The organism is Psychrobacter sp. MF31 (genome assembly GCF_012847335.1).
In the GTDB taxonomy this organism is placed as follows: domain Bacteria; phylum Pseudomonadota; class Gammaproteobacteria; order Pseudomonadales; family Moraxellaceae; genus Psychrobacter.
On sequence record NZ_JABBDX010000002.1, the window covers coordinates 230,686 to 288,356 of the forward strand.

The window sequence follows — 57,671 nt, forward strand, 5'->3', positions numbered from 1 at the left end:
GCATTCAGGTGCTTATGTGACTGGCATTGGTATGACCGACATTTTGACTTATCTTTATCAAGATGAAAATGCACTGGTCGCTGCTATGCTTTATCGCAGTGTTCGTAAAGAGCTGATTTTACTTGACGAAGTTAAAAAACAATTTGGCGAGGATGTCAGCACCCTAGTCACTGATACGCTGGCAATGGGAAAGCTTGCGGATATTATTGAGAGCAGCAAGCGCTTAGAAGATCATTTTGTTAACAATCAGCGCGATCAGCTGTCCAACATTTATAGCATGCTCATCTCGGTTACCAACGATGTTCGCGTGGTGCTCATTAAGCTTGCTGAGCGCACCTTTGCGATGCGCGAGTTGTCTTTTTCGACCACTGAGCGTCAGCGCCGCGTTGCCCGTGAAGTGATGACCATTTACGCCCCGCTTGCGCACCGACTTGGCATTGCTCAGCTTAAATGGGAACTTGAAGATTTAGCCTTTCGTTATCTTGCGCCCGACCGCTACAAAGAGATTGCCAAGCTGCTTTCAGAAAAACGTAGCGAGCGTGAAACTTATATTCGCCGCGTTGAGCAGCAGCTTAATGACGCGCTACGTGATGCGGGCATCAAAGGCGAGGTTTCAGGTCGCGTTAAGCATATTTACTCCATTTACCGCAAGATGAAGCTTAAAGGCTTATCTTTTGATCAGCTTTACGACATTCGAGCGCTTCGGGTTTTGGTAGAAGATACTGCCGACTGCTATCATGTGTTGGGATTGGTTCACGGGCTTTGGCGCTATATCCCTGAGCAGTTTGACGATTATATTACCAATCCCAAATCTAATGGTTATCGATCGCTTCATACCGCCGTCATTGCTGAAAATAAATCCCTTGAAGTTCAAATTCGCACGCATAGCATGCACTTTGAGGCAGAGCTTGGCATGTGCGCCCATGTCAATTACAAAGAAGGGCTTAAAAACAAAAAAGACAACTATCTCAATCAGCGCATCAGCTCATTGCGCCAGTTATTACTCATCAATAACGAAACCAAATCGCATGGCAAAACGGTCGTGGTTGAAGGTGAAAATGGCGATTTTGAAATTTTTGAAGATGATGAGCAAACCGTTGATTTTGATGAGCTTGAGCGCATTTATGTGTTCAGCCGTGATGGTGATATTACCGAGCTTCCAAAAGGCGCCACCGTTCTTGATTTTGCTTATTATGTTCATACGCAAGTTGGCAACCGAGCTCAAGCTGCTCGCGTTAACCAGCGCTATGTGCCGCTCACCTATCAGCTTAAAACCGGCGAGCAAGTTGAAATCATTACCAAAGCTGCCCGTGAACCCAACCGCGATTGGCTGGTTGCCTCCCTTGGTTATATCCATACCAACCGCGCCCGCTCCAAGCTTCGGCAATGGTTCAACAAGCAAGACCGCGATAAAAATATCGAAATTGGGCGGCAAATGCTGGCAAAAGAGCTTGAGCGCTTATCGGTTCATCCCAATAGCATTGATTTGAACGACTACTTGCAGTTTTTTAACGCCAATACGGCAGATGATATCGTAGTCGGATTGGTCACAGGCGACATTGGCATTCACCAATTGACCAATCACATCTCCCGACAGCTGCACCTTGAGCCTGAAAAAGAAGAAGAAGAATTTACCCCAAGTATTGATACCAAAATCAGCGACAAGCTTGGCAATTATAAAATCAATATCGACGGTTTAGATAATATTGAAATTAGCCTTGCTGGCTGCTGCCATCCGGTTCATGGCGAGCCGATCGCCGGATTTATTACCCAATCGCGCGGCGTTAGTATCCACAATCGCGGCTGCCCTGAATATGCAAGGATGATTGAGCGTGAACCCGAGCGGCAGATCAATGCCTCTTGGCGCGCTAAATCAGGTCGATTTCAACCCGTAGACATTCATGTTGAAGCTTACGATCGGCGCGGATTGCTTCGGGATTTGACCCAAGTCATTGATAAAGAAAATGTTAATATCCGCAAAATTGACACGCTCAGCACCGATGACAACATCGCGCTTCTTAAATTTCATGTTGAAGTTTCAGGACTTGCGCACTTATCCAAACTGCTTGCCAAGCTTGAGCAGCAGCCGGGGATTTTACACGCTCGCCGAGCCGTTGCTTAGCGTTATCTTGCTTAAACTTAATTTTTGATATTAAATAAAGGTTACCTTTTTATTTTATGCCTGAATTGCCCGAAGTTGAAACCACCAAGACCAGCCTTGAGCCGTTACTTGGTCAAACCCTAACCCGCGTTCAAGTATTTCAGCCCAAATTGCGCTGGGCGATTCCTGATAATTTGGCAAATCTGAACGGCTATCAGCTAAAATCCGTTGATCGGCGCGCCAAATATTTGCTTTTGACCTTTATCAAAAAAGATGCTGAACCATTAAAACTGATTGTCCATCTTGGCATGTCAGGAAGTTTGCAGCAGCTTCCGATGGAAACTGAAAAACGCAAACATGACCACGTTATTCTTACCTTTAGTGACAACCTTGGCAATCAAAACGCCTTACACTATCACGACCCGCGGCGCTTTGGGGCGATGCTTTGGCACCATGAGTATCATAACAAACTGTTAACCCATCTTGGCGTTGAGCCTTTATCAAAGGCGTTTAATGCCGATTATCTTTATCAATTAATTCAAAAAACCTGCCCATCCAATTTAGCCATTAGCAACACTAAAAAACCGCGACCTATGACCAAGCCTATTAAGGCGGTCATCATGGAGCAGCAAGTGGTCGTTGGTGTGGGCAATATTTATGCAACCGAAAGCTTATTTTTAGCCAATATTCATCCCTCAACGCCTGCCAATCAGCTCAGCTTTGATCAAATTGCCACCTTAACGGCTCATATTAAAGCGATTTTATCTCGGGCGATCGATCTTGGCGGCTCAACGCTGCGTGATTTTACCGTAGCAAACGGTCAAACCGGCTATTTTCAGCAAACGCTTAATGTTTATGGCAAACAAGGTCAGCTCTGCCCCAATTGCCAAACGCCTTTAGAAAATGTCAAAATCACAGGTCGAGCAAGTGTTTTTTGTCCTAATTGCCAACCTAGTTCCATTTTGGCAAAAAATTAATCAACATTGCTTTATCTTTTAGGTTGCTTATCAAGTCCCAACTTGCTTTAATAGCTTTATTTGCCAGCCATTTTTTAGCCGTTGCTTGAATTTGGCAACGACGATGACAACTATTTAGGATAAGGCTTGCCTTATTTATTTTACGATTAGGATATGGTTATGACTCAAATCAAGCGTAGCATGAAAACAAAACTCTTGAGCGCCGCAATCAGTATTAGTATCATGACCGTTGTCATGCAGCCTGCAACTGCGGCTATCGAGATTGATGAGTCAGATTTTGGACCTTCTTATGATACGATGATGGTCGATACGGTTGCCGGAAAACCATTACAACTGATTGCCGCGATTGCTGGAACCGCAGCTTACGTAGTAAGTTTGCCGTTTTCGCTCATCGGAGGAAATGCTGATCAAGCTCAGCAAAAACTGGTCGTTGAACCTTGGAATGCAATGGGACGCTGCCTTGGTTGTACCGTTGCTGAAGATAACTATTATAAATCACAAGCAACCAATGACAATACGGTTCGAATTGTGGTCGATCAGCCCTCAGAGATTTTAATTAACACCAATGACTATGTGGTCGTCCGTCCTTAAATTCTCCCTGCTATCTTTGTCATAATAAAAAATTGTAATCAAGCTAAAATAAAAAAGGCTAACCTGGGTTAGCCTTTTTTTATTACACAAAATAGCTCAGCAAATTAAGCTTCTTTTTTGCGGTTATGACGTTTGCGATCGCTTTCAGTTAAATACCGCTTACGCAATCGGATTGATTTTGGCGTCACTTCAACCAATTCATCATCTTGAATAAATTCAAGCGCTTGCTCAAGCGTAAACTTGATCGCAGGCGTCAAGGTTAACGCTTCATCCGTACCGCTCGCGCGAACGTTGGTCAACTGTTTTGCAGTTGTTGGGTTTACGACCATATCGTCATGGCGCGAATTTAGTCCCACGATCATACCTTCATAAACTTCAAGCTGCGGCTCTGCAAAGAGCTTACCGCGTTTTTGCAAGTTAAAGAGTGCAAATCCTAAGCAAGTACCATTTGCCATCGATACCAAAACGCCATTCGGACGACCGCCAACATCACCGATCTTTTGTGGACCATAATGCGAAAAGCTTGAGGTTAAAATACCTGTTCCTGATGTGAGCGTCATAAACTCAGAGCGAAAACCGATCAAGCCGCGAGCAGGCATCACCGCTTCAATACGAATTCGACCTTTGCTGTCAAGCTCCATATTGGTCATCTCGCCTTTGCGTAGACCGATTTGCTCCATGATGCTGCCTTGATGCTCAGATTCGACATCAAAGATCACGTTTTCATACGGTTCTTGTAGTTTGCCATCGACTTCTTTAACGATAACCTCAGGACCTGAAACCCCAAGCTCATAGCCTTCACGGCGCATGTTTTCAATCAAGACTGATAAATGCAGCTCACCGCGACCTGAAACTTTAAACTTATCCGGAGAATCGGTATCTTCAACGCGCAGTGCAACGTTATGAATCAGTTCACGCTCTAAACGCTCACGGATATTTCGTGAGGTCACAAATTTGCCTTCACGACCTGCAAAAGGTGAGTTATTCACCTGAAAGTTCATTGAAACTGTTGGCTCATCAACGGTCAATGGCGGCAAGGCTTCAACGTGGTTAGTATCACAGATGGTATCTGAAATATTAAGCGCATCAATCCCCGTGATACAAATGATATCACCAGCCTGGGCGCTATCCACATCAATACGCTCAAGACCATGATAACCCATGATTTTTAAGATGCGACCGTTGCGCTTATTGCCTTCTTTGTCAATGATCGTGACTGGCGTATTGGTTGAAATGCTGCCACGCTGAATACGACCAACACCAATTACCCCAACAAAGCTGTTGTAATCAAGGCTTGAGATTTGCATTCTAAATGGCGCGTCAACATCCACTTGTGGTGGCTCAACAACATCAACAATCGTCTCAAATAGCGGCGTCATATCGGCTGCCATCTCATCAGGAGCATTCCCAGCAATCCCATTTAGCGCCGAAGCGTAAACAACTGGAAAGTCAAGCTGCTCATCGGTTGCACCAAGATTGTCAAACAAATCAAAAACTTGATCCATAACCCAATCGGTTCGCGCGCCTGGACGATCAACTTTATTAATCACCACAATTGGCTTTAGACCTTGTTCAAACGCTTTTTGAGTTACAAAGCGCGTTTGCGGCATTGGACCATCAACAGCATCAACCACTAAAAGAACGCAGTCAACCATTGACATGACGCGCTCAACTTCACCACCAAAGTCGGCGTGACCTGGGGTATCCACGATATTGATTCGATATTCGATACCTTGCTTTGGATGCTGCCATTTGATAGCGGTATTTTTGGCAAGAATCGTAATACCACGCTCTTGCTCAATCGCTCCTGAATCCATTGCCCGCTCTGCCACGTTTGCACGATCGTCAAAAGTTCCTGATTGGTGCAACAATTTATCTACCAAGGTTGTCTTACCGTGGTCAACGTGGGCAATAATTGCAATATTGCGCAAATGTTTGATATCGTTCGCCATATAAAATGCTCTGTTCGTCTTAAGAAATAAAGTCACTCTCAGCCATGGCTGATAGAAGCTTTAAAAAGGAAAAGTTAAACTAAAAAGACAACCACACAATACGCGTTAATGTCTTTAAGAAATTAAGCTGTGATACGTTTCTATCATTCAAAGCGACTTTAAATCATAAAATCACTTTGAGAATGGATGAAGTGTTAGGGCGGCTAGTATACCACCATTTTTACTCAAAATTATGAATTAACTGAGATAATAGGAAGATTAAATAAAAAAAAGCCACCAAATTGGTAGCTTTTTTTGTAATCTTTATAAGATTAATTGGTCATCAATAATGATTTATTGAACTACCATATCTTTTGTTTGATCAACGGTAGTGGTTTTATCACCAGTGATGATCGCATAAACACGGCGGTTCATTGCTCGACCTTCTTCAGTGTTGTTGTCTGCGATTGGGCGGTCATAACCGTAACCTACGGTTGATAAACGGTTTGGAGCAATACCAAATTCGTTAGTCAACATTGACTTCACAGCAACAGCACGGGCTTCAGACAAGCGTTGGTTATAAGCTGCTGATGGACCAGTTTTTGATGCATGACCTTCAATACGAGCCGCTGAGTTTGGATACTCGCGCATTTTTTCAGCAACTTTTGCAATTTCTGGCTTGTATTGATTTTTGATGGCAGTCTTGTCGTTGTCAAAGAAGACACGAAGTTCCATTTTTAGCTCATCAACAAGATCAACTTGAAGTGGGCAGCCATATTCATCAACTACAACGTTCATTGGAGTGCCTGGGCAACGATCGATGCTGTCTGGAACGCCATCACCATCAGAGTCAACGTCAGTTTCTACTGGAACAACGACAACTGGTGGCGTTTCTACTTCAGGCTCAACGATTGGTGGTACCGCAACGGTAGGCGCTAAATGACCACCAAGAACCACTTCTAAACCAGCAAGAGCAAGACCTTCCCACCAGTTTTGATCAAAGTTGTGAATCGCACGAGCTTCACCACGTAGGCTTAGAGCATCATTGATGCGGTACATCGCACCAAGACCTAAGTTACCAATAGTATCAGTTGATTCTGAAACTTCAGATCCTGCTGGAATCGGCTCGTTTTTACCAAATGCATTAGTATTTGATCTATCACCATTAGCTGCAATAGCTTCTTGGTTTTTAACTTTGATTTTTGACTGACCGGCACCAACCAAGACATATGGTTTAAACGCGCTGTCGGTGTAACCAGTGAATTGCTCAGTTCCGATCAAGAAGTTACCAGTGATCATACGCTGATCAACGTCGAATTTAGAACCGGTGTCATCATTGACGCCATCAGTATTTGAAACGCCATATTCAACTTGGAACTGAGTTGATGGGGTAATTTCAATACCTAGGGCAGCACCAGTATAAAGACCATTTTCTTTATAGACACCATTGTTTTCGCCACTAATATCTTTGCCTTCACCACTCTTGAATAGTTCACGCTGCTCATTATCAGCGCCTTCGCTGTAGTGGTATCCTAACAATAATGGGCTAACAGTAACGCCAGCTTGAGCTGCTAAAGGTGCAGCTGTAGCGGCAACCAAAGCTAAAGCAATTTTATTTAATTTCATGGACTTCCTCCAAAGGATGATTTAAGTTTTGCGTAAAGCAAAACCGTTTCCTAGATGATCTAAAAATCGAGACATCTTTTTAAATTTAAATTGTACAACAAAACCAATTACGGAGTAGCTTAGCGATTCTAAATTCAATTTACAACTTTTTTTGTAAGCCAGCTACACATTATTACACGATAGTGTTGTAACTAAAACACAATAACTAGTTTTGATTACTGAGGATAAACCTAAATTGCAGTTTGCTTCTGTTTAGTAAAACATTAGAAGCATTAGTAAATCAAAAGCTACTTATTGTCTTAAATTAGTTTAATACAACTTGTTTTAATTCTCTAGCAGTAAAACTTTAAGTTCACCAATTTAAACAAATTTTGACAATTTAGTCGTAATTTGTTTAAATTATTAAACCGAACATTATTTTATTTAAATTTAGTCATATTATGTTACATATTATACTGTAGTTTTGATCCATTTTGCTTTTTAAATTGTAATTTAACGTCAATAAAATTGCTTAAAGGTAACTCTCTGTGAAAAACAAATCACTTCATAATTCAAAATTAAAAATAAAGGAAGTTAATTCAATAGGTTATCAACAAAGCATTAAGCATATTAGTGGTTTTGGTCTAGTTGAATTAACGATTACCTTAACAATTTTAGCAGTGGTGATAAGTATTGCTGCGCCATCCATTATTGGTCAGCTTGCCGCAATGGAAGCAAAGCGTTTCCGCTTTGAGGCGACAAACATGCTTAAGTTGGCTAAATCTGAAAGTTTGATTCGACATCAAAATGTCTTTGTTTGTTTGACGAATAATAGCGGCGTTTGTCACAAAGATGGCAGTCAATCGTTATTGCTATTTTTAGATAAGAATAATAACAATCAATATAATGCAGGCGTTGATGTCCTATTAAGTGAAAGTCAACTGGGCTTAAGATACGCGACCGTTCACCTGAGAGCAAGCGATCGCGATTATACAAGATTTTCTGCCGATTCTGGAAAATCACGCGGATTTATGGGTCATATTAAGTATTGTCCCAGTTCAGCTTTTAAAAATAATAGCTATCAAGTGTCCTTTAATATGTCTGGGATTATTAAATTTAAACCAAATAGCTTATATCCAAACGACTGCCCTTCTTAATAGCTGATTACTGTTTTAATAGCTGATGATTGTTTTTAATTTCATTACTTACCACTATGCATCGCTGCTTTCATAAGTACCACAGCTTGCGATAATCCCTCAAAAATAGCGTCGCTAATGAGCGCGTGACCAATGTTTAACTCATAAATACCATCAATAGCCGCAATCGCCCCAACGTTTTTTTGGGTAAGACCGTGACCTGCATTAATCAACAGCTCACTATTTGCTTTTTGCGCATATTGAACGGCATCTTTAATGCGGTTAAGTTCGGTTTGTTCGCCGTCAACATCTTGCGCTAAGCCTTTTTCGGCATAAGCTCCGGTATGCAATTCAATCGCATCGGCGCTGCAAGCAACCGCCGCGTCGATTTGCTCGTGGTCTGGGTCAATAAAAAGTGAGACTTTAATGCCGTGGTCTTGCAGTTTTTTGATGTAATCTTTGAGCATATTAACTTGACCTGCGACATTTAATCCGCCCTCGGTCGTCAGCTCCTCGCGCTTTTCAGGAACTAAGCAAACCCAATATGGCTTCACTTGACAAGCGATGCCAAGCATTTCTTCTGTAGCTGCCATTTCTAAATTCAGGCGCGTGGTAATATGTTTAGCAATCTCGTAAACATCGCTATCTTGAATATGGCGGCGGTCTTCGCGCAAATGAATGGTAATGCCATCAGCGCCCGCTTTTTCGCAAATTTGCATGGCTCGAAGCGGACTTGGATAATCCACGCCGCGAGCTTGACGCAAGGTGGCAACGTGGTCGATATTGACACCAAGTAAAGGTTGTTTGATATCAAAATGGTTTGAAATAGTCATGACTTGTCCTTTTGTCAAATCGCGATTAGCTTTAATTGTTGATTGCGATAGGTTTTCTAATGGGGAGTTGAATTTTTAGGTGGATAAACGCCATTTCTATCATAATAGCTTTTATTATTAAAGCAAATTATTGTTGATAGCGCAGCTGCTGTTGCCAAAGTTTTCGACTTTGAAGTGGCTTATGGTCAAGTAAATGATCGATTAATTGCCGGTACAGCCGAGAAAAAACAGTTAAAGTCACTTCACTAATACCAATATCTGCCATGGCTTGAATTTCAGAGCCTGTAAAAGCATTGGCGATTGCGCTTGCTTGCTCGTTTGGCTGTAGTTTAACGGCTAAAAACCCTGCATCAGGCGCAAAACGATAAATACTATCCGCCATAATGCTATTTCCTAAACTGTCTTGAGTAAAAGCAATCACAAAGCCAAGCTGAATAAATAATTGCTGCTCAAATCGGCGCAAACAAAGTCGCAGTTCGATATCAGTTAGGGGATTTTTAAGTCTGCTAAGGCTATTTTCGTAATATTGCCAAAGATCAGGGGCAGCATCTTCTTGGGGCAAAAGACGCCATAAAATCTCGTTTAAATACAACGCAGCATATTGATTTTGACCGCCAATTTTTTGATAGCGGCTGGTTTGAGTAATTTCTGAATGTAGCTCGGTAGTTGCAATGGTGATTTGGCTAAAGGTTTTCAGCTCACGCTTGCCGGTTGCAAACAGCTGAAGCAGCTCAAATAGCGGCGCACCTTTTTTACCAATGCCGCTAATAATGCCATGCTCTTGGGAAAATAAATAATACAGCGCGCGCTTTTCTTGATAAGGGCGCTGATGCAGTAAATAGCCGGTTAGTGCCTCATTGCGCATGGATTGCCCTTATTTTTAATAAGTAAAACGTCAATATCCTAAACTATTTAACGCGCGCTCATCGTCCGACCAGCCGCGTTTGACTTTAACCCAAAGCGTCAGCATGACTTTTTTGTCAAACAGTTGCTCCATATCACGGCGAGCATCAATACCCACTTGCTTGATTCGTTGACCTTTTTCACCGATGACAATGGCTTTTTGACCGCTGCGCTCCACAAAAATGGTCGCATCAATAAAGGTCATTGCCTTGCGTGGTCGACCAGTTTTTGGGTCAAGGTGCGCAGGCTCATCTTTAAATTCGTCAATTTGAACGGTTAAATCGTAAGGCACTTCATCACCGGCGCTGCGCATGATTTTTTCGCGGATGATTTCGCTTGCCAAAAAACGCTCAGAGCGGTCAGTGATTTGCTCGGTATCAAAAATCGGTTCAGCGACTGGCAGATGCGAGGCAATAACCTCTTCTAAACGGTCAAGGTTTTGATTTTTAAGCGCCGAAACAGGAACGATATCAGCAAAATCAAAGCTGTCGTTAAACGTTTCCATTAAAGGCAAAATCGCGCCTTTGTCTTTAATCGTGTCAGCTTTATTGATGACCAAAACGACGGTTAGATCGGTCTCGCCAAGCTTTTGCAAAGTCAACAAATCATCCTCACGCCATTGGTCAGAGTCCACAACAAAGAGCACCAAATCAACATCAACCAAGGCAGAAAACGCCGCTTTATTCATCCGCTCATTGATGGCGCGAACTTCGTTTTGATGGATTCCGGGGGTGTCCACAAACACTGCCTGCATCTCGTCAGTCGATAAAATTCCGTGGATTCGGTGGCGCGTGGTTTGTGGTTTACGCGACGTGATGGACAGCTTTTGTCCAAGCATGTGGTTCATGAGCGTCGATTTACCAACGTTTGGACGACCCACAATGGCGACAAATCCAGCTTTAAAATCGTTTTTTTGCGAATTACCTTGAGGATTGGCTGAAAAAAATGCCTCAATGGCGTTATCGTTGTCAATGTCAGCTGTGATTTCTAAATCAGTACCGCTGTTTTCTAGCTCAATGCTAGGGGCATCTGTCTTATCTTTATCAAAACTATCAGACGGTTGGCTCATGGAAAATCCTAGTTATTCATCAATTTGGTATTAAAGCAATAAGCCGTAATTAAGAGAGTAAGTTAGTCGCATCAATTAAGCGCACCAGTTAAGAGCGTTTTTTAAGGTTGTTTGGCAATTTATGAAGCTGATTTATCATAAGCTCTGCCGCTTTTTGTTCCGCAATTCGGCGGCTCTCGCCGGATTCAACAATATCAGGGCAGTTGCTAATATTGACTTGGCAGCGAACCACAAAGATTTGGTTGGGCGCGTTGCCTTGCGTCTCCATTAATTCATAATTGGGCAACTCAATCTGTTTGGATTGTAGCCATTCTTGCAATCGGCTTTTGGCATCTTTAAGCACTTTTTGGTCATTGACATTGTCGATTAAATCGCCGTACCACATGAGAACGCAGCGCCTTGTCGTTTCCAAATTTTGAGAATCCAAATAAATCGCGCCGATTAAGGACTCAACCGCATCGGCTAAGATGGAGGCGCGATTACGACCACCGCCTTTGCGCTCGCCAATTCCTAATATTAAATGATTGGACAAATCAAGGTGTTGCGCGATGGTAACGAGGGTTTCTTGACGAACGAGCGTGGCACGCATTCGAGTCAAGCGACCTTCATTTTGTAGCGGGAACCGATGATAAAGCGCTTCGCCAACAATCATCCCAAGCAGCGCATCGCCCAAAAACTCAAGGCGCTCGTAGTTTTTTTTGCTGTCAAAAGAGCGGTGCGTTAAGGCAAGCTTCGGCAATGCAGGATTTGCAAACTCATAACCAAGCCCTCGATTTAGCACGCTAAGCTTTTGTAAAAACTCGGTGCTCACTGACGGCAAGTCCGTTTCATCTTGAGAATCTTTGGAGGATGGCTGAGGTAAAATCGATTTCATGCGTAAGCTTAATTGTCCTTTGGCTAAATTTGGCGTTGGCTTTTAAAACTAATCGGTCGAACCTTTTGGCGTAATGTCACCTTCAAAACGGCTGACGATATCAATATTGCCAAAAAAATTATTGGTTTTACTATACTGCTTTTTAATCGCTAGCTGACCTGGAGTTTTACTGGTAAAAACAAACAACTCTTCAGCTTTAGCGTCATGATTGGCATTAATCGCCAACTGCTTGTCAACGCGCTCGGTAAATTGCTTTGCCGTTTGATTGCTGTTATTGGCTTCTGCTAACTGAGCGCTTAACACTTTATTCAACTGATAATCACCAATTTGCGCCGGAACAATGGCAATAAATAGCTTAATAGCGACTGCAAAGGCAATCACAAAAAACATGATGCCAGTCACGCTGGCACCGCGCTGAGCGCTCAAAGATAGCCGTCTCATGATTCCTCTGTTTAAAGCCTAATTATTTTAAAAGATCAACATTTATTATTAATATCAATGCTAATCAATCTTCCCATTTCGGCTAAAGCTTGGCAAATGTAGCCCTGGTGGCTTATGCATCCAAATATAAACCGCTTTTCCGGCTAAATTGTCATCGGGAACAAAGCCCCAAAATCTGCCATCAGCGCTGCGATCGCGGTTGTCACCCATCACAAAATACTGACCTTCAGGGACTTTAATTTGCCACTGTGTGCCGCCAGACTCAACTACGTTTGGCGACTGCGCTTGTAAAAATGGCGCATATTGCGAGCTGTTCATCCCCGGTAAATAACGCGCTAAATGCTGATGCTTGCCTTGCGTTTCTTGAAAATACTGGGCGTGATCTTCTTCTTCACGACCAAGCATTTGCGCTTGGGTTTCGCTTAGCATTTGCCCCGGCGCAACTTGCCCAACTGGGTACAATTGAGAAGTCAACTCAGCATCGGCATCAAAGTTCACCGGCGTCGTTTTTACCGGAACATTATTAATCGCAAGCTGACCTTGATTGTAGCTGACGGTATCACCTGGTAAGCCAATCACACGCTTAATATAATAAATATTGGGATTTTCAGGATAGCGAAATACCATCACATCGCCATGCTCAGGGCTTCCGGTATCCAGCACTTTATTGTAGCTCAGCGGCAAGCGGACGCCATAAGCAAACTTATTGACCGCAATAAAATCACCGGTATAAAGGGTTGGCACCATGGAGGATGACGGAATATTAAACGGCTCAATCAAAAACGAGCGAACGATCAGCACCACAGCAAGCACAGGAAAAAAGTCATAAGCCCAGCGCACCGGCAAGCTTTCTTTACCACGACCATAAGTGGCGCGCTGTTTTAGGCGAAGTTTATCCAGCAGCCAAATTGCCCCTAAAACAAGCGTTAGCGGCACTAAAATAATATTAAAGTCAAAATCCATAAACAGCGACCTTTAAGGCGTAGGTTATCCATTGTCCACTTGCAGCACCGCTAAGAAGGCCTCTTGTGGAATCTCCACATTACCCACTTGCTTCATGCGCTTTTTGCCCTCTTTTTGCTTGGACAACAGCTTTTTCTTGCGCGACACGTCGCCGCCGTAACATTTTGCCAAAACGTCTTTACGCATGGCTTTGACCGTGCTGCGACCGATGATTTGACTACCAATCGCCGCTTGAATAGCCACATCAAACATCTGCCGCGGGATCAGCTCTTTCATTTTGGTCACCAACTGATTGCCTCGGAATCGCGCTTGATCTTGATGGCAAATCATCGCCAAAGCATCGACTTTATCGCCGTTAATCAATACGTCAACTTTCACCAATTTATCTTGTTGATAACGCTCAAAATTATAATCAAGAGAAGCAAAGCCGCGTGATACCGACTTTAAGCGGTCAAAAAAGTCCATGACCACCTCGCCCATCGGAATATCAAACACCAGCTGAACTTGTTTGCCCATAAAGCGCATGTCCACCTGAACGCCGCGGCGCTCAATACAAAGGGTCATGACGTTACCCAAATAATCTTGCGGAACTAAGATATGACAGCGCGCAATTGGCTCGCGAAATGATTCAATGTTGTTGGGTTCTGGCAGCTTTGAGGGGTTATCCACATAAATCACATCGCCATTTTTTTTCTCGATTTCATAAATGACCGAGGGCGCGGTGGTGATCAAATCCAAATCGTACTCGCGCTCAAGCCGCTCTTGGATGATCTCCATGTGCAGCATTCCTAAAAAGCCGCAGCGAAATCCAAAGCCTAGCGCGTCCGACGTATCCGGCTCAAAAAATAGCGCGGCGTCATTAATTTGCAGTTTTTGCAGCGCTTCACGGAATTTTTCAAAGTCACTTGAATCGACAGGGAAAAGTCCCGCGTAAACCTGCGGCGTGACCTGTTTAAAACCAGGGATGCGCTCAACGTCCGGCGTTTTGGCAAGGGTAATGGTATCACCCACCGGCGCGCCCGCGATGTCTTTAATTCCGGCGATAATAAAACCAACTTCGCCTGCCTCAAGCTTTCCAGTATCTAAAGGCTTTGGTGTAAAGACCCCGATAGAGCTGACCAAATGCGCCTCTTTGGTCGATTTGATATAAATTTTATCGCCAGTTTTGACCGAACCTTCACGAACGCGAACGAGCGACACCACACCCAAGTAGTTATCAAACCACGAGTCGATAATCAGCGCTTGCAAAGGCGCATCACGGTCGCCCGTTGGGGCAGGGATCACCTCAACCAATCGCTCAAGCAATTCTTCAACGCCAAGACCGGACTTTGCGGACACGCGCGGCGCATCAACGGCATCAATACCGATAATATCTTCAATCTCTTGAATGACGCGCTCAGGCTCAACTTGCGGCAAGTCAATTTTGTTTAGAACCGCCATCACCTCAAGACCTTGGTCAACCGCCGTGTAGCAGTTAGCAACCGATTGCGCTTCAACGCCTTGCGCGGCATCAACGACCAAAAGCGCGCCTTCACAAGCGGCGAGCGATCGCGAGACTTCGTAAGAAAAATCCACGTGACCGGGGGTATCAATGAAGTTGAGCTGATAGCGCTCACCATTTGGATGGTCAAAATAAAGCGTGACCGATTGCGCCTTAATGGTGATGCCGCGCTCACGCTCAATGTCCATTGAATCAAGGACTTGCGCCTGCATTTCACGGTCTTGAAGCGCGCCGCACATTTGAATAAAGCGATCGGCAAGGGTCGATTTGCCATGATCAATGTGCGCAATAATAGAAAAATTACGAATATTAGCTAATGCAGTCACAAAGCGCCTACTAAATAAGGAAAATAAAAAGGGTCAAAAAACGAAGCTTTACGCGGTATTCTAGCAGTTTTAGCGGATAAAGTAAGGCGAATTTGACAGCAAGCGTTTGATTTATCATCAAACTCTAACCAAGCTTTTCTTAAAGCTCCAAATCTCACGGGTAAAGTTTTAAAACTGCAATCTTAACTCAACGCTTTTTTTAGACAAAAAAAAACCAACCTATAAAAGATTGGCATTTTTAAATTTGGTGGCGATGGAGAGACTTGAACTCTCGACCTCACGATTATGAGTCGTGCGCTCTAACCAGCTGAGCTACATCGCCTTTTAAGGCTCGGTATTATGCTAAAAAAAGACGCTTTCGTCAACCCCCAATTTAGCAATTTTTTCAATCCGTACTGATTTTTGATAACTTTACTGCAAAAAAGTCTTGGTAAACCGATAAGCCGGGTTCTGTCGAGGACGATCATTCATCTAGGCGCACAATCGCTTGTGCGCTCAAGCAACCTACCCGCATTGGACGCGGGCCGCGCCATCAATGCCTATTTGGTCTTGCTACGCGTGGAGTTTACCCTGCCGTAAGCTATTGCTAGCCACGCGGTGCGCTCTTACCGCACCCTTTCACCCTTACCTTTAAAAAAAGGCGGTCTGCTCTCTGCTGCACTGGTCGTCGGGTTGCCCCGCCCAGCCGTTAGCTGGCACGCTGCCCTTTGTAGCCCGGACTTTCCTCCCCCGATGGTCTGAAAAATCAGTCATCAGCGGCGATCGTCTGGTCTACCAAGCGCGCTAGTATAGCAAATTATACTTAGATTAAAAATAGGCTATGATAGAAAGTTTGCTGGTAAATTAAGCTCGGCTTGATGATCATCAATTTGATTTAAGATTAGCCAATGGCAATCGGGCGCATGATTTTTTAAATAACGTTGCAAAAATTCTTGCGTACTTTGGCTGATATCGGCGTCATCGTCGTGAATGGTGTTATAAATGAGGCTTTGCAGTTTGAATCCGCGAGATTGAACGGCTTCAATGCTCAGCAAAGTATGGTTAATGCTGCCAAGTCGCCCTGAGGTCACTAAAATAACCGGATAGCCTTGCTCGGCGATATAATCAAGGGTTAAGCAATCTTCCGTTATCGGAACGAGCAACCCGCCTGCGCCTTCAAGGAGTACCACGTCAAAATGATTTTGCAAAGTTTTAGTCGCTTGAGTAATATTATCGACATTTAATATGGCATTATCCATCGCAGATGCTAAATGCGGGGACGCGGGTTTGCTAAAGCAATACGGGCAAGTCGTGCCATCAATGTCAAACTCATTGAGCGGGATTTGCATGAGTTCACGGTGAGTTAAAATATCGTCGCTAGTGGCTTTTTGACCGTTTATAGCGGCGACGCCAGTTTGAACCAATTTTTGAGTCATGACGCTGATATTTTGCGCTATTAACGACCGCGCTAGCATTCCGGTTGCAATCGTTTTGCCAATATCGGTATCAATTCCTGAAATAAAAATAACCATCAGTTGCCTTTAGTTATGGCTTAAATTCAAATATTCATCAAGTACGCCAAGCAAGCCTTGGCAAAGCGCTTTAAGTTCGTCATCGGTAATCACATAAGGCGGCATGATATAAACCAGTTTGCCAAACGGTCGCACCCAAATGCCGTGACGAACCAGCAACGATTGAAACCGCGCCATATCAACGCTGTGGTCAAGCTCAATCACGGCAACCGCGCCAAGAACGCGGACGTCAACAACGTGCTGCCAATTTGCGGCGGCCGATAACTGCTCGCGCAGTTGGGATTGCAATCTTGCCACGCGATTTTCAATATCGTAGCTTTGAATTAACTCAAGTGAGGCGATTGCCACCGCGCAAGCCAGCGGATTTCCCATAAAAGTGGGGCCATGCATCAAGGCAGAGTTGGCGCTTTGGTGAATGGTATCGGCGATTTGGCGCGAACAAAGGGTTGCCGCAAAGCTTAAATAACCACCCGTCAGCGCCTTGCCAATGGTCATAATATCCGGCAAAACCTGCGCGTGCTCACAAGCAAACAGCCGACCGCTACGACCAAATCCGGTGGCGATTTCATCTAAAATAAGCAGCACCTTATATTCATCACAAAGCGCCCGCAACTGCTGCAAATACTCAGGGCTATAAAAGCGCATTCCGCCTGCGCCTTGGATAATCGGCTCGATGATAAATCCGGCAAGGTTTTGATGATGGCGCTCAAAAAATGCGCTTAACTCATCACGCTCGCTGTCCGTCATTGAGCGCTCAAATCCTGCCGTGGGCGCGGCAACAAAATGCTGCAACGGTAACTGATTGCCATAAAGGCTGTGCATTCCGCAAACAGGGTCGCAAATACTCATGGCGTGCCAAGTGTCGCCAAAATAGCCGGAGCGGGTCGAGGCAAATTGGTTTCTTTTTGGCTGATCTACCGCGATTTGATATTGTAGCGCCATTTTTAGCGCAACTTCTACCGCAATGCTGCCGCTATCGGCGTAAAAAATCGCCTCAAGATTGCTTGGCACCATGTCAAGCAGCTTTTTGCCTAAATCAATCGCCGGTTGATGGGTCAAGCCGCCAAACATCACATGCGCCATGTTTTCAAGCTGGTCAGTCACCGCTTGGTTTAGCTTGGGATGATTATAACCATGAACTGCCGCCCACCATGACGACATGCCATCAATCAGCCGCTTACCGTTTTGGGTAATTAAATAAACGCCTTCAGCTTTTTCAATAACCACGTTTGGATAGGCAGGCGGAATGCTGGCGTAAGGATGCCAAAGGTGACGCGAGTCAAAATCACTGGTTGGATAGCTTTTTGCGTTGTTTGCAAGTTTGGTAGAAAAAATGGGGATATCCTTATTATTATCTGTTAGCGGCTTTTTGCTGATATGGCGCATCTAAAATGACTACCATTTTTAAAACGCTCAACTGGTATAAATTTTTTTTGCTTGCTGCTCACAAGCTCACAGAGGCGGCAAAAAATTCATCCCAGCATCGATCGCTATGTTACTTTTATAGGAACTATATTGTTGGCTATACTATTGTCCCGTAATGCGTTTATATTTTGCCAATAAATCGCCCTCAGATTCCACGTAGTTGGGGTCTTTTGGGATGCAATCGACCGGACAAATCTCAACGCATTGCGGCTCGTCAAAATGCCCGACGCATTCGGTGCATAAGTCCGGATTGATGACATAAATATCATCGCCCTCCGAAATGGCATCGTTTGGGCACGCCGGCTCGCAAACATCACAGTTGATGCACTCATCGGTAATCAATAGCGCCATAACTGCTCCTTTTAACCTTGATTTTTAGGACTTTTTACGCGTTTTATTTAAAATTTAACCAAGCTTTTTGGTAAAGGCTTCTGCCACGCAAGGCGGCACAAATTTGTTGACATCGCCGCCAAGTTTGGCAATCTCGCGAATCATGGTGGAGGAAATAAACGAATAATTTTGCGCCGGCGTTAAAAATACCGCTTCAAAGTGCTCATCAAGCTCGCGGTTCATGTTAGCAAGCTGGAATTCATATTCAAAATCAGACATCGCTCGCAAGCCCCGAAGTACCGCCGTTGCGCCATTTTCACGCATAAAATCAACGAGCAAACCTTCGAAACCCACCACGGAAACTTGCGGAAATTCAGCAAAAACAGTTTTGACCAACGCCACGCGCTCATCAAAGTCAAACAATGGCTTTTTATGGTGACCGGACGCCACGGCGATAACCACCTCGTCAAACAGCTTAATCGCGCGTTTTACCAAATCCACATGACCATTGGTAATGGGATCAAAGGTTCCAGGGTACAAGATTTTGGTCGGAGCGCGCAGCGGCAGTGATGAGGTCATAAGCATTATCTAACGGTTGATTAGCAAAAAAAAGCGGCGGTTTTGATTGACCGTACCTTTTTTAAGCGCTAAAAATGGCACTTCGAAAACGGCGTCAATCTTAGTGCTTATGCTAGCAAATTTTGCGGCAACTTAACACCAATCTGCTACATTTGTCATTACCGCGGCAATACCCTCGCCGCCTAAGATTTGCTACAATTGAGCCTCGACTTGGGGCAGGTTTTAGCAAATATTTTTCGTTTTGCTTCAAGGATTACGTACGATTATAGTGAAAAAAGATTATGGCAAAAAAAGCAAAAAAACCAGACAATCAAATTTGTGCTAACAAAAAAGCACGGCATGAGTATTATATTGAAGAAACTTTTGAGGCGGGACTTGAGCTGCAAGGCTGGGAAGTTAAAGCCATTCGCGCGGGCAAAATGAGCATCACCGAAGCTTATATTATTTTTCGCAATAACGAAGCCTTTTTATTTGGCTCGCACATTCAGCCGCTGCTCTCTAGCTCAACCCACGTCAATCCTGACAATATTCGCTCACGAAAGCTGCTGATGCACCGCCGCGAAATTGACAAGCTCATGGGCGCGGTTAACCAAAAAGGCTATGCTTGCGTGCCATTGTCTTGCTACTGGAAAAATTCGCGGGTGAAATGCCAAATCGCGCTGACCATCGGTAAAAAACTTCACGACAAACGCAAAACACTAAAAGAGCGCGATTGGGAGCGTGACAAGCAGCGCGGCTTTAAACAGCATTTAAATTAATATTTTTAGATGTAATATTTTTAGATGATTAAAATTGCCGCATAAAAAAACGGATGACGTTTGCCATCCGTTTTTTTATTTTACTAACAATTAGAGATTAAGCCGCTATTTTTTCAATACGATTTGATGGCGCTCGGCGCAATTGCTTTATCCCATGAGCAATCAAAAACATAATCCCGATCCAAATCAAGCCGTAGCTGAGCAGCATTTCCATTTCAAACGGATTTCCTAAAATTGTGACTGCAAGCAAAAATAGCAGCGCCGGCTCAATATAGCTCATCATACCAAACACGTTGACCGGTAAAATTCGGCTGGCTTCCAAATTAGTACTCATGGCAAGAACGCTGAGCATCCCAAGACCAATCAGCATCACGATAAAAAAGCTTGATCCCGCAACCAGTGCCAAATTGCTTGGCGCAACAAACCATAAATATAGCAGCGCAAGCGGCGCAAAAACGGTCAAATCAACCAAAAGTCCGGTGACCGCTTCAATCTTTTGCACGCGGCGCATGATGTAATACATCGGATAGGTGCCGCAAACCCAAAGCGTTGCCCAAGATACGCTTTGCGTCCGAAAAATCTCACTTGCCACCCCAAGCGCAGCAAAGCCAACCGCAAACCATTGCAATCGGCTTAACTTTTCACCAAAAAGCACGCAGCCAAACACCACCATCATCAGTGGAAATAAAAAGTAGCCCATTGCCGTTTGAACGCCTTGACCGTTGACCGGCGCCCACATAAATAGCCAAAGTTGACTCAAAAAAATCGGCGTAGGCAACAGCAAAAGCGCCCATTGTTTGATGCCGCCCAAGTTAGCAAGCTTATTTAAATGGTATTTCAGTTTACCTGTCAGCAGCAAAAACCCAACCAATGCCGCCCACATCATCAGCATCCGCCAAATGAACACTTGCGTTCCAGACAACGGCTTAAGAAAGCTGCTATAGGCATAAAGCGCGCCAAATAAGACGTTAGATAGCACAGCAAGCGCCACGCCGCGAATGAGCGTTTGCTGGGCGCTGTCGCTTTGGTCAAAAGCTGCAAACAAGCGCTTTTTTGGGATCGCATTCATTGGGGTTAAGGTTGACATGTTGACGTCCTAAAAATCGAAAACTTTAAGAATAATGACATTGGTTTTTTGAATAATGGCGTCAGTTTACCGATTTTTTTTGCAATTATTTTTCTAAATTAACGTTAATTTGAATTAATTTATCTTATTTTTTATCAAATATTTATTTTTTTCTCAAAATTTAGAATGATATGATAATAATTATAAAAATAAGCTTAACACCTTACAATTTATAAGGGGAAGCTCAGTTTAAAAAGACAACTTATTTAAGGAAAAATGATGCTTGATGACACTGATAAAGCGATTTTAAATTTGCTTCAAGATGATGCCACCTTGCCGCTAAAAACCATTGCCGAGCGCGTTCATGTGTCGGTTGCCACGGCGCAGCGGCGAATCCAAGCGCTAACCGATAACGGCGTGATAACGCGGCAAGTGGCGATTGTTGACCCTAATAAGGTTGGATTTGGCTTAACGGCAATTGTGATGATTGAAATGGAGCGCTCAAACACACCAATGCAGCACCGCTTCGAGCGCTTAATGAATGCTCAGCCGCGGGTGATGAGCTGCTATGAGGTATCGGGCGATGTGGATTTTATGCTGTTGGTCAGCGCCAAAAACATGAGCGATTATCATGAATTTACCCGTAATATGTTCACTTATGAAAATAACGTTCGCAATTTTAAAAGCCAGTTTGTGATGAACTTTACCAAAAGCGGCACAAAGATTGCGCTTGATTGAGTCAAATTAACGCATTATTTATTTTGCTATCAATCACTTAAGTGACTTTTGCAGTGAATTTTATTATCAACTTGAAAGCGATTCATGATAAGATGAGCGCCTTTTTATCACGCCAATTTGCTCAAAGGTTGCCCCATGTCTGCTGATACCATCGCCCAATCCGCCTTTAAACACGGCACCAAGCCGCTTTATGATTACGACAAGCATTGGGCAAGCTGCTATGAGCCGGCGCCCTATTTGCCAATGAGCCGCGCTGAGATGGACGAGCTTGGCTGGGATGCTTGCGATGTGATTATCATTTCAGGCGATGCTTATGTGGATCATCCAAGCTTTGGTATGGCGATTATCGGCAGGCTTCTTGAGGCACAAGGTTTTCGCGTTGGGATTATTGCTCAGCCGGATTGGAGCAGCAAAGATGCGTTTATGGCGCTTGGCAAACCGGTTTATGCCTTTGGGGTAACGGCAGGAAACATGGACAGCATGATTAACCGCTATACCGCCGATCGCAAAATCCGTAGCGATGATGCGTACTCGCCGGGAAATATTGCAGGATTTCGTCCCGACCGCGCGGCGATTGTCTACAGTCAGCGCTGCCGCGAAGCGTATTCGGACGTTCCGGTGATTTTGGGCGGGATTGAGGGCAGCCTGCGCCGGATTGCTCATTATGACTATTGGTCGGATAAGGTTCGCCGCAGTATTTTGCTGGATTCACGCGCCGATATTTTGCTTTATGGCAATGCTGAGCGCGCGATTGTCGATGTGGTTCACGGCTTGTCCAAAGGCTATAGCTTTGAGCAAATGAGCAAAATCCGTGGAACGGCGTATTTGTCCACGCAAAACCGCCGCCACTGGCAAAATGATATGGTTGAGGTCGCAAGTAACGACGTTGATACTATCGGTCGCGTTGACCCCATCATCAACCCGTACGTGATGACCGAAGACGTTGACAGCTGTCAAATCGAGCAAGATAAAACAAGCTCCATGTCGGGGCAGTATCCGGGCTTTGTTGCCGAAAAAGTGACCAATAAAGTCTTAAATGCCGATGCCGTCAACGACGATATTCAAATCGTTCAGTTTAAAAATAAGCCAAAAACAGCGCTAAAACATACTTTAAAATTGCCAAGCCGTGACAAAACGGTCATCCGCTTGCCGGACTTTGAAGCCGTCAAAGCTGACCCCGTACTTTATGCTCACGCCAACCGCATTTTGCATTTAGAAACTAATCCCGGTAATGCTCGCGCCTTGGTTCAGCGTCACGGTTCAGGGGCAAGCGAAATTGACGTTTGGCTCAATCCACCGCCAATTCCGCTATCGACCGAGGAAATGGATTACGTTTTTGACTTGCCTTATGCGCGCCTGCCGCATCCCGTTTACGGTGACGCTCGAATTCCTGCGTTTGATATGATTAAATTTTCGGTCAATATCATGCGCGGCTGTTTTGGCGGTTGTACGTTTTGCTCCATCACCGAGCACGAAGGTCGAATCATTCAAAACCGCTCACACGACTCCATTTTGCGCGAAGTGGAAGCCATCCGCGATACTGCTCCCAATTTTACCGGAATTATTTCCGACCTTGGGGGACCTACGGCAAATATGTATCGGCTAAACTGTAAAGATGAAACTATTGAAAAAAATTGCCGAAAGCCGTCTTGCGTTTACCCGGGCGTTTGCGACAATTTGCTGACCGACCACAGCTCATTGACTCAGCTTTATCGCCGCGCCCGCGACATTAAAGGCGTGAAAAAAATTCTCATTGCCTCAGGACTGCGCTATGATTTGGCGGTCAAAGATCCTGAATACGTCAAAGAGCTGGTCACCCACCACGTCGGCGGCTACCTAAAAATCGCCCCTGAGCACTCCGAGGACAACGTTTTATCCAAAATGATGAAACCTGGCATGGGAACTTACGACGCCTTTAAAGCCATGTTTGAGCGCTTCAGCCAAGAAGCCGGCAAAGAGCAGTACCTTATCCCCTACTTTATCGCCGCCCACCCCGGAACGACCGACGAGGACATGATGAACTTGGCGATTTGGCTCAAGCGTCACGGCTACCGCGCCGACCAAGTCCAAGCGTTTTACCCAAGTCCCATGGCAACCGCCACCGCCATGTATCACTCGCACAAAGACCCACTGCACAAAGTCAACCGTGACGGCGGCGATGTCACCATCGTCAAATCGGGCAAACAGCGCCGCCTTCATAAAGCTTTTTTGCGCTATCACGATCCTAAAAACTGGGCAATGCTGCGAAAAGCCCTACAAGATATGGGTCGCGGCGACTTGATTGGCAAGCATCGCAGCTGCTTAATCCCGCCATTTAACCCGCAGCTTGAAGGTCGCGATGGTGAAGCTGCAAGCTACCAATCGGCGCGCAAAAAGAACAGCCGTGTCGGTAACGACTCCGTCAAACGCCAAGCCCACGGTAAAAATGGTCAAAGTAACCCTCAAAGTAGCACTCAAAAGAATAGCCAAAAAGCTAACCCAAATAAAACGACTAAAAAGCAACCGAAAAAAGGCAATTTTCAAACTCAGCACACCGGAATGCCGCCAAGACGCGCCAAATAAAATATGATTTTTAGGATAAAAGCTTTGTGAAAATAGCCTTTTGCAAAGCTTTTAAAAGCAAAATTAAAACTTACATTTTGTCGTCAATCAGGTAACTTGGCTAACAGGCGAGTGACAATTGCTAACATTTATGGGTAAATTTTTTCGTTATCATATTCTAAGTTTAATTAACAATATGACGCTTAAGATTATGGCAATGTCAACTTAAGCGTTTTTTATTCAATATTGTTCTTAAAAATTTTTATTAATCGTAACTTTTTTGATAATTTTGGAGATGATGATGACCAATACGTTAAAGCTTGCCGCTGCAATTCCTGCCCTTGCCCTACTTAGCGCCTGCGCGACAACCGCTCCAACGACGCCAAGCACTACGACACCAGCCGAAAGCGCAACCGACGTAGCTTATGACCGTATGGCACCTGCGCCTTATACCTGTACCGACGGCGGTAAAGTCATGGCAAAACAGTCGATCAACAAACAGCAAGCCATGCTAAGCGTCACCCTGCCAAAAGTAAACTGGGCAAATCAGCCTTTATTACTCAACGGCGGCATGAATGGCGACACCGCAAGCTACGTTAACGACTCAAACCCTGAAGTCGTTTATGCTTGGCACATGAAAGGCAATGAAGCCATCTTGGCAATGAAATGGGCAACGGGTCAAGAATACCAAGTGACTTGCAAAATCTAAGCATTTTAACGCCCTAAGTTAAACGTGCTAAGAACAGCCGTCAATCATTGATGGCTGTTTTTTTTGGACAAAAAGTGGCAAACTAGGGGTTATTTTTTAATTCAATTTTGGTTTTGGTTCAAAGTTTTGGCAAAAATAACCAGTAAACAAGGCGGCTCAGTAATGGTTCAGCGTTTATTTCGCGTTTCGATAATAACGGCGTTTTTGATCACCTTAAGCGCTTGCGATAATTCAAGCCATCAGACTGACGAGGTGGAAGCGAACAGCGAAGCCATTAGCAACACCAAAAGCAGCAATACCACAATTCACAGTAATGCCGCCGACATTACCGAAGTTGCCAAAACGCCTTCCGCTACTGGTTCGAATAAAGCTATTGATTGGTCAGCAATAGCCAGCAGTGAGCCGCCCGCTGACCCCGTTCATTATCAATATCCGTTTGCCATCGATAGCCAAAACGTTCGCGATTACGCCGAATATTTTAAAGTCGATAAACGAACCGCCCAATATAATCTCACCGTTGGCATGGCAGTCAATGAGCCACTAAACAAAGTCCTTGACCAACTTAGCACCAGTTACGTATCGCACGAGTTGATTGACGCGAAAAAAACCGCGCTGATTATCCATACCACGCCTGAGGTTCAGCCCTCAAAGTTCGATTACGTGATCCAAGGCGACTTTGGCAAAGGCTTAGTCTTGTCAGTTGAGATTAAGCCGGATGGGGTGAAGGGTGAAAATAGTGGCAATCCGCATAGGGCAGAATTAGGGATTTAAAAGCTCTTTGGAGTGTAAAAATAATTTAAATGGAATTTAATCACTCTTTAAACTATTTTTACATTAACACGTTATTGAGCATATATTAGCCATGATTAGCTTTTATTCAGAGGTATTGTTATTTATAAAAGTTCATCGTAATATAGAATCGTTGTGTCTTTTCTCAATAATGATTTAATTACTTGTGCAGCTATCTTGAATAAACAGCAATATGTTAGACTATCATTAGTTTTAGCTGCCCCCATTTTATTATTTAGTTTATGGCTATCACAGCAAGATTCTGTTTTTAGTAGCGGTCAGCTTGTAGATTGTGATTTAACCAATGACTATTGCTATCATGAGCGGATGCCGTTGGAAAGAATTAATTTAATATCTAATGATCCACTTTATTTAACTTATAATAATTTTTCATTAGTAGCCAATAATTATAAATCGAAAAACTTATTAGTATTACGTAATTTCAATTTTCCAATTAAAATTTATTTTAAAGATATTAATAGAGACAAAGATATAGATGTAACCCGACTTATCCCTGTTGAAGAATTGGAGAACCATTCATGCTCTATATATTTATTAACTAATATTGAATGCAAAAAGCCATTTTTTTCATTTGCGTCAAATTATGGACGTATAGAATTTACTAGTTTAGAAGACCAAGATAAATTTATCAAAAAAATTTCGCAGGCGCAATCAAATTTTGAAGATGATACTTTGATAAGAATTAGCATAGGTATTGGATTTTTTTTGCTTTTTTTTATTTCTTACTTAATTATTTCATGGCTAATACATTTTATAATCTATGGAGCTAAAATAAAATCATAAGATGCGCCTATATTCCAATACAATAGACCTATCATTTAAAAGTTAGCAAAAGGCGCCCTTATTCTGATCAAATTTCTTTAAATGGTTAGATTCAAAATCTTTCAACCATCCCCAAAAACTCCTCCTCACTCACCACTTTGACCCCAAGTTTTTCCGCTTTGGCAAGCTTTGAGCCAGCTTTTTCGCCGGCAAGCAGCGCCGTGGTTTTGGCAGAGATGCTGCCAGTGACTTTTGCGCCAAGCGCTTGTAATTTGGCTTTGGCTTCATCGCGCGCCATAGTGTGTAGCGTTCCTGTAATGACCCACGACTGATTGGCAAGCGGTAAGTTGTCCGCCGCCTGCGCCTGAACCGCGTCCCAATGAACGCCAGCGTTAATGAGCGCATCGATGACCTCGATGTTGTGCGGGGCGCGAAAAAAGTCAAAAATCAGCTCGGCGGTAATCGCGCCAACGTCAGGAGTAGCAAGTAATGCCTCAACGTCCGCGCTCATAAGCTTATCAAGCGTTCCAAAGTGCAGCGCTAAGTTTTGCGCAGTGGTCTCGCCAACGCCGCGAATCCCGAGAGCAAAGATAAATCGCGCTAAGGTGGTTTTTTTACTGGCTTCAATGGCGGCAAGCATATTTTGAACGGACTTTTCGCCCAATTTTTCAAAGTCAATCAGCGCGCTTTGGTGGTCTTTAAGCTTATAAATGTCCGCGGCATTTTTTATCAGCCCTTCTTCAAAAAAGCGAATCAGCCAGCGGTTGCCAAGACCGTCGATGTCCATGGCGCGGCGTGAGACAAAATGAATGAGCGCTTCGGTTTGCTGAGCGGGGCAAAACAAGCCGCCGGAGCAGCGAGCTAAGGCTTCACCTTCTGGCAAAATAACTGGCGAGCTGCAAACAGGACATGAGGTTGGCAAGGTGACCGGTTTGCTATCAGCTAGTCGATCATCAAGCCAAACTCGGGTGACTTTGGGAATAACGTCGCCTGCGCGGTGGACGCTGACCATGTCGCCTGCGCGAACGTCCAAGCGCTGAATCTCGCCAAAATTATGCAAGGTGACGTTACTGACGGTGACGCCGCCGACTTTGACCGGTTCAAGCTTGCCGACAGGAGTTAATGCTCCGGTGCGACCGACTTGCCAGTCGATTTGGTTGAGCCTTGTGATGACCGTTTCGGCGGGGAATTTGTACGCCGTTGCCCAGCGCGGCTCGCGCGATAAAAAGCCAAGCTGTGATTGCAAGGCAAGACTATTAACTTTTATCACCGTACCGTCAATTTCAAAGGGCAAATTGGCGCGGTTTTCAATGATGGATTCATAATACTCTTGGGCAGCGCGCGGATTGGCAACGATACGAACATTGCTTACGCTAAAGCCAATATCCCCAAGCCAAGCGAGCGCCGCCGACTGCGTGGCAATATCGCTTGGCAAGCCTTGATTGACCGAATAAGCATAAAAGGCAAGCGGTCTTGCGGCGGCAATAGCGGGGTCAAGTTGACGAAGACTTCCGGCGGCAGCGTTTCGCGGATTGGCAAAGGTTTTGTCGCCGTTTTCTTCTGCCAAGCGGTTGAGGCGCTCAAATCCGGCTTTTGGCATCAGCACCTCACCGCGAACCTCTAACAGCGCAATTTCTTTTGCAGCGCTTAGCCAACGCGGTAAATTGCGGATGGTTTTAGCATTTTGGGTGATGTCCTCGCCCACTTGACCGTCGCCGCGAGTGACCGCTTGAACCAGATTGCCAAACTCATATTTGAGTGATACCGCTAAGCCGTCAAGTTTGAGCTCCATTTCAAACTCGGGATTTTTTTGGCTGTCGCTTAAGCGGTCATTCACCCGTCGCATAAAATCGCCAAGCTCGTCATAATCAAAGACGTTGCCAAGAGACAGCATCGGAATGTCATGGGTGACTTGAGTAAAGGCAGACAGCGGCGCGTCCCCCACTTGATTGGTCGGGCTGTCTGGCTGAACTAAATCCGGATACGCCTCTTCAAGCTCAAGCAAGCTTCGGCGCAGCTGATCATACTCACTGTCCTCAAGGGTTGGATTATCAAGGACGTAATAAGCGTGATTATGAACTTTAAGCGTTTTTATCAGTGATCGCATGGTGGCAATCACGGCATTGTCATCAAGGGGCGCGGCGGTTTTTGGCAACATTGGGTCAGTCATAGCAAGTCAATCAATCGATAAAGTTAGCGTTATCATAGCAAGCTTTTTGCGCTTTAGGATAGTTCAAGGCTTGGGTAAAATGATGGTGAACGGCTCAAATTTTTAGCCAAAAAAACGGCGCTCAATGCCCCGTTTTTTATCACTAATGCACTTTTTATTTAATAGCGCTCATTATAATCGCGGACAAAGTTACGCAAGTGCTGCTTGTCTTCTGCTGAAATCGGCTGATTATTTTCATCTAACACTTCAGCATCCAAATCCCGCGCCATCATTGCCGCCACGCTCATCATGCTGTCAAATCCCATTAAGGCTTCCGGATGCGGCAAAGATAAAAACAGTACCAGTCCAGTATAAGTGTTGGTCGCGACATTATGCGGATCAAAGGGCGCAATGCCATTTTCAGTCATTCCCATCATGCTAAACCAAAGCATTCCTGTGCCGTCTTTGTTTTGGTAGCGGTGAAACATATTCATCGCCCCAAAGCGCAGACCGTATTTGTCCACGAGCGCCAACAGATCACGACCGCGAATGATGGTCGATAACCGCGTAGGATCAGGATTGGGCAAAATGGTGATGTTGATATTGTCTTCAGCATTTAACAAAGGTGCGTTTTGATCGTGCTCGGTCGATTGCATTAAGTGCTGATCTAAAATTGGGCTGTTTGCGGTAAATGCTGACTCACTCGCAGTATCAATCACTGGCATTAAGCTGTCGGTGGCGCTCATTAAACTTGAAAACGCATCGGAATCATCGGTTGACCCGTCTTGATAGGCTTTAGACAATTGCTCAAATTCAGCCTCATCCGCGCGCGCCTTGGCGTCTTGCCAGCGCAAATAGTCCTCATCTTGAGATTGGGCTGATTTTTTCGCTTGATTGCTTGAAGATTGGCCTTGATTTGCTTGAGCCTCAGTTGGCGTGTCGTCATCTTCAACAATGGCGTGCAGATATTGACGATCAGGAGCGATGGTCGTTTCGCCAGCGACCGCATCATCTAAATCAGGATCATCGACGATACTGCGCTCATGACGCGGGATGATCGGAATGCCATTTTTATCATAACTGACCGCCTCCATCGTCGCTGACGTTTGGCGGCGCGCCCCGCGAACCACCAAATAAATCCCTGCAATCACGATACAAACAGCAATAGCAATGAAGATAAACTGAATGGCGGTCATGGGCAAATTTCCTGAAACAAGTAAGGGGCAAGAAGGTGATAGTCTAGCATGGCTTCTTGGTATCGTCATCCATTGTCAGCAACGATTTTGCGCGCCATTTATCAAAGTTAATCAGCTTTCTAACGCTTTTTTAGCCCTCAAGATAGTGCTCAGCATCGCTTAAGGTTACGCTCACTTGCGTTGAGATTCCAGGCTGCGGCATGGTGATGCCTTTGAGCTCATCAGCAATTTGCATCGCAAGCTTATTATGACTGATAAAAATAAACTGAACGTCGCCTGCAAGCTCTTCAATAAGGTTGGTAAATCGGGCAACGTTGGCATCATCAAGCGGCGCGTCAACCTCATCAAGAACACAAAATGGCGCCGGATGCTGCTTAAAAATCGCAAAAATAAGGCTCAGCGCGGTTAAAGTTTTCTCGCCGCCTGATAACACTGCTAAACGGCTGTTGCGTTTGCCTTTTGGCTGAGCCATTAAGGTCAGCCCCGCCCGCCAAGCTTCGCGTTTTGACGTATCGGCGGGTAGCTCATCAAGATTTAAGCTCAAGCTTGCCTGACCGCCACCAAAAACTTTAGCAAATAAATTGGCAAGCTCTGAGTTCACCGCATCAAGCGTTTGTAAAAACAGCGTTTTGGTGGTGTCATCAATGGTTTTAATGGCTTGATTGAGCATTGCAATGCTGCTTTCGATGTCCTCAATTTGCGTCGTTAACGGCTCAAGGCGCGCGTTAATGTCGCTAAGCTCGGCGGCAGCGGCTAAATTTACCGCGCCAATTTTTAACAGCATATCATTTAACGCCTTAAGCTCGGTGTTAAGCGCAGCGATTTGTTCAGGTTTTGGGCGGCGCTGATGGGCAATAAAGTCGCTGGTTAAGCTTGCAATACTGACTTTCAAATTAAGCATATCAATACGCCGGCTGGCATCTAAAAGCCGCTCCTCGCTGACGGCAAGCTGACTTGCGGCAAGGCTTTGCGCTTCCTGCTTGACTTGATATTGCAGCTGTAATTGATCAAGCTCGGTCTTAAATTGGCTGTGCCCGTTTTTAAGGTCAGAAAGCTCCGATTGATATTCCGTTAACGCTTGCAACTCTTCATCAAGACTTAACGCTAACTCATTAACTTCACGCTCCAAATTGGGCAATTTTTGCGCAAGGTTGGTAAGCTTTTGCCGCAGTTGCGCTTGATATTGCGCCGATGTTGTTAAGTCCCGTTGGCGATTTTGCAGCGTGTCATGGTGATGACGAAGCTCAATTTCACTTTTTTGGATGGTAAGTTGCAGCGCTTGATACTCTTCATCGTTGGCTTTTTGCGCGGTGGTGATTTGCTTGATTTGTGATTGTTGAGCGTCAATGTCAGCGCGGACGTAATTAATCTCAATGTCACTTTCGGCAAGTTGCGCGTTAATCGTTTCTTGCTTTGCTAACAGACTTTTGGCTAAGCGCTCAATCTCATTTGCCTCAACCTCAAGCCTTGCTTTATCTTGCTGCAAGCGCTCAAGGTTTGATTTTTGCTGATTTAATTCAAGCTGAGATTGAGTTTGCTGCTGACGCAAATTTTGGTCAGTAAGTTGCAATTGGCTTAACTGACCGCTAATTTCATCGATACTAATCGTAAGGCGACCTTCCTCGCGCTGATAGGATTTTATTTTTGCTTGAATATCTTCAATTTGGCTATCAATCAGGTTTAATTCGTCATCAAGCGCATTAAGTCTAGTTTCTTGCGACAATCTTTGGGTTAAAAAGTGCTGATTTTCCGCGTCAAGTTTGTCGCGGGTAAAGCGGTTTAACTGAACCGTACCAAAGCTGCCAATAAGCCAGCCATCTTGGGTAAGCATCAGCGCCGATTTTGGCAACGTGCTTAACATTTCTGACCATTGCGCGGCATCAATTTCTGACATTGGCTTTAAGCACAAATAGCCGTTTTGCCAAAGCTGAAGTTTTGGGGCGGCAATCAAGGCGTTTAGGTCAATGAGTGGCTCAGGGATATTTTTAGCAAGATTATCCTCATTATCCGCCAACAACCAAAGACTATGGCGGATTGATTTTGGGTCATGATTAGCTTGGTAATGCAGCAAATCAGCTAGATATGGCTGCAAGCTTTGCGCTAAAGCGTCGCTTTTTTCGTTCGTGGTTAGCGCGTGAATCTTGGGTAAAATTTGACTGTCCAAAAACAAGGTCAACCAATAATCAAGCACTTCGCTTTGCGATTTTCCTAAATCGGTTAACTTAATTTGCTCGCGAAAAGATGACAAAGCGGTAGCGTTTTGGCTTGATAAAACCGTTTGCGTTGACGATGAGGTTAATCCGGTTTCTATTTTCGCGACTTTTTGATGAAGCAATCGATGCAGCGTGTCATACTCACCTGTGAGCTTGGCGCTTTTGGTTTCAAGGGTTTTGAGCTTGGTTTCCTCTGTTTTAATCATTTGACTAAGCACGCGGTACTCATCAGTTAAGAAGGCTTTTTGTTCACTTAAAGCAAGTTTTTGCTCATGATTGCGATCAAGCTGCTGACTGAGCGTTTGCAGCTGCTCGCTTAATGATGATTTTGAGTTCGTTGTTACCGCGTTTTTATCCCAAAGCGTTTGTAAAGCGTCGTTTTGCTGTTGCCATTTTTGTTGGGCGTTTTTTAGCTGCGACAATGACTGCTCATTTAAGGCTTGGTCTTGCTTGAGCTTTTGGTTGGTTGCAAGCATTTGATTTAGCGCTGATTGCGCCGTATCCAGCTTTTCTTGTAAGGGCAGTAATTGCGCGTTTTGCTCACGGCGTTTGATGGTCAGCTGATCAAACTTTGGCTTTAGCTGAGTCAGATGGGCAGACTGTTCTTGATAAGATCGCTCTAGCTGCTCAATATCGCGGCGGGCTTGTTGATGCTGATCATCGGCGCGGGACAATTGATGGCGCGATTGCTGCTCAGTATCTTTTAGCGATTGCAAGGTTTGATTGGCTTGTTGATGGTGCAGCTTGATGTCGTGATGCTTATCTTGCGCGTCATCTTTGAGCCAAGTGACTTGACTGATTTTGTCATCAAGCGTATTTTGTTTGGCTTTAAGCGTTTCGATTTCTGATTGCAGCGCAATCACTTCTTTTGAAATGGCATCCAAAGCAAGCTTATTTTCGTGTTGGTGGTGTTTGGCGTGATACCATTCTTGAATGGCAAGTTTTTCTTTGACCGCCTCAATTTGCACGATCAAATCTTGATAACGCTCAGCGCTGGCAGCTTGTTTGGTAAGGGCTTTTTGCTGACGGCTAAGCTCCGTTTGCAAATCGCTTAACCGAGCTAAATTTTCTTGGGCGGTGGTGAGCTGCTTTTGAGTTTCCTCACGCCGCGCCTGATAGCGCGATACCCCTGCCGCCTCTTCGATAAACTCACGCAATTGTAGTGGGTTTGAATCCACAATGCGCCCAATCATGCCCTGCTCAATGACCGCGTAACTGCGAGCGCCAAGCCCCGTCCCCAAAAATACGTCAATCACATCGCGGCGGCGAGCGCGCGTGCCATTGATAAAATAATCCGAGCGACCATCAAGATTGATTTGGCGCTTAATGGCAAGCTCATGGTATAAGTTTAGCTCATGTCGGATGCCGTGGGCTTCATCTTGCGTGTGCTCAAACACCAGCTCAACGCTTGCTACGCTTTTGGCGGCTTTATCTTGCGTTCCTGCAAAAATCACATCGCTCATCGCACCGCCACGAAGCTGCTTGGCAGAGGTTTCCCCAAGCACCCAGCGGATGGCGTCAATCACGTTGGACTTGCCGCAGCCGTTGGGACCCACAATCGCGGTGATGCCATGGCGAAAGCTGAGTGTCGTTGGGTTGGCAAAGGACTTAAATCCTGCCAGTTTTAAAGATTTTAAGCGCATGAGGGTAAAAGCTTTTGAATACGAAAGCAGCTATTTTACCTGAAAATGACCACTGTTTTCACTTGCAGCTTGTTTAAAACACCCCAAGACCACTTAACGTCAACTGAGCGCCAACAAACATGAGCAGCACCCCAAAGGCGCGCTTAAGCGTCGCCGCAGGCAACTGGTGGGCAAGCTTGGCACCAACTTTTGCCATCACAAAGCTGACCACGGAAATGCACAAAAATGCCGGAACGTGAACAAAGCCGATCGCCTCTTTAGGCAAGTTTTGGACGTGTTGACCAAACCAAGCAAAGCCAATTGCCCCCGCCACCGCAATCGGCAGACCGCAAGCTGCTGCTGTGCCAACCGATTGCTTCATCGACAGTCCCGCCCAATTTAAAAAGGGTACAGTCAAACTGCCGCCGCCAATCCCAAAGATGGACGACGCCAAACCGATCCCCGTTCCTGCGCCAAACTGAACGCCTGAGGAGGGTAACGGCTTGCCAAGCTGCTCTTTGTTAGAAAAAAACAGCATTTTAATCGCCATCAAAATCGCGCCAATCCCAATGATGGCTTGCAGCGCTTGACCGTCGATTTTTTCGGCAACGGCTGCGCCAACCAAACTGCCAATGACCAGCCCTGCGCCCATCACCCGCCAAATGTCCCAACGCACGCCGCCGCGCTTATTGTGCGCCATCATTGAGCTGATTGAGGTGATGATAATCGTCGCAAGGGACGTGCCAACCGCCATATGCGTGACCACGTCGGGGGAGAAATGATACGCGGTAAAAATCCAAACCAAAACCGGAACAATAATCAAGCCGCCGCCGACCCCAAATAGCCCCGCGCACGTTCCGGCAAACGCCCCTGCTATCACAAACCACAGATAAATCATTAATTACCCTACCCTTTATCCCTCTTTTTTTTTATCATAACACCAGCATTTGGCAAGCATCACAATCCTTTGAGTCACCCGCCAAATTTGACGAATAACCTTTTAGTATAGCAAACATTTTAATCAACATAATGAATAAGCTTATGCCGACCAATGCTGCGCTCTTATCCAAGCTCCACCACCGCCACTTTGAGGATTGTCCCTCGACCAACACTAAGCTGATTAATGATGTTAAATCAGCTGCTCTTGACGCCAAAGCGCTGCATCTGTTAACCGCAAGTCGCCAATCTGCTGGTCGCGGTCAACGAACGCGATCATGGCAATCGCCTGTTGGTAATGTTTATTTGTCGCTTTATCATCCGATCACCATGCCAGTTAGCGGCTTGTTGTCATTAATCGTCGGTCGGCGCTTGGTTGACATGCCAGTTATCCAAACCTTAAACCAACAACTTTTAGCGCAAAATTTAATCCCCATTCAAGTCAAATGGGCAAATGACTTGGGCTACTATCAATCCGATCAATCCATTCAAGAACAGTCGCCAACAATCAATAACGCTGATAATATTTTATATTTTAACAAGCTTGCCGGAATATTAATTGAGCCCGTTTGGCAACAAGGAAAAATGCTTGGCGTCGTGATTGGCGTTGGGCTGAACGTTAAAGCCACGCCCAAGCTAAACGACAATAACCGCGAGGGCATGAGTTATCACGCGCTAAGTCTTGCGGATATTACGGCGTTACTGGAAAAAAATTGCCAAAACCACGGTGAAAAAAACTCAAAAAACAGCATTAATTTGCCAAGTTTAAATGAGCTTTACCAGCAAATCAGCCAAGCCCTTATCCATGCCGTTGCTAACTTTGAGCAATTGGTTATTGAACAAAATCAAAGTCAGTCGCCAAAAACTTACGATTTTTTGCAAAAATTTAATCAAGTTGACGCGCTGCGAGGTAAATCAGTAATTATCAACCAAGACAGCGCTTGGGGTAATAGTGAAACCAGCCAAACCATGAGCGGAAAAGTTATTGGCATTGATGGCAATGGCTGTTTGCAATTGCAGCGCGATGACGGTAAGATTTGCGCGATTTTTACCGGAACGATTGATGTGATGGGCTAATTTTTTAATGAAAACGTCAGCCAATCATTCGCCTAAAAAAGTGCTCACCAAACCCTAAAAGGATGCCTATGCTTTGGCTTGACCTTGGTAATACCCGTTTAAAATACTGGCTGACCGATGAGCTTGGGCAAATCATTGCTCATGATGCCAAGCAGCATTTGCAAGCGCCAACCGAGCTTTTAATGGGGCTGACCGACCGCTTTGAGCAGTTTGCGCCAAGCTTTATTGGGATTTCTTCGGTTTTGGGCGAAGCGCTGAACGTTCAGGTTGCCAAAACCTTAAGTCGACTTAACATCGCCTTTGAGTTTGTCCATGTCGATGCCAAGCATCCGCTGATGACCAGCCGTTATGATGCCAATCAGTTGGGCTGCGACCGCTGGCTACAAATGCTCGGCGCCGTGGACAAATCCAAACGCCAATGCGTCATCGGCTGCGGAACGGCAGTGACCATTGATTTGATTGATCATGCGGAGCATTTGGGCGGTTATATTTTTCCCAATATTTATCTTCAGCGTGAGTCGCTATTTTCAGGAACCAAGCAAATTACCATTTCAAACGGCACGTTTGACAGCATTAGCGAGGGCACAACAACGCAAGACGCGGTTCATCGCGGGATTTTGTTGTCCATCGTTGGCGCGATTAATGAAATCAGCAACCGCCATCCCAATTTTGAACTCATCGTTACGGGCGGTGATGCCAATATTATCGCTCAGCATATCAACCGACCGGTTCGTATCCGTCACGATTTGATGCTAAACGGCTTGGCGCGCTACTTTGAGCAGCAATCGCCTTAGCCGATTTTAAGAATATTTTATGAATAGTTAAGCTAAAACTGGCGCTTTGATGGTCACGCCAGCTTGGATTTTGCCGTCATCATCAAGCAGTTCCATCACCAGCTCATCATCAGTTTCAGTTTTGATTTGCCAATTGCCGCTTGCCGTTGGGATTCCAGTTGCCATGACCGAAATGGCTTTATTTTTTAAGCGGATCATTGGCGGCTTGTGCTCATAGCCTGAATGCTCAAATCCTAAAATATCATCCGCAATGGTCGCCGCTTGAGCGCGCAGTGGCGCCACGTAACGACAAGGCACGCCGTTAATCGACATACAATCGCCAATGGCATAAATATTTCGGGTACTGGTTCGCAGCGTTGGCGCATCAACTTTGATGCCAGTTCGGGTATCAAAGTCAATATTGGCAGCCGTTGGCAGCAATTTGTCTACGGTAAGACCAGTGCTTGCAATCACATGATCGGCGATAAAGGATTTTTCCTTACCCCCCAACTGATAACTGATCTCAAGCGTGCCGTCGTCATTTTTAATCACATCCATCACTTGAGCGCCGCCCAAAAACTCAATCCCTTGAGACTTAATGGCATTTGCAATTCGCGCGGTTGCAGCTTCTGGCAGCATTTGCGCAAGCGGTGCTTGGTTAATATCCATTAAAGTGACGCGATGACCCGCTTTTAGCAAATCTTCAGCAATTTCTGTACCGACCATGCCCGCGCCAACGATTGCCACGCGCTGAGCCTCGCCTTGCAATTGCTCTTGTAATTGCCCAAAGCGCTCAATGTGGTTGACGTGCCAAACCAACTCTTCGGGCAAGCTTTTTGGAAAAATCGGATGCGCGCCCATGGCAAGCACCAATTTGCCATAAGTTAGCGCCGCATAACCGGTATTTGCCGGATCAGATCGCGTGGTAGAAATCAGCTGCAATTGCTGTGATTTGGCATCAATATCAGTCACAGACGTGTTCGCCATCAAGGTAATATTGGCAGCTTTTGCCGCATCCATCCCTGACGCGCGAACCAAATCCGCCACGCGTTTGTTTTGGCTGATTGCCATTGTCAGCATCGGCTTATGATAGCGATCGCCGTTATCGCTTGTGATTAAGGTGATCGGAACGTCCTGATCTTTACTACGAATCGCGTCAATCACGTGCCAGCCTGCAAGCCCTGCCCCGATAATAACGATAGAATTTGATGGCAACTCTGTACTCATGACGACTCCAACTCAAAATCACAAACGAAAAATAAATTTTAAAACAGCTTTTAAAAAACCAGCCTTAAGCATTGTAGCAGCAAATTACCTCTACTCAAAAAATCATGGTCAATTTTGCTACTTTACAAAAAGCTTGATGACCATATTAAAAATCACCTTAATGATTTAAAATTTTGGATAAAAACGCCTGCGCGCGATCACTTTTCGCCCCAGCAAAAAACTCATCTTTGCTACAGTTCTCAACGATATGACCTTCATCCATAAAGATAATTCGGTTGGCAACTTGACTTGCAAAGCCCATTTCGTGAGTCACGCACATCATGGTCATGCCCTCGCGAGCAAGCTCAATCATCACATCAAGCACTTCTTGGATCATTTCAGGATCAAGCGCTGAGGTCGGCTCATCAAACAGCATCGCCACCGGATTCATCGACAAGGCACGAGCAATGGCTACGCGCTGCTGCTGACCACCAGAGAGTTCTGCCGGATATTTGGGCGCTTGCGCGGACAGCCCCACGCGATCCAAATAGCTCATGGCTTTTTGTTTGGCATCCCCCTCTTTGCGACCTAATACCTTAATTTGCGCGACGGTTAAATTGTCCAAAATGGTCAAATGCGGAAACAATTCAAAATGCTGAAACACCATGCCCACTTGGCTACGAAGCTTGGGCAAGTTGGTTTTGGGATCACCAACCGACACACCATTGACCAAAATCTGACCTTTTTGAAACGGCTCAAGACCATTGACGGTTTTAATCAAGGTCGATTTTCCGCTTCCAGAAGGTCCACAAACCACCACCACATCGCCTTTATGAACGTGAGCGGTACAGTTGGTCAGCACTTGAAAATTACCATACCATTTGCTGACCTCGCTCATTTTAATGACGATCTCATCGCTGGCATGACCGTTGTTGGTCACCAAACCACCAAATTCATTAATAAACGTATCTTTATCATTTAAATCAAGGTTATTAACGCCACTGCTGATATTATTTGTTGTCGTATTTTCCATAATTTTTTGCCCTATATTGTCAAGCGTTGCTGACTTATGTTGCACCATCACTTTTGCATCATGAACATTGGATCGCGGCTAAAATCGAAAGCGCCGCTGTAGCCGCTGAACGCCAATCGATGCTGCAAGACTGATCACAAAATAAACTGCCCCTGCGCCTAAAATGTAGGGCGTGAGCAGTCCCATCAGCTCACCGCGAACATAAGCGGCGCGGAAAAAATCGGTGACACCAATGGCAAAAACCAGCGTGGTATCTTGAAATAAAATAATACATTGCTGAAGCAGTAGAGGCAGCATCTTGCGAAACGCTTGCGGTAAAATGATCAAGCTCATGGTTTGCTTATAGTTCATCCCAAGGGCGCGCGCGGCATTGACCTGACCGCTACCAATCGACTGAATTCCGGCGCGAACCACTTCCGAAAAATAAGCCGCCTCAAACACCATAAACGCCACCACGCACGAGGTAAATGCGGTATCAAGCAGCAAATATTTGCCAGTAATCCAAAAATAAACCATCGGAACGGCAAAATAAAACCACAAAAGCACCAATAAAAGCGGCACTGAGCGAAAATAGTTCACGTAAAGCTTGGCGGGGATTTCAAGCGCTTTGATTCCTGATAAGCGCATAAGCGCTAAAATCGTCCCCAAGCCAATACCGCCAACGATGGCAAGACCAAGCACTTTTAAGGTGGTGAGCATCCCGCCTAAAAGCCCAGGATACGCCGTTGCAAGTTCTGTCGATAAACTCATTTTTGACCCCCTGCAATCAGCCCTGGAACGCGAAGTTTGCGCTCAATCAATCCCATAATAGCAATCAAAGAGAGGTTAAATACCAGATAAATAATCGTCGCGTAGGTGTAAATCTCAAAGTTATTTTGCGTATATTCGCTAATGGTTTTGGTTTGGCTGATCAGCTCCATCACCCCAACCAAGGATGCCACCGACGCATTTTTAAAACAGTTGGTCAGCTCAGAGCTAAGTGGTGGCAAAATCACTCGAAACGCTTGCGGCAAAAGCACTTCTTTATAAGCTTGCTTGACGTTGAGCCCGAGCGCAAAAGCGGCGTTGATTTGACCTTTAGGAAGCGATTCAATGCCGGTGCGAACCTGCTCAACAATCCGCGCGGCGGTGAATAGCCCCAAGCCAATACTTGCTGAAATCATCGCTGAGGTGTTGGGTGATAAGCCCTTATACCACCATTCTTGCAGCGCAGGCGTCAACCAACCGGGGGCGACATAAAACCAAAAAAACAGCTGAACCAGCAGCGGAATGTTTCTAAAAAAAGTCACATAAGCGGTACCAATGGCGCGCGCCGTTTTGTTTGGCAGCGTTCGCATGATCCCCAAAATCGTGCCGACCACCATCGCAATCAGCCAAGCAATGCTGCCGATCAAGAGCAACCAGCCAAGACCGGTCAACATCCAGTTGAGATACAGCTCACTGCCAACGCCGGTGGACTCAAATAACACGTTCCAATTCCAGCTATAGTTCATCGCCCCCTCCCTTAGTTTTTACCTTATCCTTAAGGCACTTACGCGCCTAAGGCGCGCAAGTGATCGGATCAATACAAACGGTTAATCATGGCGCTCGGTTAAGAAGCAGGAGCCGCCGGCGCTGCTGGTGCGACATTTTTTGGCTGAGTGCCATCATGCGGATCGGCTAAAAGCGCTTTTAAATTGTCCGACATTTCAAAGTTTAAGTTGACGTTTTTCGGTGGAATCGGATTTAAGAACCATTTGTCATAAATGCCGTTAATTTCACCAGAACTAAAGGTTGCGTTCAGCGCCTCATCAACGACCGCTTTAAACTCAGGATCGCCTTTTCGCATCATACAGCCGTAGATTTCAAACGATTGCGGCGTTCCAACGATGACCCAATCATTTGGATTTTTGGCTTTGGCTTTCTCGCCTGCTAAAAGCACATCATCCATCATAAAGGCGTCCGCGCGACCGCTCTCGAGCATCAAAAAGCCCTCGCCGTGGTCTTTGGCAGAGATGATATTGATGTTCATTTTATTGTCGTCGTTATATTTGCGGATATAACGCTCAGAAGTCGTTCCTGCGGTAGTGACCAAGGTTTTGCCTTTTAAATCGGCAAAGTCTTTGATTCCGGAGTCTTTTTTGGTCAAAAGACGCGTGCCAATTTCAAAAAAGCCGTTGGAAAAGGCAACTTGTTTTTGGCGCTCTTCGTTATTGGTGGTCGAGCCACACTCAAAATCGACCGTACCATTTTGTACGAGTGGGATTCGCGTTTGCGAGGTAATCAGGTTATAGCGAACGTTAAGATTGGGCATGTTCAGCTTTTGCTTGACCGCTTCAACCACTTTCATTTCCAAATCATGAGCGTAGCCAATCGGCTGCTTTGGGTCATCGGCAATATAAGAAAACGGAATCGAAGAGTCACGGTAGCCGACCACAATCGTTCCAGAATCTTTGATTTTTTGCAGCGTTTTGCCCATATCGCCGCCAGCGTTTGCGTTGCTGTCGGTTGTGGTGGCGGTCTCATTTGTTGCCGCCGTGTCGGTGGCAGTTTGGTTGCTATTATTACAGCCTGTCAAGGCAAGTGCGATCAGGGCGACAAGGCTAAGTGGTTTTGAGAGGGCATAAGTCATAAGACACATCCTGTTATCATAATGGAAATTGAGCGCGAAATATAAAACCGTTCCCGATAAGCCCTATCGGTCACTTGTCTTATCATGGCTTGGCATCGTCATTGCTTTGCTTCCTTGCTCTGACAGTAAGTTATCAAAATGCAACTTAATGTTACTCTACCTTAAATTTAGTTTCCTGCAAACTATTTTTTGTTATTGAGCGGGCAAAGTTTCAATTGCGATTCAATTAAAAAAACGGATAAAACTCTTAACTTTAGTTTTAATGCAAAAGCTTCGCCCTTTAATTTATATTGATAATTTCAAAAAAATCCCCATAACGTTGTCACTCTTCCAATCCAGTGATGACTCCTATTATGACTCAAAATGATCAACCTAACGCTTTAAACGCCGATTTAAGCCACGATATTCGCCAGCGCTTTTTTATTGAAAACTCCCCCGTTCGCGGCGATGTGGTTCGGCTAGCCAAAAGCTACGCGACCATCATTGCGCAAAAACCCTACCCTGAAGCGATCAAGCGCTTACTTGGTGAGATGCTAGCGGCAGCAAGTTTGTTAATTGGCACGCTAAAAATCGATGGCACGCTCTCCATTCAGCTGCAATCGTCAAATAGCGACAGTTTGCTCAATTGGGCAATGGCAGAATGTGACCGTGATGGCATCATCCGCGCGCTTGCCAGCTATAAAGACGACACCGAAGCTCAGCAAAACACTTGGAACCAAATGACCTCGGCAAATGACGCCTTTGCCGAGCTTGGCGCGGTTGGTGATGGCGTTTTGTTCATTAACATTCAGCCAAAACATGGTGAGGCTTATCAAGGTATCGTTGAGCGCAGTCACGACAATTTGGCAGATTGCTTGGCGCATTACCAAAAGCAATCCGCGCAAATTCCAACGCTGATTAATTTGGCATCAGATGGTCTGCAAGCTGGTGGTATTTTGGTGCAATTGTTGCCGCGCCGTGATGACGAAATTGAAACCGTTGATAACGATTTGTGGCCGCGACTGACCATGCTGACCAAAACCATCAAAGACAATGAGCTCACCAGCTTGCCACCAACCGAGCTGTTGTACCGACTTTATAATGAAGAAGAGGTCGTGCTTCCTGAGCCAGTTGCGCTTGAGTTTGGTTGCACTTGCTCAAAGGATAAATGCCGTGCTGCCATTTTACAAATCGGTGAAGCAGAAACGCTTGATATCATTGAAGAGCAAGGCGGCAGCTTTGATATGGACTGCGGATTTTGTGGCGCGGTTTATCAATTTGATAAAGCGGATGTTCAGCAGTTGTTTGCTGACTAGGGCGTGTTTTCATTTTAAACAAAAAAGTAAGGCGCTATAAACGTCTTACTTTTTTTATAAGGGTTCAGTTTAAATAGTTATAGTGAAATAGCTAGATTTAAATAGCTAAATTGAAATAAGAAGAATCAAATGACCACGCTTAATTCATTGGGATAAGAATGAATGCAAGAAATATTTACCGGCGGATCCAGTAAATCTTGACCGTTGGCAATCAGCCATTGAATGATTTGCTGATGGACGCGGTGATTGTATAAAAGATTATAGTGGCTGACCCCATAAAAAATGGCTTTGTGCTGCTCAGGAACCATCAGCGTATGAGCATCACTGTCCTCGCCAAGTGCTGAGGCAATATTCACCAAGCCATCACCAAGCAAGCTGGTTGCTTTTGAGTCGTAATGACCTTCAACCAACGTGGCAGCAATTAAATAACTTCTCACATGAAGCGGAAGCCTTGCCGGATGGCGAAAATCTTGCGGCAACACGCTTCGGGTATCCAAAGGCTTCCAATCCTCATCGCGAACGCTGCCATGGCGCAAGTCAATGATGCCGGCGCTGCGCAAGTTGCCAAGCGTCGCCAAAGAGCCTGCAAAGGGCAATTTGGCAATGATTTCTTGAACAAAATTGCCAATGCGCTCAAGGCTTGCGCCGTGATGCGGCGAGCCAAGCGTCATTAAATTACCAACCTGATTGACCCAATCAAAGCCTTGCGCTTTACCATAAAATAAGGCGCTTCTGGCGACCAAACCGCCCATGCTATGACCGATCAAGTCAATTTGGGTGATGTTTGGGTGATTGTCGAGCACATTTTTTAATAAATAGGACAAATCGCGACCATTGATCGAGATACGCTGACCGGAGTTGTAATCTAAATAAAGTACTGTCGTCCCAGAGATACTGCGCTCAATTTTTTTCCCCAAACCCTCAGGATCGCTTGGGTGCCAACTTAAGTGGCTCATACAAAGCCCGTGGCAAAGCACAATCAGTCGCCCTGACAGCGCCTCGTTTGGAATCTCGCCTTGGCTGTTATAAAGCACCATCGGCGTGGCAAGTGGGTTGTCATGATTGACCAAATGATCGCCCATCACGCCATTTAACACATTAACCAACGGCTTTAATCGGCGCGGTAACGGCTGGGTGGTATTTTGATTGACAATGGTATGATAAAGGTGCAAGCCGTTTGCAAGGTTACTGCCGACAAATTTGGCAGTTTTGCGAACGCGGTCATAAATCCTTGCGGTAATGCCGCGCTGCCATTTGTTTAGGCTGCGCTTATTTAAGCGCCCAAGCGGTCGTAGCAAAATTTCGCGGTGAATTGCCTCAACGATTTCGGTCACCTCAACCACGCCCATGGTAGCAAGGCAAGTTAAGCCTTCTAACATATCAGCCAAGGTCACAGGCTCGCGCTCAGCAAGGGGGATCAAATTTTGCGGGGTAGCAACCAGTCCTAACAGCGCTGATTCATCCAACTCCTCAAGCGAATCTAAAGCATCATAAAGCTCTAATGAGGTGATCGCTTCTTGAAAAGCATCCTGAATATCCGCCTGATCGGGCGACTTGATATCAACTTGGTCATCAATGGTCGGCTTAATTGCGAGCATAGGATAGGACGTTTTAGAATTTGCCATAATCAGGTCGCAATTTATATGAGGTCAATATGAAAATTAACTTGCCCTAACGATAAGAAATCATTGGCAAAACAGCCCTCATACTAGCCATTATTGCGATAAAACAACAGTAGTCTATTGTTGCAAAACCTTAATCAAGCGCTTTGAACTTGGGCTTGCCACCGATGATTGCCAAGCTTGAGTATTAACTTATCATTTACGGTAAGTTTGCCCACGCCGCTTGGCGTTCCGGTCATGATCACATCGCCTGCTTGCAAACTAAACGCTTGGCTAATTTGGGAAATCAGCTCAATCACCGGAAACAACATCAAGCTGCTGTCGCCATCTTGGACGGTTTCATCATTGATCATCAACTGATAATTGACATTTTTAAAATCGCCAAATTCAGCTGAGTCCACCCAATCGCCCAAAACGCAAGCGCCATCAAAGCATTTAGCGCGCTCCCAAGGCTGACCTTTGGCTTTAAGCGCACTTTGCAGCTCACGCAAGGTTAAATCAAGCCCTAAAGTTACCGCCCCAATGGCAGATTTTGCGTCATCATAACTGGCATTTTTTAAGTCGCGCATCAACTGAATGCAAAGCTCGGCTTCATAATGGGTATCGCCAAATTTATCCGCATTAGGAAGATCGATTGATCCCACTTCTTTTTGGTTCAAATAAGTCACGCAAGACGCCGGCTTCATAAATAATAGCGGCGATTTTGGAACGTCATTGCCAAGCTCGCGAGCATGAGCGGCATAATTGCGACCAACGCAAACCACTTTACCAATGGTAAGATTGTTTTTTTCAGGCGAAAGCTCAGCGGTCATGGCACCATCCTTTTGAGTTATTTTAGATGTTAAAAAGCAGAGTTATGAGTTAGAAAATTGACTGTAATCGACGATCATATATTTTGCTGGAATGTCTTTTTTCTCAACGCCTTCATCCGCCATAAACACCAGCTTTTTTTGACCGTTAATGATTAAATCATCAATGGCTTCGATATTTTTGAGCTGATTTAATTGCGGGATGGCGACTTTTTTAGGGACATCGTTAACCGTGCCGCCCCAAGTCCAAATTTGCGAGACGTCTTTGCCTTTGTCATTGGTAATTTCATTGGCAATGATAAAGGTGTTTAAATGCTCATCAAAATGCAAGGAGCGAATGCCGCCACCGCTCAAATCTAAAAAAATAGGCGCGCCAAAATTGGGCTTGGCTTTTTGATCAAACATGGCATCAATATTGGTGATCGGTACGATAATAGATAAGTTACCTGCCATCGGCGCGCGCAGCCCAAGCAGCAGCGTGTTGTTTTTGGGCAAATACGCCATGCCTTCAATGTTTAAATCTGAAAAATGCGGCGCACTTTTCGACTTGGCTTTGATGGCATCGGCAAGCGTTTTATCCGCGCGCAAATCATCACGAAGGCTGGTGACGCGAGCGATATTTTGAGCTTGACCATTTTTGACCGTAAAGCGGAGCAACTGCTCACGATTAGGATCGCGGTCGCCTTTTTTATTGGATGAATGCGACGTTGCTGCAAAAATCCGACCGTGGTTGTCCCCCGCCAAATTTTCTAAATCATCAAGCTTATGACCAAAGCTTTTGATGAGCTTATGATTGGCAGCTTTATTTTCAAGCAAGCGACCATCAGAAGCAATGGTCAATAGGCTCATTGCGCTTTCAATTTCATCTTCCACCACCAAAATATGACCGTCTGGAAGCTGAAAAACCGCTGACGGCTCATAAATATTTTCAAACGTGCGAATGTCAACGCTTGCCGCTTGAGCCGTTACTTGAGACGTTTTTGAACTCGTTTCAGCTGCCGCCGCCGCTGGGCTTGGCGCAAGACCTAGCGCAGATTTTAAGACAATAGCGCCGCCAACAAGGGCAACAGCACCCCAAGTGATACGGGCGGATTTTGGGGTGATTGATTGGCTCATAACTGCCTCTTTTAACTTAAGATAGTCATATATTATAAATGCTTATCAGCGGATTTTTTGCCTTTGCTACATCCTGTAACATAATGATTCTCATTAGCGCTTAGACTTAGTTTCGGGCAAAATATTTTTATAATCCAGCATCACATAGCGCGCATGAATGCCTTTTTTGGCATCGCCTTCATCTGCCATAAAAATCATTTTTATGGTGCCATTGGCGGTAATGGAGTCAATCGCTTCGATGTTTTGCAAAGCAGCAAGCTCAGGGGCGTTAAGTTTTACCGGCTTGTCATCAATATCCCCCGACCACGTCCAAATCTGCGCTTTTTTGTCGCCATCGGCGTTGGTGATTTCATTGGCAATTACAAATTGGCTAAGCACAGCATCAAAATACAAGGAGCGGATGCCGCCGCCATCTAAATCCAAGAAGATGGGCGTCCCAAATTGCGGCGGCGCTTTTTGTGAGAACATAGCTTCCGTGTTGATGATCGGAATGATGATGGAGCGATTTCCCGCCAATGGCGTTCGCAGTCCAAGCATCAAGTTGCCGCTGTCATTATCAAAGGCGAGACCTTCAATGTCCAAATCCTTAAAGTCAACGCTGGTGTTAAGCGCCTGCTCAAAAGCCGCTTGCAATTCGCTTGAATTTTTCAAATCATCGCGAAGGGTTGTGACTTCCTTAATGTCGGAGGGGATATTGCCATTGACCCGAAAGCGCAGCAGCTGCTCACGGGTTGGGTCACGATGACCATTTGAGTCGGAGGAATGCGAGGTGATGGCATAAATAAAGCCTTTGGCATCGGCGCTCAACCCTTCTAAATCATTAAGTTTGCGACCAAAACCGCGCGTCATTTGCAAACTTGCCACCTGATTTTCAACCAAACTGCCATCGGGCTCAACGGTCAAAATATTCATCGCGCGATGCTCTTCGTCTTCAACCACCAAAACGCGACCGTCCGGAAGCTGCTGAACGGCAGACGGCTCATAAACATCCGTAAGCGTTCCCATTCCGGTAGCCGTCAATGGCGTAACCGGCGGCTGACCGAGGGCGGCAGGATAAAAAAACACCAAGCCTTTTAACAAAATTGAGGTCAATACCGAAACCAGCATTCCCCAACGAAACAACGAGTAGGAAATACTGAGCATTTTAAAATTGCGAGCGGCAATTTGCCCAAGCCAATACAACTGATCGCTCATCGCGTGATAAGTCTCATCGCGGTCGCGCATCAGCGCTTGCATTTGCCCCCAATATTCTTCTCGCGACAACTGCATCCGGTCTTTGTTAATCAATAAATTGACTTTGTCACCGCCGCCAAACTGATTGGCTTTGTGCAAATAAGCCTGTAATTCCTGCCTTGAGGCTTGTTTTTTGACCCAAGCTTTGCCCCAAGCAAAAAATCCGGCAAAGTAATTTGCCTTTTCAGGAGCTGCCGCCAAAATGGCGAAAAAAATGGAAGCGGCAGCGGTAAACATAAACATGCCCGCCGGAACTAAAAACGCGGCTGAGGACACAAAAATAAATGCCCCTGAAATCATCAGCGCTGAGATGATGATGCCGTTTAACGAAATCATGATGTTAGCTTTGGTTGCTGCTAAGGCAATCAAATCAAGCTCCGTTCGCAAGGCATTGCGAAACATCGTTTCAACAGCTTTTGACGTTCCAAGCGGGATGGCTTCAACAGCGCCGCGCTGAAAGGTAATATCGGTCATCAATTTTGGCTTTGGGGCGGCTTTTTTCTGCTTTTTTTTCTTTTCTAACTTGCTCAATACTAACCTGCTACTAATCTGGATTCGAGTGGGCGGCTTGCAATGCCAACGGTTGGCTTGCTGCCGGATAAAGAGGCGCGCTTGGCGGCAAGCGCAAGATGGGGGTTTGACCGTTACGGAATCGTTTTGGTCAGCACATCGGGTGGAACGTAAGTCAAATAGCGGTTTAAGCGGCGCTCAAGGGTTCGAAACCCAAATAAAATAACCCAAGACAGCAGCAGATAAATCACCCCTGCGGCAAAAAACAGCTCCATCAAGGTGTAGGTTCGCGCGCTGATGGTTCGGGCAACGCCGGTGATGTCCATCAATGCAACCGTTGAGGCAAGCGCGCTGCCTTTGAGCATAAAAATGACTTCATTGCTGTAAGCTGGAATCACAATACCAAAGGCGCGCGGTAAGGTAATTCGGGTCAGCTTTTGCCATTTTGACATGCCAATGGCGTCCGCCGCTTCAAGCTCGCCTGTAGGAATCGCTTGAATTGCCCCACGAATAATCTCTGCCAAATAGGCACTGGTGTTCATGGTAAACGCGATGATCGCACACCAATAGGCTTGGCTTAATACCGGCTCCCACAAAAATGAGTTGCGGATTGCCTCAAATTGACCCAAACCATAGTAAATCAAAAAGATCTGAACCAAAAGCGGCGTGCCACGAAAAAAGAAAATATAAGCAAAGGGCAAGGCTTGAACCGCCATGCTTTTTGACAATCGCAGCTGAGCTAAAATCAGCCCAAAAAACAGCCCCACAATTCCTGAAATGACCACCAGCTGAACGGTCAACACCGCCCCGCCAAGCAGCTCTGGGATATGGTCAAAAATTACTTGCCAATTCCAATCCATCACCTGCTCCTTTAATTACCGATGGTCTGTGCAGGCGTTCGCGCCAGCTTTTTGGCATAGCGCGCGGCTGGATTGGCGCGCCACTCAAGCCACATGGTCATCCCAGTAATCAAAATGGTCAGCCCCAAATAAATAATTGCCGCTGCCATATAAAAGGTAAATGGCTGCTGGGTTGACTGCGCCGCGCGCGAGGACTGATACATGATGTCTTTAAGCCCAACCACAGAAACCAGTGCCGTATCTTTGAGCAAGACTAAGAATAAGTTACCAAGACCGGGAAGTGCAATTTGCCAAACTTGCGGCAAGGTGATTCGATAAAAAATCTGCATGGGTCGCATGCCAATGGCTTGCGCCGCTTCGCTTTGACCGATCGGGATTTCTTGAATTGCCATCCGCAAAATTTCGGTAGCATAAGCGCCAAAAGCGATAGACAGCGCCATCACCCCGCCCCAAAAAGCGCTGATCTCAATATAATCGTTATAACCAAAGGATTTAAGAATACTCATCAGCACCATTGAGCCGCCGTAATAAATAAACAGCACCAAAAGCAGCTCAGGGATACCGCGCATCGTGGCGGTATAAATGGTGGCAAGCTTTCTAAAGATCCAAATCGATGACAGTTTGGCAGTGGCGCCAAGAAGACCCAAGATCATGCCAATGGCAAGGCTGGTCACAGTAATCTTAATGGTGACGACCGCCCCGCTGAGCAGTAGCGCCCCAAATCCTTGTAAATCAATCACAGTGGTTCACTTTGTCTGATGGATTACTCAAAACTGCCCGCCCAAAACTATAATTGCCAGCATATCTTTTGGCAACGTTTTGGTGATCCGATGTTCGCGAGTAAAATGAGGGCTGATTTTAGCATATCCATTCTCAAGTATGTTATTTTCTCTTCATGAAACTGGGCTAAAAAATGCAATTTACCCAAAATCTTTGGCGTTATTTTAAAAAAAAAGCCTTGATAAACAAGACTTGAGCGATCGTCATAAAAAAACAGCACCAAATTGGCGCTGCTTTTAACGCCAATTTCAAGACTATTTGCTGCTATCTTCTGCCGCCTTTTCTGTTGACTCTGCTAGCTTATTTTGCGCCGCGGTGTTTAATGAAAAATACTTTTGATAAATGGTGTCGTAAGTGCCATTGGCTTTGATATGGGCAAGCGACTGATTAAGCTTATCGGTTAACGCCTCATTAGGTCGCGTGGCGATGGCAAAATGGTCATTGATATCAATGTCATCGCCTTTAATGGTAAAGCCTTTGCCGGAGGGCGATCCCAGCCATTGCAAAGCGGGCAATTTGTCCGAAATCATGGCATCAACGCGGCCAGCGCCCAAATCCAAAAAGGCGTTACTGAGCGTATCATAAAGTTTCATGTCCGCTTTTGGGTAGGCTTTTTCAAACCACTGCGAGGAGATGGTCGAGCGCTGAGCCGCAATCGAGTGGGCATTGATGTCCGCCTCATTTTTTGGGTCAAAGCTTGCGCCATCTTTTGCTAAAAATACTAAGGCGTTGCTAAAATAGGGCTCGGTAAAGCTGACCTGCTGAGCGCGCTCAGGGGTGATCGACATCGCGGCAACAATGGCATCATATTTCCCAGCTTTAAGCCCCGGAATAATCCCATCCCAATCTTGAGCAACGATGTCACATTTGACCTTCATGTCTTCACAAAGCGCGTGAGCAATCTCAACATCAAAGCCGCCCAAACTGCCATCGGCATTGGTAAAGTTAAATGGCGCATAAGCCCCTTCCGTGCCAATTCTGAGCACCTCCCCTGAAGGCGCATTATCCGCAGAAGCCGCTGAGGGGTCAGCGCTGTCTTTATTTTCGGGGTTGCTACAACCTGCAAGCATCAACGCGCCCAGTCCAACTGCCAAAAACGGCTGAGCTTTGCGAGCGCCAGTTCCCATCACTGCCATAACTTTTATCCTTTAAAAAGCCCGTTGGCGCGACCTTGTTAGCCGCGCCAAAGCCGCTCGTAAGCTATTATTGCGCTACGTTTTTAGGTTGAGCCGTTTTGTCATCGACGACGACCACATCGTGAGTATCGCCAGCGGCATTTTCTGCTTTGGTGCTGGTTCCAAAATAGCTGGTGGTGATTTTTTCATAAGTGCCGTTGGCTTTAATTTCGGCTAAGGCTTTGTTAAATTTAGCAATCAGCGGCGAGCCTTTTTTAAAGGCAATTCCCATCGCGTCCTCATCGGAGCTGATTTCTGCGCCTTTAACTTCATAATCTTTGCCCGCGTCCGTTTTAAGCCAGTCAAGTCCCACCACTTTATCTGACATCATGGCGCGAACGCGACCGGAGGTTAAATCAAGATAGGCGTTGTCTTGGGTATCATAAAGCTTAATGTCCGCCTCGCCATGCTCGTCCTGCAGATATTGCGCGGCAACAGTGGCACGCTGAGCGGCAATCGGCTGAGCCTTTAGCTCATCAACGGTAATGTTGTCGCCTTTTTTACCGATCAAAATGATGCCGGTGTGATAATACGGATCGCTAAAATCAACTGCCTGTTTGCGCTCAGGGGTGATGGACATTCCTGCAATGGCAGCATCAAACTTGTTGGCGTTCAGCCCTGGAATCAAACCATCCCAATCTTGTGAGGTGACCTCACATTCGGCTTTCATTTGCGCGCATAACGCATCGACCAGCTCAATTTCATAACCGATCAATTTGCCGTTAGCATCGGTGTAGCTGAACGGCTTAAAGCTTGATTCAGTGGCGATTTTGATGTGGGGGGTATCATTTGCACCATTAGCAGCGCCTGATTCCGTGCTATTGCTACAAGCCGTCAGCAAACTTGCTGCACTGATGACGGCAAAAAGCGCGGATTTGGTAAACATTTTCCGGTGAGCAATCATTTTAATATCCTTGAGCAAAACTGGTTTTGATGAACGTGAGCCTAAATCGGGCAACTTATTGGTCAAAATGGGCTTTTTCAATGCGCTCAAGCTCGCCATTAGCGCGGATTTCTTTAAGCGCTGTGTTCAGGTTTTCTTTTAGCGCATCGCCTTTTCTGACCGCAATGGCGATATTGTCGTTGTTATCGATTTCATCACCGACAATACCAAAGCCTTTTGGGTTGTCTTTAAGCCAAGCTTTAGCCGATACTTTTTCTGCCAAAACCGCATTGCTACGACCTGATTTTAAATCCAAATAGGCGTTATCGTAATTGTCATAAAGCTGAACGGTGTTGCCATCTTTACCATCATAATGGTCTTGCAAATACGCGCCCGGCGTCGTTGATCGCTGACCGCCAAGGGTTAAATTTTTGATGTTTTTGGGGTCAAATTTGCCATTGGTTTCGGTCAGCCAAACCATGGTATTGGCAAAATACGGCTCGGTAAAATCGACCTTTTCTTGACGCTCAGGGGTGATGGACATTCCTGCGATCACCGCGTCATATTTTTGTGCCAAAAGCCCGGGAATAATGCCGTCCCAGTCTTGAGCTTTGATGTCACATTTTGCTTGCATTTGCTTACAAAGGGCATTTGCCACATCGATATCAAAGCCGCCAATGCTGCCATCTGAATTGGTAAAGTTAAATGGAGGATAAGCGCCTTCGGTAGCAATTCGCAGCGTTTTGCCGCTCACGCTTGTGGATTCTGAGGCGGCATCCGTGCTGTCGGTTTGGTTGGTCGATGGGCTACACGCGCCAAGCATTAAGGCGGCGGCAATGGTCGCTGATGACCATAATAATGAAGAAGTCGACATCTTAAATTCCTTAAATCGAGATGGGGGCGCGCATCAAAATGCAAAAGGACGATGATAATTTGCGGTTATTATCGTCCTTCATAAAATGTTAAACGCTAATTTTTTTGATAATACCTGACTCAATTATCAAAAACAAACCTTTTAGCAAGGCTTTTGCAAGCTTTTAACATGATTTTAAATGACTTTTTATCTAAACTGATTTTTATAAGCGCTTCAAAGTTGGCAAAATTTGACCTATAAACGCCATTTAATTTCGGTGCGATGCCATAAAGTCTTTGACCCGCTGCGAGGTCGGATTGTCAAAAACTTGCTCAGGAGTGCCGATTTCTTCAATGACGCCTTGATGCAAAAACACCACTTTGCTTGACACATCGCGAGCAAAGCGCATCTCGTGGGTGACGATCAGCATGGTTCGACCTTCCTCAGCAAGCTCGCGCATCACCGCAAGCACTTCATTGACCAATTCAGGATCAAGCGCGGAGGTCGGCTCATCAAAAAGCAAGACGCGCGGCTTCATAGCAAGCGCGCGCGCAATGGCTACCCGCTGACGCTGACCGCCCGATAAGTTGGCAGGGTAAGCGTCTTTTTTGTCGATCAAGCCAACTTTTTTAAGCAAAATTTCAGCTTCACTGATCGCTTGGTCTTTTTTAAGCTTTAAAACTTGGGTGGGACCTTCGATGATGTTTTGCAAAATGGTTTTGTGCGGCCAAAGGTTAAAGTTTTGGAACACAAATCCCACGCTTGCGCGCAGTTTTTCAAGCTGCTTGATGTCCGCCGCTTGCATTTCACCTGATTTGCTAGGTTTTAAGCGCAGCTCATCTTGACCAATGATAATTTTGCCTTGGGTGGGCTTTTCAAGCAAATTGATGCAGCGCAGTAAGGTCGATTTTCCTGATCCTGAGGAGCCTAAAATGGAGATCACATCGCCGTCATAAGCGGTCAAGGAGACGCCTTTTAATACGGGCAGCGCGCCGTAGCTTTTGTGCAAATCTTCAATTTCAAGGGCGATTGAGGGATTGGTTGGGTCGGTAGTTGCAATCATGAACAGCAAGTTTCCCGTGGTTAATTTCAAGCAAATAAAAAAAGCCCAGACAGCTTGGGCATGTCTGAGCGGTATTTTAGCATTTTAATCAACGCTGCGCTGATTTATAGATGAATGATACGGCAAGTCTAACCTTACGATCAGCACCATTCTAGCTGGTCATCAGTTGGTTGAAATATGCTCATTGGTGTCTGTGCCGTCCATCATGGCGCTATCGTCGGCAGTAGCAACGCCCACATCGTCTGTTGCAGTGGCAGTATCGCCTGACGCCATGCCGTTATTGTTCATGCCATCGGTCATCGGCTCGGTTGTAGTTGCCGTACCATCAGCGCTTGCCATTCCAACTTCATCATTCGCGCCCATATCGTCGCCTGCCATATCAGGCGCGGTTGCCGTTGCGGTATCCGATTCGGTGACCGCAGGCGTGGTGGTGGTCACGGTTGTTTCAGTTTCAACAGGTGGCTCTTCTTTTTTGCTACAAGCGCCAAGCGTGAGCATTGCAGTCGTCAAGCCAACGCCGATCAGCGCTTTATATGAGACTGCTTTTTGAGAGGTTGAGGTAAGCATTGCCATGGGAATCTCCAAGAGTTGATAAAAAAGTTATAAATAACAATCTATTGCTAGGGCTTAAAGTTGAGCCTCCCACTATACTGATATTACTTAGCGCCGACTTTAGGAGTTACAGCGCAGTTATGTTTGCTCTGAGTAACTTTAAGATACTTCTTATTAACGCGAGCTAAATTAAAATCTTAGCTTCAATGTTAGTCTTTGCCTTTACTCTAATTGCAATCTGCTTTATGTTAATGATCATCGCAATTTTAATTTAAGATCAATTAAGGATAAAGGATGACTTCTCAGGCTCAATCGGATGATATCAAAACTTACATGACCGAAGTCGGTCGCAAAGCTCGCGCGGCATCTCGAACGCTTGCCGCGGCAAGCACCCTCGATAAAAATAAGGCTTTACTTGCCATTCATGATGCTTTGATATCAGCAAAAGCCGATATTTTGGCAGCAAATAAAAAGGACGTTGATCAAGGCGAAAAAAACAACCTTGAGCCGGCACTTCTTGATCGCTTAGCACTCAATGACGCGCGCTTTGATGGCATGCTTCAAGGGTTAAAGGATGTGGCAACCTTGCCTGACCCCATTGGCGAAATCAGCGATATGACTTATCGACCTTCCGGCATTTTACTGGGTAAAATGCGCGTTCCGCTTGGCGTGGTCGGCATGATTTATGAGTCGCGCCCTAACGTGACCCTTGAGGCGGCGTCCCTTGCGCTCAAATCTGGAAATGCCATCATCCTTCGCGGCGGCTCAGAAGCATTTGAATCAAACCTTGCCATTGCCCGCTGTATTCATCAAGGATTAGAGCAATCAGGATTGCCAAAAAGTAGCGTTCAGGTCATTAACACCACCGATCGCGCCGCCGTTGGTGAGCTGATCACCATGACCGACTTTGTGGACGTTATCGTTCCGCGCGGCGGCAAAGGCTTGATTGAGCGCATCAGCCGCGACGCTCGCGTTCCGGTCATCAAGCATTTAGACGGCAACTGTCATACCTTTATTGACCGCGATGCCAATGCTGACATTGCTATCAAGGTGAGCGTCAATGCCAAAACGCACCGCTACGGCACTTGCAACACCATGGAAACGCTGCTGGTTGATCACACCATTGCTGATGAGCTACTGCCGAAAATCGCCGAAGCCATCATTGCCGCCGATAATGACATGCAGCTTCGTGTTGATGAGCAAGCAAATGCCATTTTAAAAGACCATAACAAGCTTCAAGGTCACCTAAGTCCGGCAACCGATGCCGATTGGGATACTGAATATTTAGCGCCAATTTTAGCGGTGAAAGTCGTTGAGGGCTTGGATGCGGCAATCGATCACATCAATACCCACGGCAGCCATCATACCGATGTCATCATCACCGACAATTACAGCAAATCGCAGCGCTTCATCCGTGAAGTGGACTCCTCAAGCGTCATGATCAACGCCTCAAGCCGCTTTGCCGATGGCTTTGAGTACGGTTTGGGTGCAGAAATTGGTATTTCAACCGACAAAATCCACGCTCGCGGTCCTGTCGGACTTAAGGGATTGACCTCACAAAAATGGGTGGTTTATGGTCATGGGGAAGTCCGATCGTAAAGCCAAAGCTTAAAATAGATTTTTAGTTCTAATAAACTTTTAGAAAACGCCGACATTGCTTTCGGCGTTTTTTAATTTATAATTCCTGATTTTATAAATTTGTATTATTTACAAGCTACTAAAATTACAATTAAAAATACCTAAAAAACAATGACTTAATTATCAAAGTTACCGGCACTATACCCAAAATCTTACAATTTTAAGATAAAGGATGCGTATAATTGCGCAATGGTTACTCATTTTACGCCGCAATGTAACTGAATTGATAAGAAATTTTTTGCCCTATCGCAATTATTTTGCATGACTTGCGGTGTACTCAAAAGGAGCACTAGGACGCTTCTTGTAACGATGAAATTGCTGTTTTGACGTTTGGCAGGGCGAATGAATGCCAAAACGTTCAATTTTGTTTTTAAAAAGGATGACTTATGGAAGTTACTTTAAATGGCTACTATACGCTGATTTTAGCAACCTTAGTGCTGTTACTGGGACGATTTTTAGTCAAAAAGATTAAGTTTTTAGAAGATTTTAATATTCCAGAGCCTGTCGCAGGCGGTTTGGTTGCCGCGATGATTGTTTACGCGCTCAATTTGATTTGGGGCTACAGTTTTAATTTTCAGCAAGATTTGCAAACGGCTTGTATGTTGATGTTTTTTGCGTCCATTGGCTTGAGCGCTGATTTTGGTCGCTTAAAAGCCGGTGGTATGCCGCTATTGATTTTTACGGTGGTGGTTTCAGTATTTATTGTTCTGCAAGATGCCGTTGGCGTTGGGATGGCAAGCGTTCTTGGTCTTGATCCGTTGATGGGGCTTGTGACCGGTTCGATTGCGCTCACCGGTGGTCACGGAACAGCAGGCGCTTGGGGACAAACGCTTGAGCAGCAATACGGCGTTGTGGGCGCAACCACCCTTGGGATTGCTGCTGCAACCTATGGTTTGGTCGCAGGTGGTGTGATCGGGGGTCCTGTGGCACGCAGACTCATTCAAAATTTGGGCGTAAAGCCAAGCCTTGCCAACCCAAATCCTACCGATATTGAGCGCGTGGCAAGCGATCAGTCACTTTATAGCACCAAGCATAGCGAAGATGAAGGTCTTGATTCCAAAGAGATTTTTGAAAAACCGGACAGCATGCGCTTTATCACCGCCTCCTCTGCCATTGAAACGTTGGCATTATTTGCCGCAGCTTTAGCATTTGCCGATGTGATGACGATTGTGGCTAAAGACACTTGGTTTGAGCTTCCCACTTTCGTTTGGGCGCTTGGCGGCGGCGTGGTAATCCGCAACGTGCTAACGATGGTGTTTAACTTTGATATGTTTGACCGCGCCATTGATGTGTTTGGTAACGCTGCATTGAGTCTGTTTTTAGCCATGGCGCTGTTGTCACTCAAGCTTTGGCAATTGACGGATTTGGCAGGCCCTGTACTTGTTATCTTGCTCGTGCAAACGGCAGTCATGATTGCTTATGCTTACTTTGTCACCTTTCGCATTATGGGCAAAGATTACGACTCAGCGGTACTGGCAGCAGGTCATTGCGGCTTTGGTTTGGGCGCAACGCCAACCGCCATTGCCAATATGCAAGCGGTGACTGATCGCTATTTGCCATCACCAAAAGCGTTTTTGATCGTTCCCATGGTTGGGGCGTTTTTCGTGGATATTGTGAACGCAACGGTATTGCAGATTTTTACTAAATTGCCGTTTTAGCTTTTTTAAAATTGTAGAAAAATAAAAAAACCGCTCAACGGATTGGGCGGTTTTTTTGCTTTTACAGTTTAAAAACAGCTGTCTTTGACCCTGTTTTTATTTAACGCTTAAGCTTATTTTTGGTTTTTCGCATAAACCGGCTTTTTCGCGCAGATGGCTTTGACTTTTTCGCGGGTGTCAGAAATGACTTTTTCATCACCGCGGCTGTCAAGCACATCACAAATCCAACCTGCCAAGGCTTTGACGTCCGCTTCATCAAAACCGCGAGTGGTGACCGCTGACGTTCCGATGCGGATTCCTGAAGTCACAAACGGTGATTTTGGATCGT

The 57,671-nt window shown here is 45.5% G+C and carries 50 protein-coding genes, 1 tRNA gene and 1 other RNA gene (2 of these 52 only partly in view); 15 read left to right on the plus strand and 37 right to left on the minus strand.

Annotated features, from left to right (window positions below; genetic code table 11):
* The 3 genes from HF322_RS04200 to HF322_RS04210 form a co-directional block, all read left to right on the plus strand.
* A protein-coding gene (locus tag HF322_RS04200; protein WP_169392151.1) for a bifunctional (p)ppGpp synthetase/guanosine-3',5'-bis(diphosphate) 3'-pyrophosphohydrolase crosses the window boundary here: on the plus strand, positions 1 to 2,122 show its 3' portion. The gene continues 419 nt to the left of window position 1, outside the view; the window shows 2,122 of its 2,541 coding nt (coding positions 420-2,541); the start codon falls outside the window, past its left edge; its stop codon occupies positions 2,120 to 2,122.
* A 56-nt stretch (positions 2,123 to 2,178) separates the two neighbouring features.
* Positions 2,179 to 3,078: a bifunctional DNA-formamidopyrimidine glycosylase/DNA-(apurinic or apyrimidinic site) lyase gene (gene mutM / locus HF322_RS04205; RefSeq protein ID WP_169392152.1), complete on the plus strand. Its 900-nt coding sequence runs from the start codon at positions 2,179 to 2,181 to the stop codon at positions 3,076 to 3,078.
* Positions 3,079 to 3,237: 159 nt separating this feature from the next.
* Complete coding sequence (locus HF322_RS04210; protein WP_169392153.1) at positions 3,238 to 3,669, plus strand: hypothetical protein; 432 nt, start codon at positions 3,238 to 3,240, stop codon at positions 3,667 to 3,669.
* Between the two features lie 104 nt (positions 3,670 to 3,773).
* Here the strand turns inward: HF322_RS04210 and typA are convergent, their stop codons facing one another.
* A complete protein-coding gene (gene typA / locus HF322_RS04215; RefSeq protein WP_169392154.1) occupies positions 3,774 to 5,621 on the minus strand; it encodes a translational GTPase TypA in 1,848 nt (615 codons plus the stop codon).
* 333 nt (positions 5,622 to 5,954) lie between these two features.
* A complete protein-coding gene (locus HF322_RS04220) occupies positions 5,955 to 7,226 on the minus strand; it encodes an OmpA family protein (protein ID WP_169392155.1) in 1,272 nt (423 codons plus the stop codon).
* Between the two features lie 527 nt (positions 7,227 to 7,753).
* Here HF322_RS04220 and HF322_RS11745 point away from each other — a divergent pair.
* Positions 7,754 to 8,362 (plus strand): GspH/FimT family pseudopilin, encoded by a 609-nt coding sequence (locus tag HF322_RS11745; protein WP_169392156.1) that lies wholly within the window; start codon positions 7,754 to 7,756, stop codon positions 8,360 to 8,362.
* Positions 8,363 to 8,406: 44 nt separating this feature from the next.
* Here HF322_RS11745 and pdxJ read toward each other — a convergent pair whose 3' ends face one another.
* The 13 genes from pdxJ to coaD form a co-directional block, all read right to left on the minus strand.
* A complete protein-coding gene (pdxJ, locus tag HF322_RS04230; protein ID WP_219848165.1) occupies positions 8,407 to 9,174 on the minus strand; it encodes a pyridoxine 5'-phosphate synthase in 768 nt (255 codons plus the stop codon).
* Between the two features lie 127 nt (positions 9,175 to 9,301).
* Positions 9,302 to 10,039, minus strand: a complete 738-nt coding sequence (recO, locus tag HF322_RS04235; protein ID WP_169392157.1) for a DNA repair protein RecO — start codon at positions 10,037 to 10,039, stop codon at positions 9,302 to 9,304.
* 30 nt (positions 10,040 to 10,069) lie between these two features.
* Positions 10,070 to 11,146: a GTPase Era gene (era, locus tag HF322_RS04240; protein ID WP_169392158.1), complete on the minus strand. Its 1,077-nt coding sequence runs from the start codon at positions 11,144 to 11,146 to the stop codon at positions 10,070 to 10,072.
* An 88-nt stretch (positions 11,147 to 11,234) separates the two neighbouring features.
* Entirely contained in the window at positions 11,235 to 12,020 is a 786-nt protein-coding gene (gene rnc / locus HF322_RS04245; RefSeq protein WP_169392159.1) for a ribonuclease III, read from the minus strand.
* Positions 12,021 to 12,068: 48 nt separating this feature from the next.
* A complete protein-coding gene (locus tag HF322_RS04250; RefSeq protein WP_219848166.1) occupies positions 12,069 to 12,461 on the minus strand; it encodes a DUF4845 domain-containing protein in 393 nt (130 codons plus the stop codon).
* Between the two features lie 60 nt (positions 12,462 to 12,521).
* Positions 12,522 to 13,424 carry a signal peptidase I gene (lepB, locus tag HF322_RS04255; protein ID WP_169392160.1) on the minus strand — a complete coding sequence of 301 codons (903 nt, stop codon included), beginning with the start codon at positions 13,422 to 13,424 and terminating at the stop codon, positions 12,522 to 12,524.
* Between the two features lie 24 nt (positions 13,425 to 13,448).
* A complete protein-coding gene (lepA, locus tag HF322_RS04260) occupies positions 13,449 to 15,251 on the minus strand; it encodes a translation elongation factor 4 (RefSeq protein WP_169392161.1) in 1,803 nt (600 codons plus the stop codon).
* A 245-nt stretch (positions 15,252 to 15,496) separates the two neighbouring features.
* Positions 15,497 to 15,573, minus strand: a tRNA-Met gene (locus tag HF322_RS04265).
* Positions 15,574 to 15,674: 101 nt separating this feature from the next.
* Positions 15,675 to 16,029, minus strand: an RNA gene (gene rnpB / locus HF322_RS04270) — RNase P RNA component class A.
* 40 nt (positions 16,030 to 16,069) lie between these two features.
* The gene (bioD, locus tag HF322_RS04275; protein ID WP_169392162.1) at positions 16,070 to 16,762 is read right to left on the minus strand and encodes a dethiobiotin synthase; all 693 of its coding nucleotides are present in this window, start codon (positions 16,760 to 16,762) and stop codon (positions 16,070 to 16,072) included.
* A gap of 9 nt (positions 16,763 to 16,771) precedes the next feature.
* A complete protein-coding gene (bioA, locus tag HF322_RS04280) occupies positions 16,772 to 18,148 on the minus strand; it encodes an adenosylmethionine--8-amino-7-oxononanoate transaminase (RefSeq protein ID WP_169392163.1) in 1,377 nt (458 codons plus the stop codon).
* A gap of 141 nt (positions 18,149 to 18,289) precedes the next feature.
* Positions 18,290 to 18,538, minus strand: coding sequence for a YfhL family 4Fe-4S dicluster ferredoxin (locus tag HF322_RS04285; RefSeq protein WP_169392164.1), 249 nt, complete (start codon positions 18,536 to 18,538; stop codon positions 18,290 to 18,292).
* Positions 18,539 to 18,592: 54 nt separating this feature from the next.
* The gene (gene coaD, locus HF322_RS04290) at positions 18,593 to 19,096 is read right to left on the minus strand and encodes a pantetheine-phosphate adenylyltransferase (protein WP_169392165.1); all 504 of its coding nucleotides are present in this window, start codon (positions 19,094 to 19,096) and stop codon (positions 18,593 to 18,595) included.
* Positions 19,097 to 19,377: 281 nt separating this feature from the next.
* On the opposite strand from coaD, the gene smpB reads away from it, so the two are divergent.
* Positions 19,378 to 19,854 (plus strand): SsrA-binding protein SmpB, encoded by a 477-nt coding sequence (gene smpB / locus HF322_RS04295; RefSeq protein WP_169392166.1) that lies wholly within the window; start codon positions 19,378 to 19,380, stop codon positions 19,852 to 19,854.
* A 97-nt stretch (positions 19,855 to 19,951) separates the two neighbouring features.
* Here the strand turns inward: smpB and rarD are convergent, their stop codons facing one another.
* Entirely contained in the window at positions 19,952 to 20,923 is a 972-nt protein-coding gene (rarD, locus tag HF322_RS04300) for an EamA family transporter RarD (protein ID WP_375138526.1), read from the minus strand.
* Positions 20,924 to 21,199: 276 nt separating this feature from the next.
* Between rarD and HF322_RS04305 the strand changes: the two genes are divergently transcribed.
* The 5 genes from HF322_RS04305 to HF322_RS04325 all read left to right on the plus strand — a co-directional run bounded on the left by HF322_RS04305 (position 21,200) and on the right by HF322_RS04325 (position 26,501).
* Positions 21,200 to 21,658, plus strand: a complete 459-nt coding sequence (locus HF322_RS04305; protein WP_223193161.1) for an Lrp/AsnC family transcriptional regulator — start codon at positions 21,200 to 21,202, stop codon at positions 21,656 to 21,658.
* A gap of 135 nt (positions 21,659 to 21,793) precedes the next feature.
* The gene (locus tag HF322_RS04310; protein WP_169392169.1) at positions 21,794 to 24,220 is read left to right on the plus strand and encodes a YgiQ family radical SAM protein; all 2,427 of its coding nucleotides are present in this window, start codon (positions 21,794 to 21,796) and stop codon (positions 24,218 to 24,220) included.
* A gap of 280 nt (positions 24,221 to 24,500) precedes the next feature.
* Positions 24,501 to 24,908, plus strand: a complete 408-nt coding sequence (locus HF322_RS04315; RefSeq protein WP_169392170.1) for a hypothetical protein — start codon at positions 24,501 to 24,503, stop codon at positions 24,906 to 24,908.
* Positions 24,909 to 25,034: 126 nt separating this feature from the next.
* A complete protein-coding gene (locus HF322_RS04320) occupies positions 25,035 to 25,679 on the plus strand; it encodes a hypothetical protein (protein ID WP_223193162.1) in 645 nt (214 codons plus the stop codon).
* A gap of 153 nt (positions 25,680 to 25,832) precedes the next feature.
* On the plus strand, positions 25,833 to 26,501 hold the full coding sequence (locus HF322_RS04325; protein WP_169392171.1) for a hypothetical protein: 669 nt from the start codon (positions 25,833 to 25,835) through the stop codon (positions 26,499 to 26,501).
* A 91-nt stretch (positions 26,502 to 26,592) separates the two neighbouring features.
* Here HF322_RS04325 and ligA read toward each other — a convergent pair whose 3' ends face one another.
* From ligA to HF322_RS04345, 4 genes are all read right to left on the minus strand, one after another.
* Positions 26,593 to 28,650, minus strand: a complete 2,058-nt coding sequence (ligA, locus tag HF322_RS04330) for an NAD-dependent DNA ligase LigA (protein WP_169392172.1) — start codon at positions 28,648 to 28,650, stop codon at positions 26,593 to 26,595.
* Positions 28,651 to 28,808: 158 nt separating this feature from the next.
* Positions 28,809 to 29,825, minus strand: coding sequence for a cell division protein ZipA C-terminal FtsZ-binding domain-containing protein (locus HF322_RS04335; protein ID WP_169392173.1), 1,017 nt, complete (start codon positions 29,823 to 29,825; stop codon positions 28,809 to 28,811).
* Between the two features lie 130 nt (positions 29,826 to 29,955).
* On the minus strand, positions 29,956 to 33,681 hold the full coding sequence (locus tag HF322_RS04340) for an AAA family ATPase (RefSeq protein WP_169392174.1): 3,726 nt from the start codon (positions 33,679 to 33,681) through the stop codon (positions 29,956 to 29,958).
* A 73-nt stretch (positions 33,682 to 33,754) separates the two neighbouring features.
* Positions 33,755 to 34,558, minus strand: a complete 804-nt coding sequence (locus HF322_RS04345; protein WP_169392175.1) for a sulfite exporter TauE/SafE family protein — start codon at positions 34,556 to 34,558, stop codon at positions 33,755 to 33,757.
* Positions 34,559 to 34,701: 143 nt separating this feature from the next.
* Between HF322_RS04345 and HF322_RS04350 the strand changes: the two genes are divergently transcribed.
* Positions 34,702 to 35,673 carry a biotin--[acetyl-CoA-carboxylase] ligase gene (locus HF322_RS04350; protein ID WP_223193163.1) on the plus strand — a complete coding sequence of 324 codons (972 nt, stop codon included), beginning with the start codon at positions 34,702 to 34,704 and terminating at the stop codon, positions 35,671 to 35,673.
* Between the two features lie 68 nt (positions 35,674 to 35,741).
* Positions 35,742 to 36,467 (plus strand): pantothenate kinase, encoded by a 726-nt coding sequence (locus HF322_RS04355; protein WP_169392177.1) that lies wholly within the window; start codon positions 35,742 to 35,744, stop codon positions 36,465 to 36,467.
* A 27-nt stretch (positions 36,468 to 36,494) separates the two neighbouring features.
* Here HF322_RS04355 and HF322_RS04360 read toward each other — a convergent pair whose 3' ends face one another.
* From HF322_RS04360 to HF322_RS04380, 5 genes are all read right to left on the minus strand, one after another.
* A complete protein-coding gene (locus tag HF322_RS04360; protein WP_169392178.1) occupies positions 36,495 to 37,673 on the minus strand; it encodes an FAD-dependent oxidoreductase in 1,179 nt (392 codons plus the stop codon).
* A gap of 157 nt (positions 37,674 to 37,830) precedes the next feature.
* Positions 37,831 to 38,550: an amino acid ABC transporter ATP-binding protein gene (locus tag HF322_RS04365; protein WP_223193174.1), complete on the minus strand. Its 720-nt coding sequence runs from the start codon at positions 38,548 to 38,550 to the stop codon at positions 37,831 to 37,833.
* Between the two features lie 213 nt (positions 38,551 to 38,763).
* Entirely contained in the window at positions 38,764 to 39,435 is a 672-nt protein-coding gene (locus HF322_RS04370; protein WP_169392180.1) for an ABC transporter permease subunit, read from the minus strand.
* Entirely contained in the window at positions 39,432 to 40,178 is a 747-nt protein-coding gene (locus tag HF322_RS04375) for an amino acid ABC transporter permease (RefSeq protein ID WP_169392181.1), read from the minus strand. Before HF322_RS04375 ends, HF322_RS04370 begins: the two co-directional genes overlap by 4 nt.
* 98 nt (positions 40,179 to 40,276) lie before the next feature.
* Complete coding sequence (locus HF322_RS04380; protein WP_169392182.1) at positions 40,277 to 41,296, minus strand: glutamate/aspartate ABC transporter substrate-binding protein; 1,020 nt, start codon at positions 41,294 to 41,296, stop codon at positions 40,277 to 40,279.
* A gap of 353 nt (positions 41,297 to 41,649) precedes the next feature.
* Between HF322_RS04380 and HF322_RS04385 the strand changes: the two genes are divergently transcribed.
* Complete coding sequence (locus tag HF322_RS04385) at positions 41,650 to 42,591, plus strand: Hsp33 family molecular chaperone HslO (RefSeq protein ID WP_169392183.1); 942 nt, start codon at positions 41,650 to 41,652, stop codon at positions 42,589 to 42,591.
* Between the two features lie 125 nt (positions 42,592 to 42,716).
* On the opposite strand, the gene HF322_RS04390 is transcribed toward HF322_RS04385, so the two are convergent.
* The 11 genes from HF322_RS04390 to HF322_RS04440 form a co-directional block, all read right to left on the minus strand.
* Positions 42,717 to 44,216, minus strand: coding sequence for a GPI inositol-deacylase (locus HF322_RS04390; RefSeq protein ID WP_223193164.1), 1,500 nt, complete (start codon positions 44,214 to 44,216; stop codon positions 42,717 to 42,719).
* Positions 44,217 to 44,350: 134 nt separating this feature from the next.
* Positions 44,351 to 45,025: a fumarylacetoacetate hydrolase family protein gene (locus HF322_RS04395; protein WP_169392184.1), complete on the minus strand. Its 675-nt coding sequence runs from the start codon at positions 45,023 to 45,025 to the stop codon at positions 44,351 to 44,353.
* 42 nt (positions 45,026 to 45,067) lie between these two features.
* Positions 45,068 to 46,138, minus strand: coding sequence for a DUF3616 domain-containing protein (locus HF322_RS04400; RefSeq protein WP_169392185.1), 1,071 nt, complete (start codon positions 46,136 to 46,138; stop codon positions 45,068 to 45,070).
* A 93-nt stretch (positions 46,139 to 46,231) separates the two neighbouring features.
* Positions 46,232 to 47,845, minus strand: coding sequence for a DUF3616 domain-containing protein (locus HF322_RS04405; RefSeq protein WP_169392186.1), 1,614 nt, complete (start codon positions 47,843 to 47,845; stop codon positions 46,232 to 46,234).
* 170 nt (positions 47,846 to 48,015) lie between these two features.
* Complete coding sequence (locus HF322_RS04410; RefSeq protein ID WP_169392187.1) at positions 48,016 to 48,741, minus strand: ABC transporter permease; 726 nt, start codon at positions 48,739 to 48,741, stop codon at positions 48,016 to 48,018.
* Positions 48,742 to 48,752: 11 nt separating this feature from the next.
* Entirely contained in the window at positions 48,753 to 49,481 is a 729-nt protein-coding gene (locus HF322_RS04415; protein WP_169392188.1) for an ABC transporter permease, read from the minus strand.
* Between the two features lie 294 nt (positions 49,482 to 49,775).
* Positions 49,776 to 50,657, minus strand: coding sequence for a transporter substrate-binding domain-containing protein (locus tag HF322_RS04420; protein WP_169392189.1), 882 nt, complete (start codon positions 50,655 to 50,657; stop codon positions 49,776 to 49,778).
* Positions 50,658 to 50,724: 67 nt separating this feature from the next.
* The gene (locus tag HF322_RS04425) at positions 50,725 to 51,600 is read right to left on the minus strand and encodes a transporter substrate-binding domain-containing protein (protein WP_169392190.1); all 876 of its coding nucleotides are present in this window, start codon (positions 51,598 to 51,600) and stop codon (positions 50,725 to 50,727) included.
* A 55-nt stretch (positions 51,601 to 51,655) separates the two neighbouring features.
* A complete protein-coding gene (locus HF322_RS04430; RefSeq protein WP_169392191.1) occupies positions 51,656 to 52,453 on the minus strand; it encodes a transporter substrate-binding domain-containing protein in 798 nt (265 codons plus the stop codon).
* A 247-nt stretch (positions 52,454 to 52,700) separates the two neighbouring features.
* Entirely contained in the window at positions 52,701 to 53,495 is a 795-nt protein-coding gene (locus HF322_RS04435) for an ABC transporter ATP-binding protein (protein WP_169392192.1), read from the minus strand.
* 162 nt (positions 53,496 to 53,657) lie between these two features.
* Positions 53,658 to 54,068 (minus strand): hypothetical protein, encoded by a 411-nt coding sequence (locus HF322_RS04440; protein WP_169392193.1) that lies wholly within the window; start codon positions 54,066 to 54,068, stop codon positions 53,658 to 53,660.
* Positions 54,069 to 54,341: 273 nt separating this feature from the next.
* On the opposite strand from HF322_RS04440, the gene HF322_RS04445 reads away from it, so the two are divergent.
* Together HF322_RS04445 and gltS are read left to right on the plus strand one after the other, a co-directional pair.
* A complete protein-coding gene (locus HF322_RS04445) occupies positions 54,342 to 55,646 on the plus strand; it encodes a glutamate-5-semialdehyde dehydrogenase (protein ID WP_169392194.1) in 1,305 nt (434 codons plus the stop codon).
* 425 nt (positions 55,647 to 56,071) lie between these two features.
* Complete coding sequence (gene gltS, locus HF322_RS04450; RefSeq protein WP_169392195.1) at positions 56,072 to 57,343, plus strand: sodium/glutamate symporter; 1,272 nt, start codon at positions 56,072 to 56,074, stop codon at positions 57,341 to 57,343.
* Positions 57,344 to 57,456: 113 nt separating this feature from the next.
* Here gltS and glyA read toward each other — a convergent pair whose 3' ends face one another.
* Positions 57,457 to 57,671 carry the 3' end of a serine hydroxymethyltransferase gene (gene glyA, locus HF322_RS04455; RefSeq protein ID WP_169392196.1) on the minus strand. Its footprint extends 1,045 nt past the window's final position, so only the last 215 of its 1,260 coding nucleotides appear in the window; its start codon lies off the right edge, out of view — the gene reads right to left on this strand; the stop codon is at positions 57,457 to 57,459.

Bases quoted from the DNA above. Each gene is read 5' to 3' on its own strand.
- ligA (WP_169392172.1), bottom strand. From the start codon at position 28,650: ATGACTGACCCAATGTTGCCAAAAACCGCCGCGCCCCTTGATGACAAT.
- HF322_RS04315 (WP_169392170.1), top strand. From the start codon at position 24,501: ATGACCAATACGTTAAAGCTTGCCGCTGCAATTCCTGCCCTTGCCCTA.
- HF322_RS04370 (WP_169392180.1), bottom strand. From the start codon at position 39,435: ATGAGTTTATCGACAGAACTTGCAACGGCGTATCCTGGGCTTTTAGGC.
- HF322_RS04210 (WP_169392153.1), top strand. From the start codon at position 3,238: ATGACTCAAATCAAGCGTAGCATGAAAACAAAACTCTTGAGCGCCGCA.
- HF322_RS04435 (WP_169392192.1), bottom strand. From the start codon at position 53,495: ATGATTGCAACTACCGACCCAACCAATCCCTCAATCGCCCTTGAAATT.
- HF322_RS04285 (WP_169392164.1), bottom strand. From the start codon at position 18,538: ATGGCGCTATTGATTACCGATGAGTGCATCAACTGTGATGTTTGCGAG.
- HF322_RS04250 (WP_219848166.1), bottom strand. From the start codon at position 12,461: ATGAGACGGCTATCTTTGAGCGCTCAGCGCGGTGCCAGCGTGACTGGC.
- HF322_RS04365 (WP_223193174.1), bottom strand. From the start codon at position 38,550: ATGAGCGAGGTCAGCAAATGGTATGGTAATTTTCAAGTGCTGACCAAC.
- HF322_RS04385 (WP_169392183.1), top strand. From the start codon at position 41,650: ATGACTCAAAATGATCAACCTAACGCTTTAAACGCCGATTTAAGCCAC.
- bioA (WP_169392163.1), bottom strand. From the start codon at position 18,148: ATGCGCCATATCAGCAAAAAGCCGCTAACAGATAATAATAAGGATATC.
- HF322_RS04375 (WP_169392181.1), bottom strand. From the start codon at position 40,178: ATGAACTATAGCTGGAATTGGAACGTGTTATTTGAGTCCACCGGCGTT.
- HF322_RS04430 (WP_169392191.1), bottom strand. From the start codon at position 52,453: ATGTCGACTTCTTCATTATTATGGTCATCAGCGACCATTGCCGCCGCC.
- typA (WP_169392154.1), bottom strand. From the start codon at position 5,621: ATGGCGAACGATATCAAACATTTGCGCAATATTGCAATTATTGCCCAC.
- HF322_RS04340 (WP_169392174.1), bottom strand. From the start codon at position 33,681: ATGCGCTTAAAATCTTTAAAACTGGCAGGATTTAAGTCCTTTGCCAAC.
- mutM (WP_169392152.1), top strand. From the start codon at position 2,179: ATGCCTGAATTGCCCGAAGTTGAAACCACCAAGACCAGCCTTGAGCCG.
- HF322_RS04380 (WP_169392182.1), bottom strand. From the start codon at position 41,296: ATGACTTATGCCCTCTCAAAACCACTTAGCCTTGTCGCCCTGATCGCA.
- lepB (WP_169392160.1), bottom strand. From the start codon at position 13,424: ATGGATTTTGACTTTAATATTATTTTAGTGCCGCTAACGCTTGTTTTA.
- HF322_RS04350 (WP_223193163.1), top strand. From the start codon at position 34,702: ATGCCGACCAATGCTGCGCTCTTATCCAAGCTCCACCACCGCCACTTT.
- era (WP_169392158.1), bottom strand. From the start codon at position 11,146: ATGAGCCAACCGTCTGATAGTTTTGATAAAGATAAGACAGATGCCCCT.
- HF322_RS04355 (WP_169392177.1), top strand. From the start codon at position 35,742: ATGCTTTGGCTTGACCTTGGTAATACCCGTTTAAAATACTGGCTGACC.
- HF322_RS04410 (WP_169392187.1), bottom strand. From the start codon at position 48,741: ATGGATTGGAATTGGCAAGTAATTTTTGACCATATCCCAGAGCTGCTT.
- HF322_RS04400 (WP_169392185.1), bottom strand. From the start codon at position 46,138: ATGAGCCAATCAATCACCCCAAAATCCGCCCGTATCACTTGGGGTGCT.
- rnc (WP_169392159.1), bottom strand. From the start codon at position 12,020: ATGAAATCGATTTTACCTCAGCCATCCTCCAAAGATTCTCAAGATGAA.
- HF322_RS04395 (WP_169392184.1), bottom strand. From the start codon at position 45,025: ATGACCGCTGAGCTTTCGCCTGAAAAAAACAATCTTACCATTGGTAAA.
- HF322_RS04310 (WP_169392169.1), top strand. From the start codon at position 21,794: ATGTCTGCTGATACCATCGCCCAATCCGCCTTTAAACACGGCACCAAG.
- bioD (WP_169392162.1), bottom strand. From the start codon at position 16,762: ATGGTTATTTTTATTTCAGGAATTGATACCGATATTGGCAAAACGATT.
- HF322_RS04405 (WP_169392186.1), bottom strand. From the start codon at position 47,845: ATGACCGATATTACCTTTCAGCGCGGCGCTGTTGAAGCCATCCCGCTT.
- HF322_RS04440 (WP_169392193.1), bottom strand. From the start codon at position 54,068: ATGGCAATGCTTACCTCAACCTCTCAAAAAGCAGTCTCATATAAAGCG.
- HF322_RS04360 (WP_169392178.1), bottom strand. From the start codon at position 37,673: ATGAGTACAGAGTTGCCATCAAATTCTATCGTTATTATCGGGGCAGGG.
- HF322_RS04390 (WP_223193164.1), bottom strand. From the start codon at position 44,216: ATGGCAAATTCTAAAACGTCCTATCCTATGCTCGCAATTAAGCCGACC.
- HF322_RS04425 (WP_169392190.1), bottom strand. From the start codon at position 51,600: ATGATTGCTCACCGGAAAATGTTTACCAAATCCGCGCTTTTTGCCGTC.
- HF322_RS04335 (WP_169392173.1), bottom strand. From the start codon at position 29,825: ATGACCGCCATTCAGTTTATCTTCATTGCTATTGCTGTTTGTATCGTG.
- recO (WP_169392157.1), bottom strand. From the start codon at position 10,039: ATGCGCAATGAGGCACTAACCGGCTATTTACTGCATCAGCGCCCTTAT.
- HF322_RS04305 (WP_223193161.1), top strand. From the start codon at position 21,200: ATGCTTGATGACACTGATAAAGCGATTTTAAATTTGCTTCAAGATGAT.
- HF322_RS04220 (WP_169392155.1), bottom strand. From the start codon at position 7,226: ATGAAATTAAATAAAATTGCTTTAGCTTTGGTTGCCGCTACAGCTGCA.
- smpB (WP_169392166.1), top strand. From the start codon at position 19,378: ATGGCAAAAAAAGCAAAAAAACCAGACAATCAAATTTGTGCTAACAAA.
- gltS (WP_169392195.1), top strand. From the start codon at position 56,072: ATGGAAGTTACTTTAAATGGCTACTATACGCTGATTTTAGCAACCTTA.
- coaD (WP_169392165.1), bottom strand. From the start codon at position 19,096: ATGACCTCATCACTGCCGCTGCGCGCTCCGACCAAAATCTTGTACCCT.
- HF322_RS04445 (WP_169392194.1), top strand. From the start codon at position 54,342: ATGACTTCTCAGGCTCAATCGGATGATATCAAAACTTACATGACCGAA.
- pdxJ (WP_219848165.1), bottom strand. From the start codon at position 9,174: ATGACTATTTCAAACCATTTTGATATCAAACAACCTTTACTTGGTGTC.
- rarD (WP_375138526.1), bottom strand. From the start codon at position 20,923: ATGAATGCGATCCCAAAAAAGCGCTTGTTTGCAGCTTTTGACCAAAGC.
- HF322_RS04420 (WP_169392189.1), bottom strand. From the start codon at position 50,657: ATGGCAGTGATGGGAACTGGCGCTCGCAAAGCTCAGCCGTTTTTGGCA.
- HF322_RS04345 (WP_169392175.1), bottom strand. From the start codon at position 34,558: ATGATTTATCTGTGGTTTGTGATAGCAGGGGCGTTTGCCGGAACGTGC.